Origin of the sequence: Bradyrhizobium sp. BRP19, assembly GCF_020194195.1 — a bacterium.
GTDB classification, from domain to species: domain Bacteria; phylum Pseudomonadota; class Alphaproteobacteria; order Rhizobiales; family Xanthobacteraceae; genus Bradyrhizobium; species Bradyrhizobium yuanmingense.
In genome coordinates this window covers 57,131-112,024 of record NZ_JADYVZ010000011.1, presented here as the reverse complement: position 1 = coordinate 112,024, position 54,894 = coordinate 57,131, and the positions used below count along the sequence as shown (strand labels likewise).

The following is a 54,894-nucleotide window of genomic DNA, read 5'->3' as shown; positions in this document are numbered from 1 at the left end:
CTGCACCTGCATGGCGACAGCGTCGCCATCGACGGCGTCGGCTTCTCATCGATCGGGCGACTGGACCTGCTCAGATTCCTGCAGCAGCGCGCGCTCGATGTCGGCGTGACCCCGCGCTTCGACACGCAGATCCAGGCGATCGACCAGCTCAACGGCCACGATCTGATCGTCGCCGCCGACGGGCTGAACTCGCTGGTGCGCCGCGCCTATGAGGGCGATTTCGGCACCTCGCTGTCCTACTCATCCAACAAGTTCGTCTGGTACGGCACCTCGAAACGCTTCGACACGCTGTCGCAGACTTTCGTGAAGACCGAACGCGGCGCCTTCAACGCCCATCACTACCGCTATTCGCCGACCATGAGCACCTTCCTGGTCGAATGCGATTACGCCACCTGGCAGGCCTATGGGTTCGCCTACAAGGACGTCGAGCAGTCCAAGGGCGTCTGCGAGGAGGTGTTCGCCGACACGCTCGGCGGCCATTGCCTCGTCTCCAACAAATCGGTCTGGCGCAATTTTCCTTGGATCTGGAACGAGCACTGGTCGTTCAAGAACATGGTGCTGCTCGGCGACGCCCTGCATTCGGCGCATTTCTCGATCGGCTCGGGCACACGGCTCGCGATCGAGGACGCCATCGCCCTCGTCAAGGCGCTGGAGTCGGATGCGCATCTTGCGACCGCGCTGCATCGCTATCAGGCCGCGCGCAAGCCCATCGTGCAGAAGCTCGTCAACGCGGCGCGCACGAGTGCGCACTGGTACGAGCACTTTGCCGAGCACATGAAGCTTCCCCTGATGGACTTCGCCTACAGCTACATCACCCGCTCCGGCCGCATCGACGATTCCCGGCTGCGTGCGATGTCGCCGGCCTTCATGGCCCGCTACGAGGCGGCCAGGAACGCCGGAGACGGCGCCGAAGACAAGGGCGGAGATGCGGCATGAGCCATGACATCCGTGACCAGGTGCCAGCGGACAGCGATGGCGCGCGCGAGATCGGCTTTGCCGTTCCCGACATCTACAATGCCGGCCGCGTGCTGTTCGACAATCTCGGCAAGGGCCGCGGCGACAAGCTCGCGCTCCTGGGGCCAGCAGGCACGCGCACTTATGCCGAGCTCTGCGCGGAGGCCTGCCGCTGGGGCAACGGTTTCGCCTCGCTTGGCCTGAAGCGCGGCGATCGCGTGCTGTTGTTTCTCGACGACACGCCGGCCTACCCCGCCGCCTTCTTCGGCGCCGTGCGCGCCGGCTTCGTGCCGCTGCTGATCAATACGTTGACGCCGCCGGACCTCTTGCAATTCTACCTCGCCGATTCCGGCGCGACCGTCGCGGTGGCGGATGCAGAATTCGCGGCGCGCTTCAATGCCGAGGCTTGCAGGGAGACCAAGCTGCATACGCTGATCGTGGCCAACGGCGCGGCCGGCGAGCACGCGGCGCCGCGGGCGCTCGCGGCGGCGAGCTGGCTCGCGCAATTTTCTGCTGAGCTGGCGGAAGCGCCGACGCAGCGCGACGAAATGGCGTTCTGGATGTACTCCTCCGGCTCGACCGGACGACCCAAGGGCATCGTGCACCTGCAGCACGACATGGCCTACAGCGATGCTGCCTTTGCGCGGAACGTGCTGAAGCTGACGCCTGACGACATCTGCTTCTCGGTGCCGAAGATCTTCTTCGCCTATGGCTTCGGCAATTCCGTCACCTTCCCGTTCTCGGCCGGCGCCGCAACATTGCTGCTGCCGGGCCAGCCGAAGCCTACGTCGATCTTCGCGGCGATCGAGCAGTACAAGCCGACGGTGTTCTTCGGCCTGCCGACGCTGTACACCGCGCTGACCAAGGCCGAGGGCGCGGACAAGACGGATTTCTCGTCGCTGCGCATGGCGCTCTCCGCCGCCGAGGTGCTCTCGGCCGAGGTCTTCAACGGCTGGAAGACGCTCACGGGGCTCGAAATCGTCGAAGGCCTCGGCTCGACCGAGGTGCTGCACATCTATCTCTCCAACCGGCCCGAGCAGAAGAAGCTCGGCGCTGCGGGCCTGCGCGTTCCCGGCTACGAGGTCGCGCTGCGCGACAAGGACGGCCGCGACGTCGGCGACAACGAGGAAGGGATTCTGTGGGTCCGCGGTGATTCCAACACGCCGCTGTACTGGAACCGGCCGGACAAATCCGCCGAGACCATCCGCGAGGGCGGCTGGATCTACACCGGTGATCGCTTCGTGCGGGATGCCGACGGTTTCCACTTCTTCCGTGGCCGCGCCGACGATCTCATCAAGATCTCCGGCCAGTGGGTCTACCCGCTCGAGGTCGAGCTGTGCCTCGCCGATCACCCCGACATCCGCGAATGCGCGGTGTTCGCCGCCGAGCTGCCGGACCGTCGCATGACGCTGAAGGCTGTGGTGGTGATGAACAACCGCGCGGTCGACCAGAGCGAGGCGACGCGCAGGCTGCAGGACTATGTCAAAGGCAGGCTGCTGCCCTACAAATATCCGCGCGAGGTGATCTTCATCGACGAGCTGCCGAAGACCGGCACGGGGAAGATCGATCGGCAGGCGTTGCTGCGGATGTGAGGCGTGCTGTCATCGCCCGGCTTGACCGGGCGATCCAGTACTCCGAGACGGTAGCGGTTGAATCGAGACGCCGCGGGGTACTGGATTCCCCGCCTGCGCGGGGAATGACAGTCGAGATTGAGGGCGACAGTGTCGCTCTACAACTGGAGCCCCTCACCCAGCCTTCCCAAGATGCTCCAGCGCGTCCTCCGCGCGCAGCGGCACGCGGGAGGCTTCGTTGTTGAGATCGACCAGCTGCGCCAGCAGGCCCATCAGCGCCTTGCGGTCGGCGGGCTTGAGCGGCTCCAGCATCCGGGCCTGGGCGCGCTCGACGGCGGGGATGATCTCGCGCAGGATCGCGGCGCCGGACTTCGTCAAGTACAGGAGCTTGATCCGCTTGTCTTCCGGCGCCGGCTTGCGCTCGATATAGGCCTTGGCCTGGAGACGTTCGATCACACTGCCGAGCGTCGAGCGGTCGAAGGCGATCACCGCCGACAGCCGCGTCGCGTCGATGCCGGGATGGGTGTGGATTGCGACCAGCGCGGCATATTGCACCGGCGTGAGGTCGAACGCCTTGCACTCCTCCATGAAGATGGAGACCGCGATCTGCTGCATGCGCCGGAACAGATAACCCGGCGCGGCATAGACCGCGTCCATCGTGATCGGAGCAAGCGGCTTACTCGGCATCGGGCTGCTTCTCCGGCGCCGCATCGGCAAACGCCGGCAGCGCCTTGGCGGCGGCCTCGGCCTGGAGCAGGCGCGGATAGGCGGAGACGTCGACGCCGAAGCGACGGGCATTGCCGAGCTGAGGCACGAGGCAGAGATCGGCCAGCGTCGGCGCATCGCCGAAGCAGAATGGGCCCTTCTCGTCCTTGATCAGCGTCTCGCAGGCCGACAGGCCCTCGCGGTTGACCCAGGCGGCCCAATCCTGGACCTTCTCCTCGGGCAGGCCGAGCTCACGCAGCCGCGCCAGCACTTTCAGGTTCTGCACCGGATGGGTGTCGCAGGCGATCGCCAGCGCAAACGCCCGCACCTTGGCGCGGCGCAGCGGATCCTTCGGCAACAGCGGCGGATTGGGATGGGTCTCGTCGAGCCATTCGATGATGGCGACCGATTGCGTCAGCACTCCGCCCGCATCGTCCTCCAGCGCCGGCACCAGGCCCTGCGGGTTGATGGCGAGATAGCTGGGGGCGCATTGCTCGCCCTTCCGCAAATGATGCGGCAGATGCTCGGCGCCGAGCCCCTTGAGGTTCAGCGCGATCCGCACGCGATAGGCGGCGCTGGAGCGGAAATAGCCGTGCAGCTTCATTGAGACCTCCCTGCTTTTGTCATTCCGGGGCGACGCGCCAGCGTCGAGCCCGGAATCCATACTCCCGATCGTGGTTATGGATTCCGGGCTCGCCGGGCCACGCGTTGCGCGGCCCTTCGCCCCGGAATGACAACCTTGTATGTCATCCGTCACGTTGACGCTACCTAGATCCTCAGTATACTGTCAATCAACAAACGATCGGGAGCAGCAACCATGGAAGCCGTGACCAAGACGCCGGAACGCGAGGCGTTCTACCGGAAGATCGACGGCGAGAATCTCACCGCGCTGTGGACGGTGATGAGCGACCTGATCACGCCGGAGCCGAAGAGCGCCTGCCGGCCACACCTCTGGAAGTTCGACGTCATCCGAGACTACATGACGGAGGCCGGCAAGCTGATCACCGCCAAGGAAGCCGAGCGGCGCGTGCTGGTGCTGGAGAACCCGGGGCTGCGCGGGCAATCCAAGATCACGACCTCGCTCTATGCCGGCGTGCAGATGGTGGTGCCCGGCGACGTCGCGCCTGCGCACCGGCATAGCCAGTCGGCGCTGCGCTTCGTGCTCGAAGGCAGGGGCGCCCACACCGCGGTGGACGGCGAGCGCACTGCGATGGAGCCCGGGGACTTCATCATCACGCCGTCGATGACCTGGCACGATCATTCCAACGAGACCGATCAGCCGATGTTCTGGCTCGACGGCCTCGACATTCCACTGGTGCAATTCTTCGACTGCTCCTTTGCCGAAGGCGCGAAGGAAGACCAGCAGAAGATCACCAAGCCCGCGGGCGACAGCTTTGCCCGCTACGGCCACAACCTCTTGCCCGTTGATGTGAAGCGGAGCTCGAAGACTTCGCCGATCTTCAGCTATCCCTATGCCTACACCCGCGAGGCGCTGGAGAAGGCCAGGACGAGCCAGGAATGGGACGCCTGCCACGGCCTCAAGCTGAAGTTCAGCAACCCCGAGACCGGCGATTTCGCGATGCCGACGATTGGCACCTTCATCCAGCTGCTGCCGAAGGGTTTCAACACCGCGCGCTATCGTTCGACCGATGCGACGGTGTTCTGCCCGATCGAGGGTAAGGGTCGGAGCCACGTCGGCGATACAATGTTCGAATGGGGCCCGCGCGACCTGTTCGTGGTGCCGAGCTGGCATTGGGTGACGCACGAGGCGGATGATGACGCCGTGCTGTTCAGCTTCTCGGATCGGCCGGTGCAGCAGAAGCTGGATCTGTTCAGGGAAGACCGCGGGAACGCGTGACGGTCGCCGGTCTCGTAGGGTGGGCAAAGGCGCCCTTGCGCCGTGCCCACGTCTTCGCGACTCATGAAGGAATGGTGGGCACGCTTCGCTTTGCCCACCCTACGGCGCCGGTGATCGTATCTAGCGCCAGTGCAACAGCCGCATCTCCAGCCAGCCGATCACCTTCCCGACCGCCAGCCCAAACACCGACAGGATCACGACGCCCGCGAGCAGCTGATCGGTCTGCATCAGGTTGCCGGCCTGCAGCACGAAGGCGCCGATGCCGTATTGGGCGCCGATCATCTCGGCGCTGACGACCAGCAGCAGCGCGACGGAGGCGGTGATGCGGAAGCCGGCAAGGATCGCCGGCAGCGCGCCCGGCCAGATCACCTTGCGCACGATGGTGGCGAACGGAACGTTGAAGCTCTGCGCCATGCGGATCAGGTTGCGCGGCACGGCATCGACGCCGCTATAGACCGAGATCGCGGTCGAGAAGAATACCCCGAGCGCAATGGTCGCGATCTTCGGCTCTTCGCCGATGCCGAGCCAGAGAATGAGCAGCGGCAGCAGCGCGATCTTCGGAATCGGAAACAGCGCCGAGATGAAGGTGATGCCGACGCTGCGCGCAAGGCGCGACAGGCCGATGGCGAAACCGACGGCGATGCCGGCCGCCGTTCCCAACAGCCAGCCGACGCCGATCCGCAGCAGCGAGGCCGAAACATGCTGCCAGAGTGCGCCGGAGACCGCGAGCTGGTAGATCGCACGGACAATTGCGGAAGGAGTCGGCAGAAACAGCGCGTTGACGAGGCCGACGCTGCCGGCCGCCTGCCAGATCGCGATGAGGAGGCCGAGCGCGATCCAGCCGCCGTACCGGCTCGAGGCAGGCACGAAACCGGCGCCGCGGAAGCGGACGGGCCGCGTCGCTTCGTTCTTGGCCGTGTCCGTTGCCGCGCGGTCAAGCATGCTGGACCTCGCGCTCGGCATCGATCGCCTCGTTGCGGATCAGCGACCAGATCTGATTCTGCAGCACCAGGAGCTTTTCGCGCGCCGCCGCTTCGCCGCGCGTCGCCCGCGCCATCGGCACGGTGACGACCTCGCGGATGCGGCCAGGACGGCGCGACAGCACCACGATGCGGTCGGCGAGCCGCGCGGCCTCTTCGAGATTGTGGGTGACGTAGACCGCGCCCATGCCGCCATCGGCAAGCAGGCGGATGAAATCCTCCAGCAGCAGCTCGCGGGTCTGCGAATCCAGCGCCGAGAGCGGTTCGTCCATCAAGAGGATCGCGGGCCTCACCGCAAGCGCGCGCGAGATGCCGACGCGCTGGCGCATGCCGCCGGAGAGCTGCTTTGGATAGGTTTGGCGAAAATCGGTGAGGCCGGTGCGGCGCAGCGCATCCTCGACCAGCGCGCGGCGCTGCGCGGCCGAGAGCTGGGTGTGCAGCAGCGGGAATTCGACGTTTTCCTCCACCGTCGCCCAGGGCAGCAGCGCAAAGTCCTGGAACACGAAGGTCAGCGGATTGAGACTGTCCGCCGGCGGCGCGCCGCGCAGCTCGGGCGCGCCGGAGGTCGGCTGCAGCAACCCGCCGAGGATCGACAGCAGCGTGCTCTTGCCGCAGCCGGACGGCCCGACGATCGCCACCACCTCGCCGGCACTGACGGTGAAGGAGACGTCGTCGAGCACGGCGAGATCGCCGAAGCGATGGGAGATGTGGCTGGCGATCAGGTCCATGAGGCGCACCGTTTCTGCTCGGACTGGTGTGCGCGCTCTTCACCCTCCCCTGGAGGGGGAGGGCATAGGCCGCCCATGGCGGCCGTCCCTGAGAACGCCGAAGCCAAGCTTCGGCTATGTCGTATTGAACGAAGCGAAATGCGAACCGGGGCGGGGTGACAGTCTATCGGCGCGGATGCTGGCAATTCCTGCCCCCGAAGCTCCCGCGAATGGTCGGAGCAAGCGACAGATAGACCACCGCCGTGGCTCACCCCGCCCCGCTCGCTCCGGACGATGCTGCGCATCGCCGGTGCGATCGACCCTCCCCCTCCAGGGGAGGGTGGCAGATCGCCTGCCGCGGGAGTTTGCACAATCAGCATCAATCCACCTTCACGAATTCCTTCGCGATGATCGCTTCCGCATCAAAGCCCTTGTCGACGAAGCCCTGCTCCTGCAGCCATTTGATCTGGTTGTCGACGTTCTTCACGTCGAGCTTGCCGTCGGGATCGATATAGGCGCAGTTGCCGACCACCTGCTCGACCGGCAGGTTGGTGTACTTTGCGATGATCTCCAGCAGCGGCCTGGTCTTGTCGTTGATCGGGGCGACACCGTCCTTCATCGCGGCAAGGATGACGTCGTGATATTCGCGGTCGGCTTTCGCGAGCACGCCGAGGAATTTCGTCACCAGCGCCTTGTTGGCCAACGTCTTCGGCGCGGCGAATACCGCGCCCAGCTGCCACGGCGTCTCGTCACCAACCCAGCCCAGGAATTTCGCGCCGCCCTCGTCCATCAGCTTTCGCGCAGTCGAGATCGGCAGCAACGCGGCATCGACGGTCTCGCCCTTGAGCGCGGCGGCGGCATTCGACAGCGATTGCAGCGGCACGATCTTTACGTCCGCCAGCTTGAAGCCGTATTTGTCGGCGAGCAGGCCGAGCGAATAATGGAAGCTCGATCCGACCTGCGTCATCGCCACACGCTTGCCGGCGAGGTCCTTCGGCGTCTTCAGGCCGCTCGCATAGGCATTGTTGCTGGCGAAATAGCCGATCAGGGGGTAGCCGGGCTTCTCGCGGCTCATGCCGCCGATCACCTTCAGCGTGCCCTTGCCGCCGAGATTGTAGAGCCCGGCGGTGAAGGCAGTGACGCCGAAATCGACGTCGCCCGAGGTGGTGGCGACCGCAATCGGCTGCGCTGCGTCGAAGAACTTCAGCTCGACCTCCAACCCGGCCTCACGGAAATAGCCCTTGTCCAGCGCGATGAAGACCGGGGCCGACGAAGACAGGCGGAGCACGCCGATCCTGGCTTTCGGCACATCCTCGGCCCGTGCCGTGCCCATAGCCATGATCGCCATCAGGCCCCCTACCGCGAGCCGCGCAATCCCGATCATCCCGTTTCCTCCGCTTTGTCTTGCAGTGCGTTACAGGCCTTCGGGCACCGCCTGATCCCGTCCGATGAAGGCGCCCTGTTGTTTCAACGTTTCCTGCAACTTTTCAATGGGGATTTCGCGTGGAATCCGGTTTCCGGACAGCGCCAGCGCGGCGGCGGAACCGGCGGCTTCACCCATCGCGAAGCAGGCACCGGAGACCCGGGCGGCCGACTGGCCCTCGTGGGTCATCGAGGCGCAGCGGCCGGCGACCAGGAGATTGTCGACGCCCTCAGGGACCAGCATCCGGTAAGGCAGCTCATTATAGCCGCGCGATTCCGGGATCGGCGGGAAGGTGAAGACGACGTCGCCGGGCACATGGGCCTCGATCGGCCAGCCGTTGACGCCGATGGAATCCGCGAACGAGGCGCAGCCGAGCACGTCCTCGCCGCTGAGCTGGTAGCCACCCTTGATGCGGCGGGTCTCGCGGATGCCGAGCTGTGGCGGCAGGTCGACGATGTAGGACTTCTCAAATCCGGGCACCGTGCTGCGCAGGAATTCGTACGCGGCGAGCGCCTGCTTGCGGCCTTCGATCTCGCCGCGGGTGAGATCGTCGGGCTCGATGCCGTTGATGGCATGACCGTCCTCGCGCGCCACCTGCGTAAAGTTCACCCGCCATTCGATGCCGGATTTCTGTGGCCGCACGATCGCGCTTCTGCGCGGAAACCTGTGCGTGCCGGCCGCTACGGCCTTTTCCATCAATTGCGGAATGGTGCGCCAGGCCTCGCCGGCCTTTGCGGGATCGATGCCGTTGAGACGGAGCATCATCGAGGGGTAGAGCGGATGGCCATGCTCGTCGCCGATCTCGAACGGCGCGCCGGCCCACACGGCGAGATCGCCGTCGCCGGAGCAGTCGATGAAGATCTCCGCGCGCACCGCCTGCCGGCCGGCCTTGGTCTCGATCAGCATCGCGTCGATGCGGCGCTCATCGGCCATCACGACGCTGGCGCCGAGGGCGTGGAAGAGCATATTCACCTTATGGCTGGCGAGCAGCTGGTCGGCCGCGATCTTGTAGGCGGCGGTGTCATAGGCCTGGGCAAAAACCTTGCCGAGGATCAGATGCGGCGCGTTGAGGCCGTTCAAGCGATCGATCCGCGCCAGCAGCTCCGAGGCGAGCCCCTGCACCAGCCGCCGGTGCTCGCCATGGACATTGCCGTGCAGGCCGCAGAAATTGGTGACGCCGGCCGCTGTGCCCATGCCGCCGAGAAAGCCGTAACGTTCGATCAGCAGCGTCTTCCGCCCCGCGCGCGCCGCTGCGGCTGCCGCCACGATGCCGGCCGGCCCGCCGCCGAGCACGACGACTTCATATTCGCCATAGAGCGGTACTTTGCGCGCTGGTTCGTCGATCGTCGTGGCCCACATGGCGCGTTCCTTCCCGGAATCTGGTTCGAACTGGATCACGGCTTAGCCGGCGGTCCTCATGCCCGCAAGATCGCGGTTGCTCGCTAACGGTGGACCTGAGACAAGTGCAGGCATGGATTCGATCATCGTCAGATACTGCTTCGCCGCTTCTATCGCCCTCGCGATCTCGGCCGTTCCCGCCTCGGCCGTGGAGCAAAACTGCCGCTTCATCCCCGCCAAGCCCGATCGCGAGGCCTGCTACAAGCGGCAGGAGGAAGACCTGTCGGCTAAGCGCAAGCCGGCCACGCCGGCGGCTGAGAGCACGACGCTCGACACGCTGCGCCAGTTGCGGCAGGACGACGACGCCGTCTACCGCAGCATCAACAACATCTGCCGCGGCTGCTGACGCCTAACCTTTGCCACTGCCCCAATTCGCCGCCCGCTTCTCGGCGAAGGAGGCCAGTCCCTCCGCCGCCTCCGCGCTCTGGCGCTTGAGCGAATGCAGCTCCACGAGCCGCGTGTAGGCAGCATCGTCCACGGCCATGCCGCCGAACGAGCTCTCCAGCGCGAGCCGCTTGGTTTCGGCCATGGCCTCCGGTCCGTTGGCGAGCAGCTGCTCGACGACCTTGGCGCCTGCAGCCTCGAGATCGGCGAGCGGCACCACCTCGTGGACGAGGCCGATGCGGCGGGCGTCTTCGGCGCCGAAGCGCTCGCCGGTCAGCGCGTAACGGCGGACTTGCCGTACACTAATGGCATCGCAGAGCTGCGGGATGATGATCGCCGCGGTCAGGCCCCAGCGCACCTCGGTGATCGAGAACAGGGCGTTGTCCGCTGCAATCACGACATCGCAGGCCGCGATGACGCCGGTGCCGCCCCCGAAGCAGCCGCCCTGCACCAGCGCGACGGTCGGAAGCGGCAAAGTGTTGAGCCGCTGCACGGCCTCGAACGTCGCCCGCGAGGCTGCCTCGTTCGCCTCGCGCGATTGCGGCCGCACGCTGTTGATCCATTTGAGATCGGCGCCGGCCTGGAAGTGCTTGCCGTTGCCCCGGAGCACGACGACGCGCAAATTGGGCTTGCTGCCGAGGTCGTCCATGGCCGCGAGCACGCCTGAGATCAGCGCGCCGTCATAGGCATTGTTGACTTCCGGCCGATTCAACGTGACGGTCGCAACCCCGCGTTCATCGAGGCTCCACAGGACGGGGCTGGCAGTCATCGGCGGTCCTCCGGTTGTTTGCCGCGCACTATGGCCGAGCGCGCGTGCCCTGATCCATATCTTTCCGGCGTAGGGCGGCCGCGTCCATCGCATGGCGGCTTGTGTCATGCTGGCTGCGGGCGACACCACGGGATGGATACGGGATATCAATATGCGCATCTGCATTTTCGGCGCAGGCGCCGTCGGCAGCCACATTGCGGTACGGCTGGCGCGCGCCGGCCATGAGGTCAGCTGCGTGATGCGGGGCGCGCATCTGGAGGCGGCCCGCGCGGGTGGGCTCAAGCTGCGCGTCGGCGATTCCGAGGTCGGCGCCAAGGTGAACGCGTCAGGCGACCCGGCCCAGCTCGGCCCGCAGGACGTCGTGATCTCGACCTTGAAGGCGACGGCGCTTCAGGGACTGGTTTCCAGCATCAAGCCGCTGCTCCAGGACGATACTGCGATCGTGTTCGCCCAAAACGGCATTCCCTGGTGGTACGGCATCGGCCTGCCGCCGCGGCACCCGACGCCGCCGGACATTTCATTCCTCGACCCCGGCGGACGCCTGCGCGCCTGCATCCCGAAGGAGCGGATCGTCGGCGGCGTGATCTTCTCCTCCAACGAGGTGATCGCGCCCGGCGTGGTGCAGAACCTGACGCCGGACCGCAACCGCCTCCTGATCGGCGAATGCGACGACCGCAATTGCGAGCGCATCACCAGGCTGCGCGGCGTCTTCAACGATGCGCGGCTGGAATCGCCGCCGGTCGCCGAGATCCGCGAGGCGATCTGGTCAAAGCTGCTGACCAACATGTCGCTGTCGGTGCTGTGCCTGCTCACCGGCCAGACCGCGCGCGGCGTGCGCGACGACCCCGCCTTCACGGAGGTGATTCCGCGCATGCTGAACGAGGCCAACGAAATCGCCCAATACTTCATTCCCGAGGTCAAGCGTGCCAGCCGCAGCGGCCCCGCCCCCAACCACAAGCCGTCGCTGCTGCAGGATTACGAGCTCGGCCGCGCCATGGAAATCGACGTGCTGGTGAAGGCGCCCCAGGCCTTCGCGCGCACCGCCGGCCTGTCCACGCCGACGCTCGACCTGATCGCCGCGCTCGCGATCCAGAAGGCGCGCGACAAGGGGCTTTATTCCGCGTGAGCCTCAGGCGAGCGCATCGATCCAGGCCGCGAGCGTGTCCAGCACCTCGTTGAGCGCCTCGTCATTGCTACGGCCGGATTTCTTGAGCACCGCAAAGGAATGGTCGCCGCCTGCGACCTCATGCAGCGTCGCCTTACGCCCGAGCCGCTCGATGACCGGCTCGAGATGGGCAAGATCGGCAAGCTCATCGCGTGTGCCTTGCAGGAACAGCATGGGAATCGCGATTGCAGCGAGGTGCTCGGCGCGCTCGCTCGACGGCTTCTTGGCGGCATGGAGGGGAAAGCCGAGGAAGGCCAGCCCTTTGACATCGGGGAGCGGCGACCTCGACTGCGCCTGCGAGGTCATGCGGCCGCCGAATGATTTTCCACCGGCAACGAGCTTCAGCCCGGGGCAGAGCCGCCCCGCCTCCGCGACCGCTGCGCGCACGCTCGCGTGTGCGATTGCGGGCGGGTCAGGACGTCCCTTCTTCGCTTCCATGTAGGGAAAATTGAAGCGGAACGTCGCAATGCCGCGCTCGGCAAGGCCGGCTGCAACATTCTCCATGAAGGAATGCCGCATGTCTGCGCCGGCGCCGTGCGCCAGGACGTAGCAGGCGCGCGCGTGGGTCGGCTGCGTCAGGATCGCCGAGACCGTGCCGATGCGCTCGATGTCGAACTTGAGCTCTGTCGTCTTGCCCGTCATGACCTACGCAAACCTCGATTTGTATCTAAAGCGCGATGAGATCTGGATGAATCGTCATCGCGCTTTGGGTTGTTGTCTGCGCATGATCCTTCCGGAAAACCGCTTCGCACTTTTCCGGATCATGCTCTAGCGGCGCGTGCCGCTCGCGGGCCAGAGATAGTTCAGGACCTGATCGAGCGTCATCATGATCTCGCGGCGTCCGGCCTCATTGTTCACAGAGCCGAATTTCTCCTCGAGCGCAAGCTTGGCAAAGCCGTGAACGGTGGACCAGGCCGCCGCAGCCGCCGTCTTCGCCTCCTTCGCGGTGCCGCCGGTCAGCTCGGCGACGACGACCTCGAACGCATGGCCGGCGGCCCTGCTCGCCTGCTTCAGGCGCGCATCGTCGGCAACCAGCCGCTTGTTGGCAAACATCATCTGGAAACGGCCGGGATGCCTCAACGCATAATCGACATAGGCAAGTCCCTGGGCGTGGAGCTTGTCGCGGACGCCCTGCTTGCCGGAGGCCGCCTCGCGCAAGGCGCCGGCAAGCGCGTCGTAGCCGCGGATCGCCACTTCGGTGAGAAGGCCCTGGGCGTTGCCGAAATGATGCGATGGCGCGGCCGGCGAAACGCCGGCGCGGCGTGCGGCTTCGCGCAGCGTGAAGGCTTCCGCGCCCTGCTCGGCGAGAATGGCTTCGCTCGCGGCGATCAGCGCCTCCTGCAATTCGCCGTGATGGTATCCGACCTCCGGCTTTGCCTGGGTCGGAGCGGTGCTGCGCTTGGCGGCGGGGGGCCGTTTCTTCATGTAACTTGACACTGTTCAGATTGCAGCATATCTATCTTAACACTGTTCAGATTGAGCGGACCGGAGTTCGAAATGACCGAAATGCAGAATATCACCGCGAGCCATCCCGTAAAGCGGCGTCATCTGGTCGGGGGCGCGGCCCTCGGCATGCTCGCAGGTGCCGTCGGCGGCCTCGCCGGCGGCGTGGCGCTCGGCCAGGGCGCGGCGCTGCCGCAGCAAAAGCCGAGCGGCAAGCAAAGGTTCGCGGGCAAGGTCGTCATCGTCACGGGCGGCACCTCCGGAATCGGGCGGGCCGCAACGCTGATGTTCGCCGCCGAGGGCGGCCGCGTCGCCTTTTGCGGGCGCAACACCGACCGTGGCAAGCAGGTGGAGACCGAGGTGCGCGAGTCCGGCGGCGAGGCCGTCTTCGTTCGCGCCGACCTGCGCCACGAATCCGAGGTGAAGGCGCTGGTCGATACGACCATCGCGCGCTACGGGCGGCTCGACGTCGCCTTCAACAATGCCGGCATCTCAATCGAGAAGCCGCTGCATGAATTCAGCGCGGCCGAATTCGACGACGTGATCGGCACGGATCTGCGCGGCGTGTTCCTGTCGATGAAATATCAAATCCCGCACATGCTGGAGAAAGGCGGATCGATCGTCGTCACCTCCTCGTCCAACGCCATTGCGACGTCGGCCAAGCGCTCGGCCTATTCGGCTGCCAAGCGGGGACTGGTCGGCCTGGTGCAGGCCGCGGCACTCGACTACGCAAAGCATGGCATCCGCATCAACACCTTGATCCCCGGCACCACGGACACCCCGATGATCCGCCGGCTCGCCGGCATGGAGGGCCTGCCCGATGCGGCCTGGCATATCGGCATCGCGCAATGGGCCAAATCCAACGTCCCGGGGTTACAGCGCGTGGCAGCGCCTGAGGAGATCGCGGCTTTTGCGCTGGTGCTGGCCTCCGACGATCATCCCTACACGACCGGCGGCCAGTTCGTGATCGACGGCGGCAAGACGGCTCATGGCTAGATCGGACGCAGCCTGAAAACACAGTTCATGGCGATCCCGGTGGGCGTATCCGCGCGACCACGATCTGGAAAACATCAATCTTCGCGCGTCCTCGGCGCGCAGGCCGTAACGCGCGGGAGCCGTCAGCTGACCCGCCGTTCCCGCCCCTCCCAGAACGGCCTGCGCAGCTCGCGCTTCAGCACCTTGCCGGCGCCGGACAGCGGCAACGGCGTCTCGGTGATCTCGATGCTGCGCGGACATTTGTAGCCGGCAATCAACGTCTTCGTGAACTCGATCAGCTCGCCGGTCGAAACCTCTACGCCGCTGCGTTTGACCACGACGGCATGGACCTGCTCTCCCCATTTCTCATTGGGAATTCCGATCACGGCGCATTGCAGCACCGACGGATGCTGGGCCAGCGCGTTCTCGACCTCGACCGAGTACACATTCTCCCCGCCCGAGATGATCATGTCTTTCACCCGGTCGACGACATAGATGAACCCATCTTTGTCCATGCAGCCGCCGTCGCCCGTATGCATCCAGCCGTCGACGACGGCGCGCGCGGTCTCCTCCGGCCGCTCCCAATAGCCCATCATCACGGTGTCGCCGCGCACCACGATCTCACCGACGGCGCCCGCCGGCAGCGGCTGGTCGTTCTCGTCGACGATCCGCACCTCGCAACCGAGGGCGGCACGGCCTGCGCCGCGATGGCGCCCCTTCTTGCGTCCCTCCCCGATGTGCTCGTCGGGATGCAGCAGCGTCGCGATCGGCGACAATTCGGTCATGCCATAGGCCTGCGTGAAACGGACATGCGGCAGTGCGCGCGCGGCACGATCGAGCACCGCCTCGCTGATCGGCGAGGCCCCGTAGATGATGTTCTTCAGGGACGACAGGTCGTATTTGCCGATCGCGGGGTGATCGACGAACATCTGGATCATCGTGGGCACCAGCAGCACGTCTGTGACGCGCTCGTTCTGCATCGCAGCCATCACGCCTTCGGGCGTGAAGCCCTGAACGATCACGTTCGAGCCGCCGGAGAGCAGCAGCGAATACATCGCCGCACCGTTGGCAAGGTGAAACATCGGAGCCGCATGCAGATAGATCGCGCTTGCCGGAAACAGGCCTTCGCCGAGTGCGTTGAGCGCATTGGCCATCAGATTCTGGTGACTGAGCATTACGCCTTTGGAACGGCCGGTGGTGCCGCCGGTGTAAAAGATGCCGGCGAGATCGTCGCTTTTGCGCATGGCATCAGCAACGGGGGCACTTCCCGCGACAAGATTCTCGTAGCTCTCCATCCCCGCCGGCGCCTCGCCATCGTCGGCATAGATCAGCTTCAGCCCCGGAATGGCGCCGGCGAGCTGCGCGCCGACCTGCGCAAAGGCCTTGTCGACCAGCAGAACGGACGCGCGGCAGTCGCGCAGCGCATCCTCGTTTTCCAGCGCGCTCCAGCGGATGTTGAGCGGCACGATCACGCCTCCCGCCCAGCCGGTCGCCAGATAGAGCTCGAGATAGCAGTCCGAGTTGAAGGACAGCACCGCAACACGGTCGCCGTCCCTGACGCCGCGCGTGCGCAGGCCGCCGGCCAGCCTTGTAACGCGCTCGCCGAGCTCGCCCCAGCTGCGCCGCCGCTGGCCATAAACGGTCGCCAGCCCATTCGGATTGATCTGCAGCGCCCTGCGCAGGCCGTGCGTGATGTTCATCCCGTCTCTCCTCCCGTGCGTTTCTTCCCTGTTGCTTTGCGTCCTGAGTTGCGCCCTTGCGGCGCCCTCGGCGTCTTCTTTGTCATTTGCAGCCGAACCTCGGCCGCCAGGCCGTCCGTCAGCCGCACCGTGAACTCGTCGGCGATCGCGGTCGGCGACAGCTTGCCCTCCCGTCGATACCAATGGCCGATCCAATTGAGCGAACCCGCGATCGCGAAGGCTGCAAGCTTGGGATCGCAAGGCCTGATCGAACCGTCAGCAATGCCTGCAGTAATGTATCGCCGGAAGGTGGCGTCGATCCGCCTCTTGGCGGCGCGTGCGACACCGGCGTTCCGCTCGGCCAGATCGCGCAAATCGAAACGCACCAGGCTCGCGCCGAAATCGGTCGCCATCAGTTCGGCATAGGCGTGCACCAGCTTGCGCAGCTTGGCGAGACCCGAACCGCCGCCGGCGTTGATCTCCGTGATCACGCCGTCGACGAGTTCGGCGCCCATCGACCAGCATTCGAACAGGATCTCGTCCTTGCCCCGGAAGTAATTGTACAGCGCGGGCTTGGTGATGTTCAGCCGGTCCGCGACCTCGTTCAGCGTCACGCGATGATAGCCCTGCTCCAGGAACAGCTGCACGGCGGCGCGCAGCACCGCCTCGCGCTTCTCGTCGCGGGCGCGGCGCCGGCTCTCGAACGGCAGCCAGGGCGAAGGCGATGACGGCGGAGCGGGCGGCGCTGAATCCATGGTCGGTCGGTTGACTCTGGTGGAGATCGGACGATATGTTACCCATGGGTAAGAAAAAGTCCAACGGGTAATTTATTGGGAGGAAGCGATGTCTGACGTGGTCGTCGCCGGGGTCGGCATGATTCCGTTTGCCAAGCCGGGCGCCAGCGCCCCCTATCACGAGATGGGAACGGAAGCCGTCAAGCTCGCGCTCGCCGATGCCGGCCTCGGCTACGAGAAGATCGAGCAGGCCTATGTCGGATACGTCTATGGCGATTCCACCTGCGGGCAGCGCGCGCTCTACCCCGTCGGGATGACCGGCATCCCCATCGTCAACGTCAACAACAATTGCTCGACCGGATCGACCGCGCTGTTCATGGCGCGGCAAATGATCGCAAGCGGGGCGCTGGATTGCGTGCTGGCGGTCGGCTTCGAGCAGATGAAGCCCGGCGCGCTCGGCAGCGTCTATGCCGATCGCCCGAGCGCGTTCGAGGAGTTCGACGCGGCTGCGGACCAGCTGATCGACGCCCCCGGCATTCCGCTGGCGTTGCGCTATTTCGGCGGCGCCGGGCTCAGCCACATGAAGAAATACGGCACGCCGCTCGACGCCTTCGCCAAGGTGCGCGCCAAGGCGAGCCGACATGCGAAGAACAATCCGCTCGCGCTTTTCCGCAAGGAAGTCACGGCGGACGACGTGATGAACGACCAGGTGATCTGGCCCGGCGTCATGACGCGCCTGATGGCGTGCCCGCCGACCTGCGGCGGCGCCGCCGCCGTGCTGGTCTCCGAGCGGTTTGCGGACAAGCATGGCATCGGCAAAGAAGTACGCATCGCGGCGCAGGCCATGACCACCGATACGCCCTCGACCTTCAAGGCCGGCGACATGATGCAGCTGGTCGGCTACGACATGGCAAAAGAGGCTGCCAGCCGGGTTTATGAGAGCGCCGGCATCGGCCCCGGCGATCTCGACGTGGTGGAGCTGCACGACTGCTTTGCTCATAACGAGCTCATCACCTACGAGGCGCTCGGCCTCTGCGGCGAGGGTGAAGCCGGCAAGTTCATCAATGACGGCGACAATACCTATGGCGGCCGGATCGTGACCAATCCGTCCGGCGGATTGCTGTCCAAGGGACATCCGCTCGGCGCCACCGGGCTTGCGCAGTGCTACGAGCTGACGCGGCAGCTGCGCGGCACCGCCGGCGCCACGCAGGTCGAGGGTGCCAAGGTCGCACTTCAGCACAATCTTGGCCTCGGCGGCGCCTGCGTCGTCACGCTCTACAAGCGGCACTGATATCGGCCATGGTCGACCAGTCCGCCGTAGGGCGCAGCTTCACGCCGGTCACCGCGCGCGTGGAGCCCGGCCGTCTCCGCTACTTCCTCAACACGCTGGGTGAACAGAATCCGGTCTACCGCAATGCGGATGCTGCCCGGGCGGCCGGGTTCACCGGCATGCCGGTGCCGCCGACCTATCTGTTCTGCCTGGAGATGATGGACATCGACGATCCCTTCGAAATGTTCAGCGCGCTCGGCATCAATCTGTCCCGCGTGCTGCATGGTGAGCAAAGCTTCGCCTATCACGCCCCGGTTCTGGTCGGCGACACCCTGACTTTTCGACCGCTGGTGACCAGCGTAACGGACAAGAAGGGCGGCGCGATGACGCTGATCGGCATCCGATGCGAGGTGACCAATCAGGACGGCGTGCATGTCGCCGATACCGCGCGCACCATCGTCGTGCGCAACGAGGCGGCGTCATGACGGCATCCGGAGACATCAAGGCCGGCGACCGCATCGTCCACAAGGTCTTTCCGCCGATCACCCGCCACACGCTCGCGCTCTATTGCGGCGCATCGGGCGATCATAATCCGATCCACGTCGACATCGACTTCGCCAAGGCCGCCGGATTTCCCGATGTGTTCGCCCACGGCATGCTGGTGATGGCCTGTCTTGGGCAGGCGCTGACGGATGTGGTGCCGCCGTCGAAGCTCCGCAGCTTTGCGACCCGGTTCGTCTCGATCACTCAGCTCGGCGCCAAGCTCACTTGCGAAGGCACCGTGACCGAGCTCTTCGTCAAGGACGGCGAGCGTCGCGCAAGGCTCGCGCTCACCACCAAGGACGATCGCGGCGAGGTCAAGCTCGAAGGCAGCGCCGTCGTCGCGCTGTGACAGCAAGAGGACTCATTCAAATGACAAAACTGCAGGGAAAGGTCGCGCTCGTCACCGGCTCAGGCCGCGGCATCGGGCGCGCGATCGCGCTCAAGCTGGCGCGCGAAGGCGCCAGGGTGGTCGTCAACGACCTCGATGCCGAGCCCGGCAACGCCGTGGTCGCGGAGATCGAGGCACTCGGCGGCAATGCCACTGCCGTGAACGGCAGCGTCGCCGAGGCGGGCTTCGCCGATCGCTTCGTCGGCGCCGCGCTGGACAAGTTCGGCGGGCTCGACATCATCGTCAACAATGCCGGCTATACCTGGGACTCCACCATCCAGAAGATGACCGACGAGCAGTTCCAGGCCATGCTCGACGTCCACCTCGTCGCGCCGTTCCGGATCCTGCGCGCGGCCGCCGAGCCGATCCGCGTCTTCTCCAAGAAGGAGGCCGAAGAGGGACGCGAGGTGTTCCGCAAGGTCGTGAACATCTCCTCCATCGCAGGTCTCTACGGCAATGCCGGGCAGGCCAGCTATTCCTCGGCCAAGGCCTCGCTAATCGGCTTGACCCGAACCATGTGTAAGGAATGGGGCCGCTACAAGGTCAACGTCAATTGCGTCGCCTTCGGCCTCATCAACACCCGCCTGACCCAGCCGATCGAGGCGCAGCAGAAGACCATCGACGTCGCCGGCCGGGACATCAAGGTCGGCGTGCAGCCGCACATGCTGGAAGCCATGTCGCGCATGATCCCGCTCGGCCGCGGCGGTACGCCGGAAGAGGCGGCCGACGCCGTCTATCTGTTCTGCAGTCCGGAATCCAATTATATCAGTGGTCAGGTGGTCGTCGCCGGCGGCGGCCTGATTGTCTGAGAGCGAGGCGCTGATGCATTATCGATCGTCCTGGATGACCGAAGACCTCGACGTCTTCCGCGACCAGTTCCGCAAATATCTCGCCAAGGACCTGGCGCCGCATGCCGAGAAGTGGCGCGAGCAGAAGATGGTCGACCGCTTCGCCTGGCGCGGGCTCGGCGAGATGGGCGCGCTGCTGGCGAGCGTGCCGGAGGAATATGGCGGCCTGGGCGCGACCTTCGCCTATGACGCCGCCGTGCTCGACGATCTCGAAAGCACGGTGCCGGAGCTGACCACCGGCGTCTCCGTGCACAGCGCCATCGTCGCGCATTACATCCTCAATTACGGTTCGGAGGAGCAGAAGAAACGCTGGCTGCCGAAGATGGCGTCCGGCGAGATGGTCGGCGCCATCGCCATGACCGAGCCCGGCACCGGCTCGGACCTGCAAGCTGTCAAGACCACGGCGAAGAAGCAGGGCAATTCCTACGTCATCAACGGCCAGAAGACCTTCATCACCAACGGCCAGGCCGCCGATCTCGTCATCGTGGTCGCGCGCACCGGCGAGCTAGGTGCCAAAGGCATTTCGCTGATCGTGGTCGAGACCGCGGGCGCGGACGGCTACAAGCGCGGGCGCAACCTCGACAAGATCGGCCTGCACGCCTCCGACACCTCGGAGCTGTTTTTCGACAACGTGACCGTGCCGCCGGAAAACCTGCTCGGCAAGGAGGAGGGCCAGGGTTTTGTCCAGTTGATGCAGCAATTGCCGCAGGAACGCCTTGCGCTCGCGGTCGGCGCCGTCGCCTCGATGGAGCGCGCGGTCAAGCTCACCACCGACTACACCAAGGAGCGGAAGGCGTTCGGCAAGCCGCTGATGGATTTCCAAAACACCGCCTTCACGCTGGCCGAGCGCAAGACCGAGGCGATGATCGCACGCGTCTTCGTCGATTGGTGCATCGAGCGCCTGGTCGCCAAGGACCTCGATACCGTGACGGCATCGATGGCGAAATATTGGTGCTCGGAGAAGCAGGTCGAGACCGCCGACGAATGCCTGCAGCTGTTCGGCGGCTACGGCTACATGCAGGAATACCCGATCTCGCGCATCTTCATCGATTCCCGCATCCAGAAGATCTATGGCGGCACCAACGAGATCATGAAGCTCTTGATCGCCAGATCCTTGTAGATCAGGTCGCTGTCGGGGAGAGGCGCGCACCCCTGCACGGCAATCCCAACTCGTCGTCCCGGACAAGCGAAGCGGAGCGGAGCGCCGATCCGGGACGACGAGCGGAGATCGGGGCTACGGCGTTGCCATAAGCGGCCCGCACGCAAACTCCCCTCACCGCGCGCGCCAGTCGCGCGGCCGGCATCCGAAGCGCTGCTTGAAGCGGCGGGTGAAGTGGGAGAGGTCCGAAAAACCCCAATCGAACGCGATGGCGCCGATCGCGTGCTCCGCCATCGTGGGATTCCTGAGGTCCCTGGCCGCGCCGTCGAGACGATGGTCGATGACGTAGTCGGTGAAGCCTGAGCCCGATCGCGCCAGCAGCTTGTGCACGTAGCGCTCGCTGATGCCGACGGCGGCGGCGACGTCTGCGACCGCAAGTCCCGGCTGGCGGAGCCGCCGGTGGATGGCACGTTTCACCGCCAGCGTGGTTGCATCGGCGAGACTCTCGGCTTCAGCTGCGTGCAGGCGGCTGCTTCGCGACAGGCTCACGGCAACCAATTCGATCAGCGCCCGGAACAGCCGCACACCTTCGTCCTCGCTCATCTGCAGCGCGCCCTCGCTGAGCGTGCGCGCGGTCTCGACAATGAGGTGGCCGACGACGGGATCGTCCGAGAGGCGTGCCGCAACGACGTCGAACGAAGCCGGCAGCCGTTCACGCAAGGCTTCTGCCGGCACCCAGAACGAGGCGACGCGCAGCTGCGGACCACGATCGTGCAGGAGCGCGAACTGGCGGTCGCTGTCGAAGATGCCGACCTGTCCGGGCGACAGGCTGATCTCGCGACCGTCCTGCTGGATGCGGCAGCGGCCGGCCAGCTTCAGGTTGAGGTAGAAGCAGCTGCGATCGGACGCCGCGATGTCGGCCGCGGAACGGCGCACCACGTGCTCAGGGAAGCTGACGCGGTTGATCGCGGCATCACCGAGACGGACATGCTCGACGCTGGCGGGAAAGGCGGCGGCGGCCGCCGGCTCCGGCGTCAGATTCATGAAAGCCTGGCAGATTGCCTCGCGATAATAGGCGAATTGCTCGTGAGGCCGTACGCCCACCGTATTCCAGGCCGAGTGGCGTGACGGAACGGGACGCTCGATCTGCTGCATCGGTTCACTCCGAGACCAATACGGTTCACTTCCAGCCAAGCGGCAAATCGGTCGCCGGTCCACACTTGCCGTGCGGCGACGCTGCGCCGATCTAACCACACCCTCGGGAGGAGCCACAATATGTCGACCTACGTTCTCGTCCATGGCGCCTGGCATACAGGCGCCGAGCTCGAGCCGGTCGCCGCGCCGATCCGCGCCGCCGGCCATCAGGTCCATACCCCCACCATCAAGGGCAACCGTCCGGGCGATGCCAAGACGACCGGGTTGAAGGAAGCGATCCAATCGATCGCGGACTACCTGGCCGAGAATAATCTGAAGGACGTCATCCTGCTCGGCCATTCCTATGGCGGCATGGTCATCACTGGCGTTGCCGACCTCGCGCCGGAGCGCATCCGCCGCCTGGTCTACTGGAATGCCTTCGTGCCCAATGACGGCGAATGCCTCAACGACATGGTGCCGCCGCATTATGTCGGACTATTCGACGCCATCGCGGCCGAGCGCGGCGACGGCTCGGTGGTGCTGCCCTTCCCGATCTGGCGCGAGGCCTTCATCAACGATGCCGATCTGGAGACGGCGCAGCGCGCTTATGACGTGCTCAATCCGCATCCGCTGGCGACCTTCAGCGACAAGATCGCGCTCAAGAGCAATCCGGCCGAGATGCCGCTGGCCAAATCCTACATCAACTGCACCGAGGATACCGCGATGCCGCACAGCCATGGCTGGCATCCGCGCCTGTCGGAGAAGCTCGGCCTGTTTCGCCTGGTGCAGGTGCCGGGAAGCCACGAACTGTGCTTCTCGGACCCGGCGCGGCTCGCCAAGGCGATCATGGAGGCGGGACGCGACTGATCAGTGCGTCATGCGAGCACGTGGTCACGATCCGCGCGCGCCGCTCAATTCGGATGCCACCAGCGGCCGCCGATGACGACGCCTTCGGACACGATCTTGCGATCGCCGATCAGGTGCTCGCCGACGACGTCTTCATAGTCGAACTGGCCCTGCCGCACCGAGATCAACGTGGCGTCGCCGACGCTGCCCGGCTTGAGGCTGCCGAGCTCAGGACGCCGCAGCGCCATCGCCGCATTCACCGTCGATGCCGCGATCACATCCGGCAGCTCCATGCCCATGCACAGGAACTTCGACATGGTCGTCACCTGGTCATAGGCCGGTCCGTCGATGCAGAGCTGATGGATGTCCGAGGAAATCGTGTCCGGATGGAAACCATTGGCCAGCATGGCGCGCGCGGTCTTGAACGCGAACGAACCCTTGCCGTGGCCGATATCGAACAGCACGCCGCGCTCGCGCGCTTCCAGCACCGCCTTCTTCACAGTGCCTTGCGCCGTCGCCGGCGTGTTCGGGAAGGGGCGGAACGCGTGGGTCAGCACGTCGCCGGGACGCAGCCGCGCCAACACGTCCTCATAGCTCGGCGGCGGATGGTCGATATGCGCCATCAGCGGCATGCCGACCTCGTTCGCGACCTCGAGCGCGATGTCGAGCGGCACCGCGCCCGACGTGCCCGACGAATGCAGGCCCACGCGCACCTTGATGCCGACGATGAGATCGCGGTTGGCATCGGCCACTTCGGCCGCCTCGATCGGATTCATCAGGCGCAGCTCCTCGCTCTCGCCGACCATAATCCGGTGCGAGAAGCCGAAGATGCCGGCATGCGAGACGTGCAAATAGGCGAGGATGCGGACTTGGCTCGGCTCGATCACATGCTTGCGGAAGCCGGCGAAATTGCCGGGGCCAGCGCTGCCGGTATCCACCGCCGTGGTGACGCCGGAGAGGCGGCAGAACTCCTCGGCATCAATGCCGAGCGAGGTGCCGCCCCAGTAGACATGGGTGTGGAGATCGATGAGTCCCGGCGTCACGATGAACCGGGAGACGTCACGCACCTCCGTGCCCGGATCCGCCTTGAGCCCAGTGCCAACAGCGGCAACCTTGCCGTTCGAAAATGCGACATCCGTCACGGCATCGAGCTTCTGCGAGGGGTCAATGACCCTTCCGCCGCGAAGGATCAAGTCAAAAGGCATCATGGTCTCCGGGTATGGCAACGGACAGGCATGGACCGGGCTGGAAGGTGCCCCTTCCGGCCCGGCCGCTTCTGTTAGCAATTTTTGCACCAGCCGAGCAAATCAGCGGGCATCCTGTCCGCCCGGCTTGCGGGCCGCCAGATGCATGACGGCTTACTCCGTGAACGTATTCGCGACTCTACGGGAGCGAAGGACATAGGTTATCCAAATCGCGGCACTGATCGCACCGACGACCATTCGTGCGACTTGAAGAGGTTCGATAGTGAAAAAATCACCGAACGGACGATTCAAGCCGATGGAAAAGATCGATGCAACCCAAACCAGATCGATCAACGGGATCAGTACCGCACAGATCATCTGCACAATGAAGAACGCTGGAAATCTACGGGAATGCATGAACAGGAGCACCGCCGTCCAGATTGCGAGACCGATCAGCGCGACGTTCATCGCAATCTCGCCCCAAAATACGATTGAGAATTGCACCCAGGTCTCGCTGGAGATCGACTGCACATATTGCGCGGTATTGACGACTAGGCGCACGATGCCGATCATTTGGCCGAACGCCAGAAGCCCGAGCCAGCCGCTGATGCCGGTCATCTCTGGCTGGACGTCCTTGAATGAAGCGCCGTCTTCTGCGGGAGCGGCCGCCTCGCGAATGACCTCAACCGGCGGCGATGCTGGGCTTGGCGGCGGCGATTGAAGGAGCTGCTGCGTGATCTCGTGCACCTCCCCGGCCGGCTTCCAATTCTCGAAGCCGTGCCGCCAGACCAGCACACGCCGAGGATCGGCGATACTAGCGAGGAGCGGAAGGAGTTCAGAAATCGAGAACGGGCCGCGCCGCTGCCCGCCCTCAGCGTAGTACCATGAGTCCGCCATGCAAGGCCCCCTGCACCCGCCGTATTTTAGCCGGCTGTCGGCACACGTCACGATGGAATAACGCTTGGGGGGAATACCGGCGTTGCGTGCCCTTGGCGCGGCGCAAACGCGCGGAAAATGGCGATCCCGGGAAGACTCGAACTTCCGACCTACGGTTTAGGAAACCGCCGCTCTATCCGGCTGAGCTACGGGACCGCGGAACCCGTGGGTGCGGGCTCGGCCCCCTCATAGCAGAGCAAAATGCGGTTCGCCAGCCGTCAAGCGGGCGAGATCTCATCAACCTGAACGGGGCGGCTATACTTCCAGGCCCCTCCCAACGGAGCAGCTCACATGATCGAAAGCATCAGCGCCATCACGCTCGGCACGCATGACATGGGGCGCGCCGTGCACTTCTACCGGTCGCTGGGGTTCGAGCTCTTGTATGGTGGCGAAGCCGCCGCATTCACGAGCTTTCGCGTCGGCCCCGGTTATCTCAACCTGACGGCACAGCCGGACGACAAGCGCTGGTCCTGGTGGGGCCGCGTCATCTTCCATGTCGCCGATGTCGACGCAACCTATGAGCAGGCGCGCGCCGCCGGATGGCAGCCGTCAACCACGCCGCGCGACGCCGAATGGGGCGAGCGCTACTTCCATCTCACCGACCCCGATGGCCATGAGCTCAGTTTCGCACGTCCCCTTCGTCGGGCATGACGGGGCCTCACGCCTTGATATTGTTGTCCTTCACGACCTTGCCCCAGGTGGCGACCTGCTTGTCGAAGAAGGTCTTGAAGGCGGCGCCGTCCTGGAGCAGCAGCGTCATGTGTTGCGTCTCCTTCAGCTGGGCGGCGGTCGCGGGCTCGCTCAGGATCTCCTTGGACGCCGCCGCGAAGGCCGCGACGACGTCCGGCGGCGTGCCCGTGGGCGCGAAGATGCCCCACCAGGCCAGCGTCTCGAAGTCCGGGAAGCCGGCCTCGATCGCGGTCTGAGTATCAGGCAGGGCCGGCAGCCGCTCGCGGCCGAGCTGCAGGATCGGACGCAGCATATTGGTGCCGAGCTGGGCGGCGACCAGCGCCGCCGATCCCGCGATGAGATCGACGTGGCCGCCGAGCACGTCGTTCATGGCCGGCCCGCCGCCGCGATAGGGCACGTGCATGATCTCGACGCCGGCCTTGCTGCCGAGCACGGTCATGGCGAGATGGCCGAGCGTGCCGATGCCGACCGAGGCGTATTTCACCGCGCCGGGGCTTGCCTTGCAGGCGGCGACCACGTCGGCGAAGCTCTTGTAGGGGCGGCCGGCGCCGGCCGCGATCACGTAAGGCGCGGTGCCGATCAGCAGCACCGGCATCAGCTCGCGCTCGACATCGACCGGCGGCTTGTCGAGGATCGACGGGATCACGGCGTGGGAATCGAACGTCACCAGGAAGGTCGAGCCGTCGGCCGGACTCTTGGCGACCTGCGCCGCGCCGAGCGCACCGGCCGCGCCCGATTTGTTCTCGACCACCACGATGCGACCAAGCTTGGTCTGCAGGTTCGTCTGCAGCAGCCGCGCCATGGCGTCGGTCGATCCGCCCGGCGGGAACGGCACCACCAGCGTGATCTTGCCGGCCTGCGCCATCGCCGGCGTCAATGTGAGAATAGCCGGCGCGGCCAGCAGCGCCCGTCGTGTGATCGTCATGGTCCCCTCCCTTTATGTGTAGCGCTTTGCTTTTTTGCTTTTAAGCGCTAGGTCGTGCCGAAGCCTGATCCTGCTTTTCTGTATTCTGGCCGAGGCGGACTGAAGATGTCCAGCACGCGGGCGCCGTCCGGCCCGGCGCGCATGGTGTGCGGCACGTTCCCGGGCGTGCGCCAGAAATCGCCCTTCTTCACCGGGATTTCCTCCTCGCCCTGGACGCGGATGGCGGAGCCGTCGAGCAGCACGCCCCACTGCTCCTCGGGGTGATGATGCAGCGTGCCTTGCGCATGCGGTGCCAGCGTCACCACCGATAGCATCGCCTGCTCGCCGGAGAAGATGCGCGTGGTCACGCCGGCGGCAAGCTCGCGGAAGAGTCCGTCGCTGGCATCATCGAGATTGTGGAATTCGTCCTTCTGGCTCACGCCATCCTCCCTTCACGCTCCTCTGATCAGGACTTGCCGTAGGCGCCCTGGTAACGGCCCTCGCGGATCGCCTTCAGCGTCTCCTCCTCGCGCGCGACCTGGACACGCACCGCGTCCAACAGGGCGGCCGCGCCGGCAGCGGGAAACGACACCACGCCGTCCTCGTCGCCGACGACGATGTCGCCGGGCGCAATCACGCTGCCGCCGATCGTCACCGGCACGTTGATCTCGCCGGGGCCGTTCTTGTAGGGACCGCGATGGATCACTGCGCGGGCGTAGCAGGGGAAGTCGTCGGCCGCGAATGCTGCGACGTCGCGGATCGCGCCGTCGATTACGTAGCCTTCGGCTTTGCGCCATTGCGCGATGTTCTTCATGATCTCGCCGATCAGCGCGCGCGTCTCGTCGCCGCCGCCGTCGACCACGATGACGTCGCCGGGCCCGACCAGATCCAGCGCGCGGTGGATCGCGAGATTGTCGCCGGGACGGGTGCGCACGGTGAAGGCCGTGCCCACCAGCTTGCCGCCGCGGTGATAGGGCCTCAGCCCCACTGCGCCGGGCAGCCGGGCGAGATTGTCCGAGATCACCGAGGTCGGCGCGTCCCTGAAACCTTCGATGATATTTGCCGGCGGCTTCGGCACGCTGCTCGCTACGATGGTGATCGTCATGTCAGTCCTTCCTTGCTTGTCTCATTCGGCATGCGCCCGCGCCTTCGAAGGCAAGATCCGGAACGCGCGCCCCTCCTTCATCCACGTCGCACGCTCATCGCGCAACAGGGTGCGCCGAACTTTTCCGGAATCGTCGCGCGGCGGGGCGCTGACGAATTCGAAGCTTTCGGGATGCTTATAGCGGCTGAGCCGGTCCTTGAGGAAATCCGCCATGCCGTCGGCAATGGCCTGCCCGTCCGCATCGGGCTCCGGCTCGATGATGGCATGCACACGCTGGCCCAATTCCGGATCGGGCAGGCCCACCACGACGCAGGAGCGCACACCGGGAGCCTCGGACACCGCGGCCTCGACCTCGGCCGGATAGATGTTGGCGCCGCCGCGCAGCACCATGTCGGCGAGGCGGTCGCCGAGATAGAGATAGCCTTCGGCGTCCAGCCGGCCGATATCGCCGAGCGATTCCCAGCCGTCGGCGCGGCGCTTCGGCTCGGCGCCGAGATAATGGTAGGTGGCGTCCTTGCCGTCATTGTTGAGGAAATAGATCTCGCCGGTCTCGCCGGGCGCAACGTCCTTGCCGTCTTCGCCGACGATGCGAAGCTTCGCCATGTCGCCGATCTTGCCAACCGAGCCCTTGTGCGTCAGCCATTCAGTGCCGGAGATGATGCAGGCGCCCTGCCGCTCGGTGCCACCATAGAGCTCCCAAATCCGCTCGGGTCCGAGCCAGCCGATCCAGTTCTCCTTTAGCCACGGCGGCATCGGCGCAGCCATGTGGAAGACCGTCTGCAGGCTCGACAGATCGTAAGAGTTGCGCACGCTCGCAGGCAGCGCCCAGATGCGGTGCATCATGGTCGGCACGAAATTGACCCATTGCACGCGCTCGCGTTCGATCTGCCGCAGCGTCTCCTCGGCGTCGAACTTGGTCAGCCCCGTGAGCTTGCCGCCGACGAACAGCGCATAATGCGACACGATGAACGGCGCGTTGTGGTAGAGCGGACCGGGATTGAGCAGCGATACGCCGAATGGAATATTGAGCGGCGGCGCAGCCGCGGTATCGGTCACGGCCGGCTGGTGATCGAGGATCACTTTGGGTCGGCCGGTCGAGCCGCCTGAGGTCATCGCCTTCCAGTATCGCGCCACCGGCGGCGCCAGCGGCCCATCCGAGAATCCTTCCGGCACGAAGTCGGCGGCCAACCGGTTGGGCGCATTCCAGTCGGCCTCGCCGCCGACCACCAGCGCAGGCTTGAGAATGTCGAGCACGGCGGCGGCTTCGCCGCGCGGCAGCCGCCACGACAGCGAGGTCGGCGTCGCGCCGCATTTCCACACCGCAAAGGAGGTCTCGAAGAACGCGTTGCCGTTCGGCAATCCGATCGCGACGAAATCCCCGGGCTTGACGCCCTTGGCCATGAATGCCCGCGCGCGGCGGTTGGCGCCGCGCTCGAGCTCGTCCCAGGTCAGCGTGTCCTGCCCGTGACGGATCGCAATCGTGCCGTGTGGTTTGCGTTCCGCGTACCAGCGCGGCACATCTGAGAGCGGCAGCAACATCAGGCGTTTCCATTTCGTCTTCTTGGCGTCGCCGCAGGAGTGAGGCGCTCGCGGCACGAGTGTACCAGCCTGCGGTCAGGGCGCTGTGACTCTCGCGCCACGTCAAGCACAAAATGTCAGCATCGCAGCCCTGAATTTCCTGGGTTCCATGGGTGACAAGCCGGCAAGAAAGGGGCAAAAATCCGGCTCGACTCAGTTCGGGTTGAGTTGCGCAAGGAATGCTCTCGTAGAATGTCGCCGGTCGTTACATCGCGTCGTGCGGCGCTGCTCGCCGTAGGTACAGCAGGTTTGTTCCTGCTGACGCACGGGCATGCCGAGGCGCAATGGTGGAAGCGCGCTCCGGTTGATTTCGAGGAATGCGCCGACGCCGCCGAGAAGGCCGCAACCAAAGCGGAGAAGACGGCCGCCCTTGCCGATTGCAACGCCAAGTTCGCCGGCCGCCGCAAGCCGGGCGGCGGCTATTCCTATTACGATTTCCTCCAGGATCGCACCTTCGATATCGCCGGTCCCAATCCGACGCCGGAGGAGCAGAAGAAGATCGACGAAGCCTATACGGCCTATCTCGCCAACCAGCGCCGCAGCAACGAAGCGGCCCAGGCTATCGCCCGGCAGCAGCGCGAACAGCAGGAGCAGCAGTTGCAGCAGCTGCAGCAGGTCGCGCTGCGGACCGAAGTCGCGCGCGTGCCGGTGCCGGTCGAGCGGCCGAAGGTGCAGCAAGCCGCGGGCGCGAAGCCGAAGGCTGCACCTTGCGCCAAGGGCTCGTTCTCCTGCGAATGGCCGCGGCTGTCGGAGAGCTTGAACGACCTGAAGAAGCTGTTCAACCCGACCCCGAGCAAGCCCGCGAAGAAGGGGTGAGTTGCATCCATAACCGTCATTGCGAGGAGCCCTTGCGACGAAGCAATCCAGGGTCTTTCCGCGGTGGGATTCTGGATTGCTTCGCGGAGCCTGTCATCGGGCGGCGCTTTGCGCCGACCCGGTGGCTCGCAAGGACGAGTTGGATGGAGATCAGCTCCCACCCTCAGTTCGTGCGCTTCTTCTTGCCCTGCTTCGGTTTCACCAACGGCGCAGTCGCCGGCTCCGTCACCATCGGCGAAGCACCCAACTGCGACCGGCTCTCCTGCAATCGCCTGTCATATCCAGGTGAGTTCATCACCGTCGGCGGCCTCGCATAGGCGAGCGTCGATGTGCCGCAGAAGGCGGTCAGCGCGAGCCCGATCACAAGACCACGTTTCATCGCGCTCCTCCTTTCGGGCGCTACCCCCGAATCTGCTGCGGCGTCATACGGAGCGGACCGTTGCCGGCCGCCTCGGCTTCCTTGATCAGCGCAACAATGCGGCGCATCAGCGGCACGGCGACATGGTTCCGCTCGGCGAGCGCGATCACCGCGCCTTGCAGATAGTCGATCTCGGTCTTGCGGCCCTGCTTCAGATCCTGCCACATCGAGGAGCGCGCCTCGGGATCGATCTTCATGGTCCGGCCCAGGATTGCACCGAAGATCGCATCCGGCAGCCGCAGCAGGGTTGGAGACCAGCTCATCGGGATCGGCGTCGACGACACCGGCACGATGTGGGCGGCCTTCAGCACGGCCAGCCCTTCGGCCATCTGGTCGGCGAACAGCCTGCGCCAGTCGCGGCTGGCCAGTTGCGCGGCAAGCGGCATGTCCGACAGCGCGCTGAGCGCGTTGTTCAGGTTGATGATCAGCTTGCCCCATTGCACGCCCGTGATGTCGCTGCTCGCGCGCATCGTGAGGCCGGCGACCGAGAGCTTCCCGGCCGTGTTCTCCGCATCCTCGCCAACATGAATGTCGCCGGAGGTCGAGCGGTGGAAGCGGCCCTCGCCCATCGCGATCACGTTGAACGGCACCATGCCGGCCAGCACGCGGCGGCCGCCCAGCCGCTCGCGCAGCGCAGCGACATTGCCGACGCCGTTCTGAAGCGAGACGATGACGGCATCCTCAGGCGCATGCTGCGCGATCTGCTCGGCGACAGCAGCGGTATCGGCGCTTTTCACCGTCACCAGCACGATGCCGGCGTTGTGGAAGATCGAGGGATCCTCCGACAGCGCCAGTTGACCCGCGCCGAGCTTGTTCTCGGAGCCGTCGAAATCAGTCAGAAGCAAGCCGAACCGCTCGATCTCGGTCTTTACCCGCGGCCGCACCAGGAGCGCGACGCGGCGGCCGCTGGCGGCCAGCATGCCGCCGACGAAACAGCCGATGGCGCCGGCGCCGGCCACAACGATCGGTCGATCCGCAATCACCGAGCTCACTCCCTGAATGACCGGCCTTCGATAGCAGAGCCGAGCCCGACAACCAATCGCGGCGCATCCGACTTGTAACGGTCATGAGTGCCCCATATCTTCTCGCCCCGGGGGCAGTCAGCGGCGAGCGCTCGCCGAACGAGACGCCAAAGGAGAGCACCATGGGTCTACTCGACGTCCTCAACGGCATGCAGAACGGCCCGCGCGGCCAGAGCACACCGAGCTCCGAGAAATCCTCCGGCGGCATGTCGCCGATGACCATGGCGCTGCTCGGCCTGCTCGCCTGGAAGGCATTCAAGCATTTCACCGGCAACCAGTCCGGCTCAGCGCCCCAACCGTTGCCGACACCCGCGCCTCCGCCGGTGAACGTAGGTCGGGGCGGCGGTCTGAACGACATGCTCAAGGGCGGCCTCGGCGGCCTGCTCGCCGGCGGTGCGGCCGGCAGCATTCTGAGCGGCGGGCTTGGCGATCTCCTCAACCAGCTCCAGCAGAGCGGACACGGTGATGCCGCCAATTCCTGGGTCGGCAAGGGCGAGAACAAGCCAATCGCGCCGGGCGATCTCGCCAGCGCGCTCGGCGCCGACCAGATCGATAGCCTGTCCGCCCAGAGCGGCCTGTCGCGCGAAGAGCTGCTCTCCGGCCTCAGCCAGTATCTGCCGCAGGTGGTCGACCATTTGACGCCGGACGGACGGCTGCCGACCGAGAATGAACTCTCGGATCGGGTCTGATCGGTTCAAAGAGAGGGGAGCACTGTCATGAGCATGGGCGGCCTGTTTTGGATCATCCTGGTCGGCTTCATTGCCGGCCTCATCGCGCGCTGGCTGTCGCCGGGGCCGAACAATCCGAGCGGCTTCATCCTCACCACCATCCTCGGCATTGCCGGCGCGTTTCTGGCCACCTGGATCGGCCAGGCCATCGGCCATTACAGCCCCGACCAGGGCGCCGGCTTCATCACCGCGACCATCGGCGCGGTGGTGGTGCTGTTCATCTGGAATCGGCTGGTAGCGAGCGGCGTGATCAAGGGGTAGCGCTTAGAAGCGGTAACGACGAGAGCACGCCACCTCCTCATCGTCATGCCCGGGCTTGACCCGGGCATCCACGTCCTTCGACCCGAGCGGCCTCACGTGGATGGCCGGGTCAAGCCCGGCCATGACGCGGAGAGGGCGTATCGGGTCTCACGTAATCAAATGCATCCCCGCATCCATGCGCACGACCTCGCCGGTCATGTTGCTGGAGGCCGGCGTCGCCAGGAAGCAGACGAGCTGGGCGATGTCCTCCGCGGATGATGCGACCTTCAGCGGCACTTTCGCCACGACGCTGTCGCGCACCTGCTTGGCCTGCGCCTCGCCGCGGCCCTTGGTGAACCAGGGCGTGTCGATATAGCCAGGGCAGACCGTGTTGACGCGGATCAGCGGCGCCAGCGCGCGCGACAGCGACAGCGTCATGGTGTTGAGCGCACCCTTGCTCGCGGCGTACGCAATCGACGAGCCGACGCCGCTGATGCCGGCAACCGAGGAGACGTTCACGACCGCAGATGGCCGCCCCGAAGCCTTGGCGGCGGCTTCGAGCAGGCTGCGCGCCGCGCGCACCATCTGGAACGGACCGATGGTGTTGACGCCATAGACCCGCTGGAAATCTTCCGCCGACAGACCGTCGAGATCGGCGTGAGCCACATGCTTGGTGGTGCCGGCATTGTTGACGAGGATGTCGAGCCGGCCCCAGCCGCTGGCTGCTGCGACGATCTTGCGACAATCCTCATCCTTGGAGACGTCGCCCTGTGCGACCAAAACCTCCGCGGCGCCGGCCTTGCGGCAGGTCTCGGCCGTCGCCTCGGCTTCCTTCTGGCTCGACGAATAGTTGATGACGAGCCGCGCCCCGCTGCGGGCGAGAATCTCCGCAGTCGCTGCACCCAGCCCGGATGCGGACCCCGTCACGATTGCGCACAAGCCGTCTTTTGCCATCCGGATTTCCTTCCCCTGTCTCTGGTGTGGCGTCCTGTTTAGCGAGTTTGCCGCGCCCTGCAAATCGAGCAAACTCCGCTAAGCGGAATTAGCATTTCCTGAAGCCTGGCCCCATGCCCACGCCGCAGATGGACCTGCGATCAACGCTTGTCAGGGCCATGGCTTTTTCCGATCATCGGGCGCAAGAAGAGACTGCGCACTGGCCGATCAGACCGGACGCGCCAATGGCAAGATACGGGGAACGCTGTGGCGGAGAGTGACAATATCGTCGTCGAGACCGCGGAGAAGATCTTCGCAGATCTCGCCGATCCGCAAACCATCAACAACGACAAGAACAATTCCTGGCAGGCGCCGCTGTGGCAGGCGTCGAGCGAAGCCGGCCTGCCGCTGTCCTGGGTGCCGGATGATCTCGGCGGCTCGGGTGCGAGCCTCGCCGACGGCTTTGCGCTGATGAACGCCGCCGGCCGTTTCGCAGTCGCGGTGCCGCTGGCCGAGACCATGCTGGCGGGATGGCTGCTGGCACAGGCCAGGATCGCTTCCCCCGATGGCGAGATGACGGTCGTGCCGGCGTCCCCGAAGGACCGCATCACCCTCAATGCCGACGGTGCGCTCTCCGGCCGCGCGCGCGGCGTGCCCTTTGCCAAGACGGCGAAGCATTTTGCCGTGCTGGCGCACGGCAAGGATGGTGCTTCCATCGCGCTGATCGACGCGGCCAAGGCGCGGATCGAGGCCGGGCTCAATGTCGGCTACGACCACAGCGATACCGTCACGCTCGACAAGGTCCAGCCAGTCGCCATCAAGCCCGCGCCGAAGGGCTTTGAGCAGACCCATCTGATGCTGATGGGCGGCGTCGCGCGCAGCCTCCAGATCGCCGGCGCGCTGGAATCCATGCTCGACATCTCCGTGCGCTATTCCAACGAGCGTGTCGCCTTCGAGAAGAAGATCTCGAAATTCCAGGCCGTGCAGCACAATCTCGCGCGCCTTGCCGGCGAATCCGCCGCGGCGCTTGCGGCGGCGACGTCCGCCGCCGACGCCATCGCCAATGCAAGATCGTTCAACGACGAGATCTATCTCGAAGCCGCCTCCGCAAAAATCCGCTGCGCGGAAGCAGCCGAGAAAGGCGGCGGCATCGCGCATCAAGTCCATGGCGCGATCGGCTTCACCATGGAGCACATCCTGCACCGCTATTCGCTGCGCGCGCTGGCCTGGCGCGACGATTTCGGCTCGGAAAGCTACTGGGCCGTCGAGCTCGGCAAGCTCGTCGCAAACCGCGGCGCCGACGAATTGTGGCCGCTCGTGGCATCGCGCTGATCCGGGAGAGAGACACAATGACTGCTGCCCTCCGTTTCGATCCGATCCGCCTGCCGGAGAAATGCGAGCAATTGCGCAAGGAAGTGCGCGCCTTCCTCGCCGAGGAAATCGCCGCCGGCACTTTCGATCCGCACAAGCCCAATCGCGAGGACACCGACGCGCCGGAATTTTCCCGCCGGGTCGGCGCCAAGGGCTGGCTCGGCATGACCTGGCCGAAAAAGTATGGCGGCCAGGAACGCTCCTTCCTCGAGCGCTACGTGGTGACCGAGGAGATGCGCGTCGCCAATGCGCCGACGCGGCGCTTCTTCGTCGCCGACCGCCAGAGCGGGCCGGTGCTTTTGAAATACGCGCCCGAGCACATCAAGATGGAGATCCTGCCGAGGATCTGCCGCGGCGAGATCTGCTTTGCCATCGGCATGAGCGAGCCGAACTCGGGCTCCGATTTGTTCGCGGCGAAGACGCGCGCGACCAAGACCGACGGCGGCTATCTCATTAACGGCACCAAGATCTGGACCTCGTCGGCGCATATCGCCGACTACATGATCGCGATCTTCCGGACCTCGCCGCCGACCAAGGAGAACCGCCGCCACGGCCTGACCCAGTTCCTGGTCAAGATGAAGCAGCCGGGCATCAAGGTGAATCCGATCGGCCAGATCACTGGGCAATACGAGTTCAACGAGGTGGTCTTCACCGATCACTTCATTCCCGATGACCATGTGCTCGGCGAGGTCGACGGCGCCTGGAAACAGGCGACGAGCGAGCTCGCCTATGAACGCTCGGGCCCTGAGCGTTTCCTCGAGACGTATTACGTCCTCACCGAGCTGGTCCGCGCTGTCGGTCCCAATCCCGATACGCGCAGCGCCGAGGGCATCGGCCGCCTGGTCGCGCAGCTCCACACCATGCGGCGGATGTCGGTCTCGGTGGCCGGCATGCTCGAAGCCGGCAAGGAGCCGGTGGTCGAAGCGTCCATTGTCAAGGACATCGGCACGGTCTGGGAGCAGCAGCTGCCGCATCGCGTGCGCGATCTCGCCGCCTTCGTCGAGGAGACCGCGAGCAACCGCGAGACCTTGGAGCGGCAGCTCGACTTCGCGATCAAGACCGCGCCGAAACTCACCATCCAGGGCGGCACCACCGAGGTGCTGCGCGGTATCATCGCCCGCGGATTGGGTCTGCGTTAAGTCAATCGAGGATCATCATGAGCACCTATCAAGATATCGGCGTCGAGAAGGTCGGGCATGTCGGCACCATCGAGATTCGCCGTCCGCCGCTCAACTTCTTCGATATCTCGCTGATCAACCAGATCGCGGACGCGCTCGACGAGTTCGACCGCGACATCGAAATCCGTGCCTCCGTGCTCTCCGCGCAGGGCAAGGCGTTCTGCGCCGGCGCCAATTTCGGTGATCCGGCGCGGCAGGCCCAGGAGGCGCGCGAAGCGGAGAAAAAGGGCGATCCGGCCGACAGTCTCGGCCCGATCAACCATCTCTACATCCAGGCCGTGCGTATCTTCCGCGCCAAGAAGCCGATCGTTGCCGCCGTGCAGGGCGCGGCCATCGGCGGCGGTCTCGGGCTTGCAGTGTCGGCCGATTTCCGCGTCACCTGTCCCGAAGCGCGCTTCTCCGCAAACTTCACCAAGCTCGGCTTCCACCCCGGCTTCGGCCTGACCGTGACGCTGCCGGAGCTGATCGGCAAGAACAACGCCGAGCTGATGTTCTATACCAGCCGCCGCGTCACGGGCGAGGAAGCCTACAAATGGGGCCTCGCCAATGAGCTGGTGCCGCAGGACCAGGTCAAGGTGGCCGCGATGAAGCTCGCCGGCGAGATCGCCGAATGCTCCCCGCTCGGCCTGCTCTCCACCCGCGCCACGATGCGCAATGGCCTCGCCGACCGCGTGATGGCCGCGACCAATCACGAACTCGCCGAGCAGACGCGGCTGCGCGCGACGGACGATTTCAAGGAAGGCGTGAAGGCCACGGAAGAGCGGCGGGTGGCGAATTTCAAGGGAAGGTAGTTTATTACAAAGCGATCGCTTCTTTCTTCCTTCTCCCCTTGTGGGAGAAGGTGGCGCGAAGCGCCGGATGAGGGGCTGCTTCAGCGCATTCAAACGCAAGTGATTCGCTCGCGGAGAGAGACCCCTCACCCGTCTCGCCGCTCGCGGCGAGCCACCCTCTCCCACAGGGGGAGAGGGTTTGCCCGCTCAACTCACGCGGAACGTCACTCCGCCCCGCAGAAACTCGTTGCCCTCAACCGCGAGCCCTTTTGCCTTGGCGGTATGCAGCACCTGCGCCACGTCAGTCACCCGAAACTCCAGCGCACTCATGATCTCGCTGGCGCCCTTGACGAAGCGGAAGGTCGCGTTGGGTAGCTTCAGTTCGGCGCCTTCAGGCGCAATTCCGATGATCCTGCCCCAGTGCTCGGCCAGCCCTTGCGGATCCGGGCTCTGCATCTCCACCGCCGTCAGCGCCTCGGTCACATCCTTGCGAATGAATTTCTGCCAGTCCGGTCCCGCCGGAGGATACGGCCCGAGGATGTCGTCGCTGCCTTCGGTGTGATTGAACTCGATGAAGGCGGCGCGGCAGTCGCGGGGGTGGAGCTGGACGCCGTGATACGGCGCGTGGTCGATGACGTTGGCGGTGCGCACGCCGAGCGCATTGGCGTTGCGGCCGCGCTCGTCCGGGTCGTCGCAGCAGAAGATCGCCATGTAGCCGCCACGGCCGCCGGTCTTTTCGATGAAGCGACCGGCCGTGGTGCCGTCCTTGAACGGCGCGACCACCTCCAGCAGGATCGTGTCGACCGGGAGCAGCGCGTTCTCCAGGCCGTATTTGGCGACATTGCCGTCGCGATAGCAGACGGCGAGGCCCATGATCCGACCGATATCCGTGATGACGGGCTCAAGCTGCGGCGCGACCAGGCAGATCTGACGCAGCCGGATATAGGGCGCCATGGTCATGCGCCCCTAAAGGTCGGCTTGCGCTTCTCGACGAAGGCCTTGGCTGCCTCCTTGTGATCCTCGGTGTCGCCGCAACGGGTGTGATGGATCGCCTCGCCGTCGAAGCAATCCTCCAGCGCCAGGTGCTCGGCGTTGTTGATGTTGCGCTTGATGAAGCCGAGCGCGATCGACGGCCCTTGCGCCAGCGACAGCGCGAGCTCATGCGCGGCCGCGTCGATCTCGGCGTCGGGCACGACCTTCGTCACCATGCCGATCGCATGTGCCTCCTTCGCGGTGAGCACCGGCGACATCAGATAGAGCTCGCGCGCCCGCGCACTGCCGAGCAGCTGGGTCAGGAAATAGGTGCCGCCGTAATCACCGGAGAACCCGACCTTGGCGAAGGCGGTGGTGATCTTGCAGGATTCGGAGGCGATGCGCAGGTCGCAGGACAACGCCATGGACAGGCCGGCGCCAGCCGCCGCGCCATCGAGCTGGGCCACCACGGGCTTTGGCATCTGATGCAGGATGCGCGAGACCTCCATGCCGCGGCGCAGATTTGCGAGCTTCTGCTCGAACGGCAGCGGCGCGCGCCCCTGCGCCATCGACTTGACGTCGCCGCCGACGCAGAACGAGCCGCCGGCGCCCTTGAACAGCACCGCCCGCACCTCGGGATCATCAGCCGCGCGCCGCGCCGCCTCGACCAGCCCGGCGACCATCTCGGGATTGAGCGCGTTCTTCCGCTCCGGCCGGTTCATCGTGATGGTGAGCAGCCCGCCTTCGAGCTTTTGCAAGACCATGTCGTTCATGGATGTTGGCCTCATTCTGTGGTGCCACTCTCTCACTTTGTCATTCCGGGGCGCGACGAAGTCGCGAACCCGGAATCCATCTCTCAACCGTCAATGCCGCCCAATGGATCCCGGGCTCTCGCTTTCGCGAGCCCCGGGATGACGACCTATTGTTTGGCGCGCCCCGGAATGACGGCGTGACTTACGTCACACCGTCACTTCTTCACCAGCGGGCAGCGCGACTGCTCCAGCGGCTGGAACGCCTCGTTGCCCGGGACGGTGGCGAGCAGCTTGTAATCGTCCCAGCGGCCCTTGGATTCCGACGGCTTCTTCACCTCGAACAGGTACATGTCGTGGATCATGCGGCCGTCCTCGCGGATCTTGCCATTCTTGGCGAAGAAGTCGTTGATCGGCGTCTCCTTCATCACCTTGATCACCGCCGCGGCGTCGGTCGTGCCGGCGGCCTTCACGGCTTTCAGGTAATGCGTGATGGAGGAATAGACTCCGGCCTGGGCCGAGGTCGGCACCCGCTTGGTGCGCTCCATGAAGCGCTTCGAGAATGCACGCGTGTCGTCGTTGAGATCCCAGTAGAACGCTTCCGCGAGCAGCAGCCCCTGCGCGGTCTCGAGCCCGATCGAGTCGATATCGGTGACGAACGCGAGCAGCGGCGAGACCTTCTGGCCGCCCTTGGTGATGCCGAACTCCGCCGCCTGCTTGATGGCGTTGATGGTGTCGCCGCCGGCATTCGCAAGCCCGATAACCTTGGCCTTGGAAGCCTGGGCCTGGAGCAGGAAGGAGGAGAAATCCGAGGTGTTGAGCGGATGGCGGACGCTGCCGAGCACCTTGCCGCCGGTCTTGGTCACGACGGTGCTGGTGTCCTTTTCCAGATCCTGGCCGAAGGCGTAATCGGCGGTGAGGAAGAACCAGCTGTCGAGGCCCGACTTCACGGTTGCGAGGCCGGTCACGTTGGCCTGACCGTAAGTATCGAACACGTAGTGGATGGTGTAGGGGCCGCAGGCTTCGTTGGAGAGACGGATCGAGCCCGGCCCGTTGAACATGATGATCTTGTTGCGCGCTTTTGCGATCTCGCCGGCGGCGAGTGCGGTCGCGGAGGCCGCGACGTCGTAGATCATCTCGACGCCCTGGTTGTCGAGCATGTCGCGGGCAATATTGGCGGAGAGGTCGGCCTTGTTTTGATGATCGGCTGCCAGCACCTGGATCTTGCGCCCCAGCACCTCGCCGCCGAAATCCTCGACCGCCATCTTCGCCGCAGTCTCGCTGCCGGAGCCGGTGATATCTGCATAAAGGCTCGACATGTCGAGGATGCCGCCGATCTTCAGCGGCGGCTTGTCCTGAGCCTGTGCGGCGCTCGCATTGAGGGCAAACGCGGCGGCAAAAATGCCGGACAAAATAGTCTTCATCGAAAACGACCTCCCTTATCGCGCCGTGCTCTGATGGCGGCTTGGTTATTGCTCTTGGGTTATTGCTCTTGGCTATTCGCTGTTGCCGCAATCATGCCGCATGCGCAAGAGCGCAGCAAGCGCAGGTGCGATGCAGATGAATGATCAATGCGCGCTTTCCGCAAAGCGGAATGCCGCGAGGACGGAAGCTGTCCCCGCATTGTCATTGCGAGCCAACGGGTCCGCGCGAAGCGCGGCCGGATGACAGGCTCCGCGAAGCAATCCAGAAATGCGTCCGCGGAAACAGTCTGGATTGCTTCGTCGCGAAGAGCTCCTCGCAATGAAGGGTGTGAGAAAGCCCCTTCGCGTCTCACCACGCATGAGTTAAAGTCGGGCTGCAATGCAACCTCTCCGGATCACGTGACGCAACGGCTTCGCTTCATCGTCGCATGTCTTCTCGTCGCAAGTAGCTCGGCATTCGCGGGCCCCTGCCAGTTCGAGTCCCAAGGCGAAGGCCGCGTCGCTGCCATCGTCGATGCGCGCAGCGTGCGGCTCGATGACGGGCGCGAGATCCGCCTCAGCGGCATCGCGCCGACCGCGACCACGAAGCAGGCGCTGACCTCGCTGCTCGCCGGCCACGACGTGATGCTGCGGAGCGCTGACGACACGCCTGATCGCTACGGCCGCCAGAGTGCGCTTGTCTTCATCGGCGAAGGCGACATCTCGGTGCAGGCCATGCTGCTCGCTCGGGGCGATGCCATCGCCTCCGCCGAGATCCTGGACAAGGACTGCGCGGCCGCCCTGATGGCGTCCGAAGCTGCGGCGCGGCGCCAAAAAATGGGCAGCTGGGCTGACCCGTCGGCCATAAAAAACGCGGAAAGTCCGGACGATATTTTGGCGGAGATCGGGCGCTTTACGGTGGTCGAAGGCAAAGTCCTGTCGGTCCGGCAAGCTGGGGCAACGACCTACCTCAACTTCGGACGAAACTGGACACGCGGCTTTGCCGTGACTATTTCAAAGCGCACGCTAGCGGCGTTCGAAAGCGCTGGTATGGCCCTTAAGTCCCTGGAGAATCGGCGTATTCGCGTTCGGGGCTGGGTTGAGGGGAATACGGGGCCACGCATCGATGTACGCCTCGTGGGGCAGATCGAGTTGCTGGGCGCAAACGAGCCGACAGGGGTAAGGCCTTAAGACAGGCCGGGCACGGGTTAAACGACGTGAATGGGGTGCTAGAACGGCACGGACTGGGCGATTGCCGCCGCCTGCGGGCTGCGCCGGCCGCGCTTTGCCTTGCGCTGGGCGGACTTCTCGCTGGCTGCGGCGATATGGGCCGGTTCCAGACTGCGGCGACCCCGGCAGCCGTCGCGATGCCGAAGCCGAAGCCCGCCGTCGCCCAAACCCCGGCCACCGAGAAGGAGCACGAGCGCATCCTGGCGAGCTATGGCGGGACCTATGACGATCCCAAGCTCGAGGCGCTCGTCAGCAAGACCGTCGACCGGCTGGTCGCGGCCTCCGAGCGGCCCGACCAGGGCTACAAGGTCACCATCCTCAATTCCGGGGCGGTGAACGCCTTCGCGCTGCCCAACGGCCAGCTCTATGTCACGCGCGGCCTGCTCGCGCTCGCCAGCGACACCTCCGAATTGTCCTCCGTGCTCAGCCACGAGATGGCGCATGTGCTATCCAAGCACGCGGCGATGCGCGAGGACCAGGCCCGCCAGGCCGCGATCGTCACCCGCGTCGTCACCGACATGAGCAACGATCCCGACCTCACCGCGCTGGCGCTGGCCAAGACCAAGCTCACCATGGCGAGCTTCTCGCGCAAGCAGGAGTTCGAGGCCGACGGCATCGGCGTCGGCATCTCCGCCAAGGCGCATTTCGACCCGTACGGCGCGGCGCGCTTCCTGTCCGCGATGGAGCGAAATGCCGAGCTGAAGGCCGGCAAGAGCTCGCTCGATCCGCGCGCGCAGGATTTCACCTCGTCGCATCCGGCAACTCCGGAACGCGTCCAGAACGCGCAGAACATTGCCCGCCAATACACCGCGCCTGAAGGCGCCGAGCGCGATCGCGAAAGCTATCTCGCCGCGATCGACAATCTCGTCTATGGCGAAGACCCGAGCGAAGGTTTTGTCCGCGGCCGGCGCTTCCTGCATCCGAAGCTCGGCTTCACCTTCCAGGCGCCGGACAATTTCACGCTCGACAACACCGCGCAGGCCGTGATCGGCGTCCGCGAGGGCGGCGCGCAGGCGATGCGCTTCGACGTCGTGCGCGTGCCGGCCGAACAGTCGCTCGGCGACTACCTCAATTCCGGCTGGATGGAAGGCGTCGAGAAGGCTTCGACCGAGGATCTCACCGTCAACGGTTTTCCAGCGGCGTCCGCCACCGCCAAGGGCGACCAGTGGCAGTTCAAGGTCTATGCGCTGCGCTTCGGCAGCGACGTCTATCGCTTCATCTTCGCGGCACGGCAGAAATCGACCGAGAGCGAGCGGAATGCGCGCGAGACCGTCAACTCGTTCCGGCGGCTGACGCTGGAGGAAATCCAGGCCGCGCGCCCGCTGCGCATCAAGGTCATCACTGTGCAGCCCGGCGATACCGTGGAGTCGCTCTCCCACCGCATGGCCGGCGTCGACCATCCCGCCGAGCGCTTCCGCGTGCTGAACGGCCTCGATCGCACCGCGCAGGTGAAGGTGCGCGACCGCGTCAAGATCGTCGCGGACTAAAGCGCGACCCGATTGGGATCGTCATCGCGCTTTAGGTTATTCTTTTGAGCATGATCTTTTCGGAAAACCGCTACACACTTTTCCGGATCACGCTCCGACGCCGCGCTAAGCGGATGTCATCTCAGAGAGACGCGGCTTCCCCCGCACCATGATCAGCGCCGCCGCCATCACCTCCAGCGCGATGCAGAGATAGAAGGGCAGCGTATAGCCGCCGGAGAGATCGCGCAGGAAACCGACCGCGCCGGGACCGAACGCGTAGGTCACCTGGTTGATCGCCGTGTTGAGGCTGATCAGCACGCCGAAGGCGGCGGAGTCGAACTCCTGCTGCACGATGAGCGAGGGCAGCGTGATGAGGTTGCCGACCGAAAAGCCGAACACGGCGCAGGCCGCGATCAGCACGTAATCGTTGTGCAGGTTGACGACGACGAGAAGCGCGGCGGCCTGGCTGAGGAACGACAGCGCGGACGCGAGGCGCTGATTGATGCGGTCGATCACCAGCGAGAACAGCACGCGGCCGACCACCGCCATCGCGGTGAGCACCGCGACGGCCACGGCGGCGCGCTCGCGTCCGATCACGGGATCGAGGAACGAGATCAGATGCACGATGAAGCCGACCTGGGCGAACAGCACCAGGGCGAAGGCGATCGTCACCGTGAGGAAGCCGGCGTCCCGCAGCGCCCAGGCGCGGATCTCAGTCGATGATTGCGGCTTCGCCTTCGCCGCCGCCTGCCACCCGTGGCGATCGGGCGGGCGGCCGACGAGAAGGAGGATGACCGGCACGAGCAGGATCAGCATGGCGCCGGCGGCGGCGTACATCGCACCGGCGAAGCCGATATGGCCGATCAATGCTACCAGCAGCGGCACGCCGGCGATGCCGCCGAAGCTGGCGCCGTTGAGCGCGAGACTGATCGCCATGCCGCGCTTCTGGTCGAACCACAGGCTGATCGTGTTGGTGATCATGCCGAGACTGGTGCCGGCCCAGCCGAAGGCGAGCACGGCATTGGCGAGATAGAGCTGCCAGGGCTCGCGCACCGCGCCGATCGCGACCGCGGCGGACGCCATCGCCAGCGTCCCGGCGATCAGGCTGAGCCGTGGACCGTATTTCCGCACGGCCTCGCCGACGAAGACGACCAGCAGCGCGCCGAACAAATAGAAGAACGTGGTGCCGGAGGAGATCAGCGAGGCCGGCCAGCCCCGTGCGCGCTGCAGCTCGGCGACATAGACGCTCTGGCCGTAGAAGCCGAGCCCCCAGCCGAAGGTGGCGAGCAGGAAGCAGACCGCGACGATGCGCCAGCCTTCATAGCGGAGCGAGGATTCGTGGGCCGCTGGGGTCTGAGGATTGTCGAGCATTTCATCTGCCGTTTGTTTTGCTCCGTCATGCCCGGACTTGTTCCGGGCATCCACGTTCTTCTTCCGACCTCGCAAAGACGTGGATGGCCGGGACAAGCCCGGCCATGACGACATCTAAATAACCTTCCTCAGAAAATCACTTCGACCTGGATCGAAGTGTCAACGCTGCTGACAACCTCCCGCCACTCACACGGCGTCGGGGAATTCGCCCATGGCCGCCTCCAGCCGCGCCTTGCGGCGCTTCGCCCAGGAGACTAGCGAGAGCACCGCAAGGCCCAGCACCACCGGCGGGAACACCACGAGGTTCACCGCGGACCAGCCGTAATTGGCGAGCAGCTGGCCCGATGAGAACGAGCCGATCGCCATCATGCCGAACACCAGGAAATCGTTGAAGGCCTGCACCTTGTTGCGCTCCTGCGGGCGATGCGTCTCCAGCACCAGCGCGGAGGCGCCGATGAAGGAGAAATTCCAGCCTACGCCGAGCACGATCAGCGTCGCCCAGAAATGCATCGCCGTAAGGCCGGAGAGACCGATGATGGCGGCGCCCGCTTCCAGCAGCAGGCCGGCGGCGACGATCTTCGGAGCGCCGAAGCGCGCGATCAGCGTGCCCGTGAAGAAGCTCGGCCCGTACATCGCAACGATGTGCCATTGCAGGCCGAAATTGGAATCGGACACGGACAGGCCGCACAGCTTCATCGCAAGCGGCGCCGAGGTCATGACCAGGTTCATCATGGGATAGGAGATGACGCCGCACAGCGCTGCCGCGATGAAGCGCGGCTGGGACACGATCGTGAGCAGCGGCCGGCCGCCGTGCAGATCGGCCGGCGCGGGCTTCGGCATATCGACGCCGGCGACGATGCTCATCGCGATCAGCGCGACGGCGGCCTGCACCAGGAAGCTGAAGGCGAACAGATAAGGCTGCCAGACATCCATGGTCCATTGCACGAGCTGCGGACCGAGCACGCCGGCGAACACGCCGCCCGCCATCACCCAGGACACGGCCTTCGGCCGGTAGGCCGCACTGGCGCCATCCGCGGCGGCGAAGCGATAGGATTGCGCCACCGCGCCGTAGAGACCGCCGAGGAAGGTAGCAAAGCAGAACAGCGCGAACGAGCCGCGCAGAATTGCGAGCGAGCCGAGCAGGCCGGTGAGCGTGCCGAGACCCGTGCCGATGACGAAGGCGGCGCGGCGGCCGAAGCGGCGCGAGATCGCGCCGGTCGGCAGCGTCCCGGCGGCGAGCCCGACCACATACATCGAGATCGGCACGGTCGCGAACGACATGTCGGGCGCGAGCGTGGCGCCGACGATCGCTCCGGTGGCGAAGATCACGGCCGAGTTGGCGCCGGTCAGCGCCTGCGCGGCGGCGAGGCGCACCACGTTGGCGCGCGCGCGGACATCGTCGGCGATCTCATGGGCTGCAGTCACGTCCAGCATCGGCATTTCCGCCCAAAGGGCTCTGTTGATTCGCGGCACTATGGAGGGGTGAGAGAGGGCCGGCAACCGGCGCAAACGGGCGCGGGCCATGCCCCTGACGCAATCGCTGGAATGATAACGCTGCGCACCCTTGACGGCTTGCGCTCGATCAAATCCTATCCGCCGCGATCTTCCGGGAGTTACCTTCATGTCCGTCGACGACAGGCCCACGCTTCAAGCGCCCGACGACGATCCCTGGCTGTGGCTGGAGGAGATCGAGGGCCGGCAGGCGCTCGATTTTGTCGAGCGGCAGAACAGCCTGACGCTCGCCGCGTTCGGCGGCAAGGCCTTCGAGCACGATCGCGACATCCTCGCGGCGATCTATGACCGACCTGACAACATTCCCTATGTCAGCCGGCGCGGCAACGACCTGCACAATCTCTGGAAAGACGCCGCCAACCCGCGCGGCCTGTGGCGGCGGACTTCGCTTGCGGAATTTCGCAAAGCCGATCCGGCATGGGAGACCATGCTGGACATCGACCAGCTCGCGAGAAGCGAAGATGAGGACTGGTTGCTTAGCGGTATCGCCACGATGCCGGGAAGCTCGCGGGCGATCTTGAGCCTGTCGCGCGGCGGCAGCGATGCCGTCACCTTGCGGGAATTCGACCTCGCCACGAAAAGTTTCGTGGCGAACGGCTTTGCGCTGCCGGAAGCGAAAGGCGGCGTCGACTGGCTCGATGCCGACACGCTGCTGCTGTCAAGCGCGCATGGCGAGGACATGGCGACGAGCTCGGGCTATGCGCGCACCGTCCGCCTGTGGCGGCGCGGCCAACCGGTCGATCAGGCACAGATGGTCATCGAGACCACCGCCGATCACATGGTGATCTATGGCATGGCCGACGACACCGCAGCGGCGCCCCGGGTCTGGATCGTCGACCAGATCGACTTCTTCAACCACGCCATCTGGCTGCGCGATGCGGCCGGCACGACGACGAAGCTCGATCTGCCGACCGGGATTTGGATGCAGGCGCATGGCGACTGGTTCGCGATGAAGCTACGCAAGGACTGGCAGGTCGATGGCCGGACCTATGCCACCGACACCGTGCTCGGCATCTTGCTCTCGGCCTTCCTCGCCGGCAGCCGCGATTTTGTCGTCCTGTTCGAGCCCGCACCGCGGCGCGCGCTGCAAGGGTTGTTCTGGGCGGAAGGAAAGCTGGTGATGTCGATTCTCGACGAGCTCAAACCTCGCTTCGAGATCTGCACACCGTCTGCCACTAGCTGGAGCCGCGAGACACTTGGCGGCCTGCCGCAGATCGGCGTCGTCGATGTCTGGCCGCTCGACCGCCATGCATCGGAGAGCAATGGCGATCTGCTCGCCAATGTGCAGGACCCGCTGACGCCGCCGGCGCTGCTGCTGATCGAGCGCGGCGTCGCAAGCCCGATCGTGCTGAAGCAGGCGCCGAAGACGTTCACCGCCGATGGCCTCGTGGTGACGCAGCACGAGGCGATCTCCGTTGACGGCGAGCGTATCCCCTATGTGCAGACGGGCCCTGCCGGCGAGACCGGCGATGCGCCGGTCTATCTGAGCGCCTATGGCGGCTTTGGTCACTCGGTGAAGCCGTACTACAATTCCTCGCTCGGCAAGTTGTGGCTGGAGCGCGGCGGCACGATTGTGCAGGCGAATCTGCGCGGCGGCGGCGAGTTCGGCACGCGCTGGCACGATGCCGGACGGCTTGCCGGCAAGAAGCTTTCACACGACGATTTCGCCGCGGTCGCGGCCGATCTCGTCCGCCGCGGTGTGACGAGCGCAAAACGCATCGCCGCGCAGGGCGGATCGAACGGCGGCATCCTCATCACCAACATGCTGGTGCGCTATCCCGAGCGTTTCGGCGCATTGTTCTGTACCATCCCGCTGATCGACATGCGCCGCTACACCAAGCTGCTCGCCGGCGCGAGCTGGATCGCGGAATATGGCGATCCCGACAAGCCGGAGGAATGGGAATGGCTGCAGACATACTCGGCCTATCACAATGTGAAAGCCGGCCGGTCCTATCCGCCGATCCTGATTGCAACGACGCGGCGCGACGACCGCGTCCATCCCGGCCATGCCCGCAAGATGGCGGCAAAGCTGCAGGCCATGGGCTATGAGGCCTGGTTCTACGAGCCGCCCGCAGGCGGCCACGGCTACGGCAAGGACAACAAGGAGCGCGCCCGTTTCGAGGTGCTGGGCTATCGGTTCTTGAAGGAGAAGATCGGGTGGCGGGATGAAGGCTAGAGTTGGGTGCGCTGACGTCTCCACATCGTCATGGCCGGGCTTGGCCCCGCCATCCACGCCTTGCCTTACCGCCCGAAGAACGTGGATGCCCGGGACAAGCCCGGGCATGACGACCTCCTAGCCTCTTGCAAACACCAGCGTCAGATTGTTCGCGGGCATCTCGATCGTGTCGACGAGGCCGAGGCCTGCCGCCTTCGCCAGCTTCTCGACGTCGACGACGTCGCGCACGCCCCATTCGGGATTGCCCTCGCGCAAGGAGGTGTCGAACACCGCATTGCTGAGCGCGGTATGCTTGCCGTCGCGCTTGAAGGGGCCGTAGAGGAACAGCTTGCCGTCGCGGCGCAGATAACGGCCCGCGCCGGCGAACAGGCCTTCGGCCACGGCCCAGGGCGCGATATGAATGACATTGGCGCAGAACACGGCCGCGAGGCTGGTCGGCCCCTGCCCGCTTTTCATTTCCGGGCACCAGTCGGGATCGGTGAGGTCGATGCGCAGGGGTGAACGGATGTTCGGCAGGCCGGCATGCACGCGCCAGGCTTCGATGCTCTTGAGGTGGCGCTGGTTGAGATCGCTCGGCCACCAGATCAGGCCCGGCGTGTGGCGGGCGAAATGCACCACGTGCTGCCCGGTTCCACTGCCGAGTTCCACGACGTTGCCGGTCGCATCCGCGAGATGCTTTTCCAGCGCTGCCCAGATCGGTTCGTGATTGCGATGGAAGGCAGGCGCATCGAGCCGGCCATCCGGCTCGACCCGTCCGCCATCCCTGCCAAATTCGACCACATATTCAGCCAAGTGACGTCCCCAAAAAATGCGAACCAGAAAAGGCGGCCAAACGTCCGAGAATAATCTACTAGTTCACGCCCATCCGAATGAACGAACTATCTCGTCAGTTGCAATGCGCAGGATATTAACTCCATTTCACCGCGTGCATAGTCTTGATTGTCAGGCGATGGCCTTTGTGCTTTTGAACAATTCCGCAAACGAGATCATCGAGATAACGCCGGGACGATGCCTTGACCGCCTTTCCTCGCAAGCCCGCTCTGCTTGCTGCGCTGGCCCTCCTCGCCGGCGCGGCAATGGCCTCGGCGGGCGCGCAATCCACCGTGACGGAAGGCCAGAAGCTCGCCTTCGACCGCGGCAAGGGCAATTGCCTCACCTGCCACGTCATCAAAGGCGGCGACCTGCCGGGGACGATCGGACCGGAGCTGAAGGACATCAAGGCCAAATACCCCGATCGCAATGAGCTCACCGCGATCATCTTCGACGAGACCAAGCGCAATCCGCAAACCATGATGCCGCCGTTCGGCCGGAACCGGATTTTGACCGAGCAGGAGATCAACGCGATTGTTGATTTCCTGCAGACCCTGTAACCGCCGGCGGCCCCTAGGAGACTTGAGATGACCACGACCCCCAAGCCTCATTGGAGGCCTCATCCGACGCGGCGCCTGATCCTTCAGGGCGCTGCCTCCGTGGCGCTGCTCGGCCTCGGCAATCTGCCGTTCGCGCCCGCGCGCGCCGCGGCGAACGACAAATATCCGGAAGAGGCCTTCAGGCAGAAGAGCGAGGCGGATGCGATCAAGGCGCTCTACGGCAAGGCCGCCGAGCCGTCGGACAAGGTCAAGCTGGATGCGCCGGAGATCGCCGAGAACGGCGGCGTCGTGCCGATCTCGGTGACGACGACGCTGGACAAGGTCACCTCGATCTCGTTCTTCGTGGCGGAGAACCCGAGCGCGCTGGCGGCCAGCTACAGGATTCCCGATGGCACGATCCCTGCCGTCGCCAACCGGCTCAAGATGGCCAGGACCACGAAATTGACCGCGATCGTAGAGGCCGACGGCAAGCTCTACAGCGCGACCAAGGAGGTCAAGGTCACCGTCGGCGGTTGCGGCGGCTAAGCGAGGCAGTTCGACATGGCATCCAGCATTCGCGTGCGCGCAACATCGACCGGCGACATCACCGAGGTGCAGACGCTGATCCAGCACCCCATGGACACCGGCCTCGTCAAGGACTCCAAGGGCGAGTTGATCCCGGCGCATTTCATCCAGCAGCTGAAGTTCGAATGTAACGGCAAGGACGTGTTCGTCGCCGATTGGGGCACAGCGGTCTCCAAGGACCCCTACGTCAAGTTCAGCTTCAAGGGCGCCAAGAAGGGCGACGAGCTCAAGATCTCCTGGACCGACAACAAGGGCGGCTCGGATACGACCACCGCTAAGATCGCGTGATGAAGGCCCGCATCCACCTCCTGCTGGGCTCGCTCAGCGCTGCGCTCGTCGCGTTCGCGCTCGCCGCGCCGCGCGTGATCGCTGCCGACAAGGTCGATCCCGTCGCCGACGCCAAGGCGTTCCAGAACTTCTTCTTCCAGAAATTTCCGAACGTGAAGCACGAGGATTTCGTCAACGGTCCGTATTCCATGAACGAGGACATGAAGCGGCAGTGGCAGGAGAAGGAGGAATTCCCTCCTTACGAGTTCGCGCTCGAGGCCGGCAAGGAGATGTTCTCGACCCCGTTCAAGAACGGCAAGACCTATGCCGACTGCTTTCCGAACGGCGGCATCGGCATCCGCCAGAATTATCCGTACTTCGACAGCGGCGAAGGCAAGGTCATCACGCTGGAGCTCGCGCTCAACCGCTGCCGCGAGGCCAATGGCGAGGCGCCCTATTCCTACATCAAGGACGAGATGGCCTCGCTCACCGCCTACATGGCCTACACCTCGCGCGGCAAGCTGATGGACATCAAGATCCCCGACGATCCCCGCGCGCTGGCGGCGTACGAGAACGGCAAGCGCTATTTCTACACGCGGCGCGGCCAGATGAATTTCTCCTGCGCGAGCTGCCACGTGCAGAGCCCGGGCGAGCGCATCCGCGCCGAGACCCTCGCCCCAGCGCTCGGCATCCTCAACGCGATGCCGATCTACCGCTCCGAATGGAGCGGCATGGGCACGACCAGCCGCCGCTTCATTACCTGCAACAGCCAGACCCGCGCGGTTCCACTGGAGCCGCAGTCGGATGAATATCGCGACGTCGAATATTTCCTGTCCTACGTCGCCAACGGCCTGCCGATCTCGGGACCGGGAGCACGGCCATGAAGCTGTCACTTGGCTTGGCCATGCTGCTCGCCTTGAGCCTTGCGCCATCCGCGCGCGCGGCGAGTGAGGCGGACTACAAGGCGGCCTATGCGGCCGCCGAAGCCGCCTCCAAGGAGGCGGCGGGCATGCGCAACCAGTGGACGGTGACCGTATCTGCGCTGGCTGCCGCGAAAAGGGCTGCCGATGGCGGCGATTTCGGCCGTGCGGTGGCCGCGGCCAGGGAAGCCGAAGCGCTGGCGAGGGCGTCGATCTTCCAGGCTGTTTCCGAAAAAGAAGCCTGGAAGGCGATGGAAATCCGCTAGACTGCCCCGCGGTGAACGCAGTCCCCACGAGAGGCGCGGAGAATTCTTGAATGGCGATCCGCCGCCGCGATTTCCTGAAAGGTGCAGGCCTTGCCGCGGCAACGATTGGCCTGCCGCGGCTCGCCCGCGGCGCTGACGCCGCCAGCATCTACGACCTCGAACGGTTCGGCAATGCGCGCATCCTGCACATCACCGACACGCATGCGCAGCTCAATCCGGTCTATTTCCGCGAGCCCAGCGTCAATATCGGCATCGGCGAGATGGCGGGACGGCCGCCGCATCTGGTCGGCCGGGCCTTTCTCGAGCGCTTCGGCATCCGCTCCGACAGCGCCGATGCCTATGCCTTCACCTGCTTCGAGTTCGAGAAGTCCGCAGGCCGCTTCGGCAAGCTCGGTGGCTTTGCCCATCTGAAGACACTGGTCGATCGCCTGCGCGCCGATGTCGGCGAGCGGCGTTCGCTGCTCGTCGACGGCGGCGATCTCTGGCAGGGCACGGGGCTGGCCAACCTGATGCAGGGCCGCGACATGGTCGAGGTGGCCAATCTGCTCGGCATCGAGGCGATGACGGGCCATTGGGAATTCACCTATGGCGAGCAGACGCTGCGCGACAATCTCGAGCGTTTCAAGGGCGAGTTCCTGGCGCAGAACGTGTTCCTGACCGAAGAGGCCGCGTTCAACGACGCGCCCGCCTTCGACAAGGCCACTGGGCGCGTGTTCAAGCCTTCCGTCATCAAGGAGCTCGGCGGGCATCGCATCGCGATCGTCGGCCAGGCCTTCCCCTACACTCCGATCGCGCATCCCAGGAGGTTCACACCGGACTGGAGCTTCGGCATCCGCGAGGAGGAGTTGCAGAAGCATGTCGATGCCTTGCGCGGCACCGACAAGGTCGACGCCGTCGTGCTGCTGTCGCACAACGGCATGGACGTGGATCTCAAGCTCGCCAGCCGAGTCACCGGCATCGACGTGATTCTCGGCGGCCACTCCCATGATGCCGTGCCGCAGCCCATGCCGGTGAAGAACGCAGGTGGTACGACGCTCGTCACCAATGCCGGCTCCAACGGGAAATTTCTGGGTGTGCTCGATCTCGCGCTCGACAGCGGCAAAGTCAGCGATGCCAGATATCGTCTGCTGCCGGTCTATTCGGAGCTGCTGAAGCCCGATCCGGCGATGGCCGAGCTGATCGGCCGGGTCCGTGCACCGCACGTGGCCGACTGGTCGGAAAAGATCGCGACGCCCGACCGGCTGCTTTATCGCCGCGGCAATTTCTCCGGCCCCATGGACGAGCTGATCTGCACCGCGCTGCGCACCGAGCTCGACGCCGAAATCGCGCTGTCGCCGGGCTTCCGCTGGGGCGTCACCGCGCTGTCCGGCCAGGCCATGACTATGGAGGATCTGCTGGCGGAAACCGCGATCACCTATCCCGAGACCTATGTGCAGGAGATAACGGGGGCCCAGATCAAGGACCTGCTCGAGGACGTCTGCGACAACCTCTTCAACGCCGATCCCTACTACCAGCAGGGCGGCGACATGGTCCGTGCCGGCGGGCTCAGCTACACCTGCACGCCGGACGCTGCGATCGGCAGCCGCATCTCGGAGCTGAAGATCAGTAGCGGCAAGGCGCTCAACGCCAGCCACCGCTACAAGGTCGCGGGCTGGGCCTCAGTCAACGGCCAGCAGGGCGCGCCGGTGTGGGACGTGGTCGGCAAATATCTGCGCTCGGGCCGGATGATGCCCGAACGGCTCGGCTCCGGCGTGACGCTGAAAGGCGTCGAAGGCAATCCAGGCATTGCAGGACTGGGATGATGTGTTTTGTCCGCGATCATGCGACCATAATAATAATCTTCTAAATTTTTCTGCTCATGCAGTGAATTACTTCTCTTTCCGACCCGTATTGTAGTAGAATCTTGGAACTCAGTTCCAAGCCGGGTCCTGCCATGATCTTCCGACAGCTCTTCGACAGCGTTTCGGGCACCTACAGCTACGTCCTCGCCAGCCGCCCCGGCGGCGAGGCGCTGATTCTCGACCCCGTGCTGGAGAAGGTCGACCGCTACTGCCAATTGCTGCGCGAGCTCGACCTCAAGCTGGTCAAGGCGGTGGACACGCATCTGCATGCCGACCACGTCACCGGCCTCGGCGAGCTGCGCGATCGCACCCATTGCATGACCGTGATGGGCGACCAGACCAAGGCCGACGTCGTCGCCATGCGGGTGGCCGACGGCGACAAGGTGACGATCGAGGGCCTGTCGCTCGACGTGATGTACACGCCGGGCCACACCGACGATTCCTATTCTTATTTGATGGGCGACCGCGTCTTCACCGGTGACACGCTGCTGATCCGCGGCACCGGCCGCACCGATTTCCAGAACGGCTCGGCGCGCGCGCAATACGATTCGATCTTCAACCGCCTCTTGAAGCTGCCGGACGAGACGATGGTGTTTCCGGCCCACGACTACAAGGGCGACACCGTCTCCACCATCGGCGAGGAAAGACGCTACAATCCGCGGCTCCAGGTGCGCTCGGTCGACGAATATGTCGAGCTGATGGCCAATCTGAAGCTGCCCAATCCGAAGATGATGGACGTGGCGATCCCCGCCAACATGCATGTCGGCCTGCATCAGGAAGAGCTGGAGAAGGAAGGCCGCGCGCTCAGCGCGATCGAGGCGATCCGCAGCCTCGGCCGGCCCGACATCCTGCTGGTCGACTTGCGCGAGACCAATGAGCGGATGAAGCACGGCATGCTCGAAGGCGCGCTGCACACGCCCTACCCTTCCGTCGAGGAGAGCCTGAAGCCCGGCGGCATGCTGCGCGAGGTCGCGGCCGCTAGCGGCCGCCGCGTGGTGTTCTTCTGCGCTTTCGGCGAACGCTCGGCGATGGCCGTTGCGGCTGCAAAGGAGGCGGGGCTTCTCAACACCGCGCATATCGCCGGCGGCCTCGATGCCTGGAAGAAGGCGGGCGGGCCGGTGGTGCACTGACGGCCTCGTCGCCCCTTGAGATAAATCAGGCGCCGCACATATTTGGCAGGTACATTCGGATGCAGCATCACCATCCGGGACCAGCCATGGCCAAGACCGGCAAGCCGAGCGAGCCGCCCAAGACCACCGAGAACAAGCCCGCGGACAACAAGGCGAAGAGAGCCCCGCGCCGGCCCCAGACCGATGACGACGATTACGAAGACGGCGACATCGCAACGCCGAAGCGCGACCGCTATGGCCCGGACGACGAGCCGTTCTGAGGATGCAGCTCCGCTGTCGTTCCTGCGCTCGCCGGGGACAACGGCGTGAAGCACACCTGACCCGCACGGCCCCGCCCGCACTACCTGCCATGCGCCTGCGTTCATGGACAAATAACCGCCAGCCCCGATAGTTTGCCGGTCCATCGGGAGTGAAACGGAACTGCAATGGTCGACGTTCTCGCCGCACCGCAACAAGGCAAGACGGACAGTGCGCTGCGCACGCTGACGGGGATCTCGATCGCGCATTGGGTCAGCCATTTCCATCTGCTGGTCCTGCCGATGCTGTTTCCGTTCCTGAAGGAGAAGCTCGGCGTCGGCTATGTCGAGCTCGGCTTCGCCCTCACCGTGTTCGCGGTGGTATCGGGGTTAACCCAGGCGCCGACCGGCTACCTCGTCGACCATTTTGGCGCGCGGCGCATTCTCTTGGCCGGGCTCGCGCTCGGCGGCGCCGCGCTGATCCTGCTCGGTCTGCATCTCAGCTACGCCTCGCTGATCGCCTGCGCAGTGCTGCTGGGTCTTGCCAACAGCGTCTATCATCCCGCCGATTACGCGATTCTTGCGGAGCACATGGACGAGGGGCGGATGGGCCGCGCCTTCTCGATCCATACCTTTGCCGGCTTTCTCGGCGGCGCCGTCGCACCGGCGATCGTG

At 65.2% G+C, this 54,894-nt stretch carries 58 protein-coding genes and 1 tRNA gene (2 of these 59 only partly in view); 31 read left to right on the top strand and 28 right to left on the bottom strand.

Annotated features, from left to right (window positions below; genetic code table 11):
- Positions 1-936: the 3' portion of an FAD-dependent monooxygenase gene (locus I6F36_RS27610; protein WP_225157233.1), read on the top strand. 228 nt of this gene lie to the left of the window's left edge; only the last 936 of its 1,164 coding nucleotides appear in the window; its start codon lies beyond the left edge, outside the window; it ends in the stop codon at positions 934-936.
- Positions 933-2,546 carry a benzoate-CoA ligase family protein gene (locus I6F36_RS27605; RefSeq protein WP_225157232.1) on the top strand — a complete coding sequence of 538 codons (1,614 nt, stop codon included), beginning with the start codon at positions 933-935 and terminating at the stop codon, positions 2,544-2,546. Before I6F36_RS27610 ends, I6F36_RS27605 begins: the two co-directional genes overlap by 4 nt.
- Positions 2,547-2,699: 153 nt before the next feature.
- Here the strand turns inward: I6F36_RS27605 and I6F36_RS27600 are convergent, their stop codons facing one another.
- Entirely contained in the window at positions 2,700-3,212 is a 513-nt protein-coding gene (locus I6F36_RS27600) for a MarR family winged helix-turn-helix transcriptional regulator (RefSeq protein ID WP_225141022.1), read from the bottom strand.
- A complete protein-coding gene (gene maiA / locus I6F36_RS27595; protein WP_225141023.1) occupies positions 3,202-3,834 on the bottom strand; it encodes a maleylacetoacetate isomerase in 633 nt (210 codons plus the stop codon). Before maiA ends, I6F36_RS27600 begins: the two co-directional genes overlap by 11 nt.
- A gap of 213 nt (positions 3,835-4,047) precedes the next feature.
- On the opposite strand from maiA, the gene gtdA reads away from it, so the two are divergent.
- Positions 4,048-5,088, top strand: coding sequence for a gentisate 1,2-dioxygenase (gene gtdA, locus I6F36_RS27590; protein WP_225157231.1), 1,041 nt, complete (start codon positions 4,048-4,050; stop codon positions 5,086-5,088).
- Between the two features lie 120 nt (positions 5,089-5,208).
- On the opposite strand, the gene I6F36_RS27585 is transcribed toward gtdA, so the two are convergent.
- From I6F36_RS27585 to I6F36_RS27570, 4 genes are all read right to left on the bottom strand, one after another.
- Positions 5,209-6,030: an ABC transporter permease gene (locus tag I6F36_RS27585; RefSeq protein ID WP_225141025.1), complete on the bottom strand. Its 822-nt coding sequence runs from the start codon at positions 6,028-6,030 to the stop codon at positions 5,209-5,211.
- Positions 6,023-6,796, bottom strand: a complete 774-nt coding sequence (locus tag I6F36_RS27580) for an ABC transporter ATP-binding protein (protein WP_225141027.1) — start codon at positions 6,794-6,796, stop codon at positions 6,023-6,025. Before I6F36_RS27580 ends, I6F36_RS27585 begins: the two co-directional genes overlap by 8 nt.
- A 358-nt stretch (positions 6,797-7,154) precedes the next feature.
- A complete protein-coding gene (locus tag I6F36_RS27575; RefSeq protein WP_225141029.1) occupies positions 7,155-8,159 on the bottom strand; it encodes an ABC transporter substrate-binding protein in 1,005 nt (334 codons plus the stop codon).
- A gap of 30 nt (positions 8,160-8,189) precedes the next feature.
- Entirely contained in the window at positions 8,190-9,557 is a 1,368-nt protein-coding gene (locus I6F36_RS27570; RefSeq protein WP_225141031.1) for an FAD-dependent oxidoreductase, read from the bottom strand.
- Between the two features lie 112 nt (positions 9,558-9,669).
- Between I6F36_RS27570 and I6F36_RS27565 the strand changes: the two genes are divergently transcribed.
- On the top strand, positions 9,670-9,942 hold the full coding sequence (locus tag I6F36_RS27565) for a hypothetical protein (protein WP_225113683.1): 273 nt from the start codon (positions 9,670-9,672) through the stop codon (positions 9,940-9,942).
- A gap of 3 nt (positions 9,943-9,945) precedes the next feature.
- On the opposite strand, the gene I6F36_RS27560 is transcribed toward I6F36_RS27565, so the two are convergent.
- Positions 9,946-10,749 carry an enoyl-CoA hydratase-related protein gene (locus I6F36_RS27560; protein ID WP_225141033.1) on the bottom strand — a complete coding sequence of 268 codons (804 nt, stop codon included), beginning with the start codon at positions 10,747-10,749 and terminating at the stop codon, positions 9,946-9,948.
- 151 nt (positions 10,750-10,900) lie between these two features.
- Between I6F36_RS27560 and I6F36_RS27555 the strand changes: the two genes are divergently transcribed.
- Positions 10,901-11,875: a ketopantoate reductase family protein gene (locus I6F36_RS27555; RefSeq protein ID WP_225172559.1), complete on the top strand. Its 975-nt coding sequence runs from the start codon at positions 10,901-10,903 to the stop codon at positions 11,873-11,875.
- Between the two features lie 3 nt (positions 11,876-11,878).
- Here I6F36_RS27555 and I6F36_RS27550 read toward each other — a convergent pair whose 3' ends face one another.
- Together I6F36_RS27550 and I6F36_RS27545 are read right to left on the bottom strand one after the other, a co-directional pair.
- Positions 11,879-12,556: an alpha/beta family hydrolase gene (locus I6F36_RS27550; RefSeq protein WP_225172558.1), complete on the bottom strand. Its 678-nt coding sequence runs from the start codon at positions 12,554-12,556 to the stop codon at positions 11,879-11,881.
- Positions 12,557-12,682: 126 nt separating this feature from the next.
- Entirely contained in the window at positions 12,683-13,339 is a 657-nt protein-coding gene (locus tag I6F36_RS27545; protein WP_225172557.1) for a TetR/AcrR family transcriptional regulator, read from the bottom strand.
- Positions 13,340-13,411: 72 nt separating this feature from the next.
- Here I6F36_RS27545 and I6F36_RS27540 point away from each other — a divergent pair, with 72 nt between their 5' ends.
- Positions 13,412-14,353 (top strand): SDR family NAD(P)-dependent oxidoreductase, encoded by a 942-nt coding sequence (locus I6F36_RS27540; RefSeq protein ID WP_225141042.1) that lies wholly within the window; start codon positions 13,412-13,414, stop codon positions 14,351-14,353.
- Positions 14,354-14,475: 122 nt separating this feature from the next.
- Here the strand turns inward: I6F36_RS27540 and I6F36_RS27535 are convergent, their stop codons facing one another.
- Together I6F36_RS27535 and I6F36_RS27530 are read right to left on the bottom strand one after the other, a co-directional pair.
- A complete protein-coding gene (locus tag I6F36_RS27535; protein WP_225141044.1) occupies positions 14,476-16,032 on the bottom strand; it encodes a long-chain fatty acid--CoA ligase in 1,557 nt (518 codons plus the stop codon).
- Positions 16,029-16,766, bottom strand: a complete 738-nt coding sequence (locus tag I6F36_RS27530) for a TetR/AcrR family transcriptional regulator (protein ID WP_225141046.1) — start codon at positions 16,764-16,766, stop codon at positions 16,029-16,031. The genes I6F36_RS27535 and I6F36_RS27530 overlap by 4 nt, the downstream gene beginning before the upstream one ends.
- Before the next feature lie 88 nt (positions 16,767-16,854).
- Here I6F36_RS27530 and I6F36_RS27525 point away from each other — a divergent pair, with 88 nt between their 5' ends.
- The 5 genes from I6F36_RS27525 to I6F36_RS27505 are packed head-to-tail and all read left to right on the top strand — an operon-like array spanning position 16,855 to position 20,914.
- Complete coding sequence (locus I6F36_RS27525; RefSeq protein WP_109141708.1) at positions 16,855-18,036, top strand: lipid-transfer protein; 1,182 nt, start codon at positions 16,855-16,857, stop codon at positions 18,034-18,036.
- Between the two features lie 8 nt (positions 18,037-18,044).
- Positions 18,045-18,500 (top strand): MaoC family dehydratase N-terminal domain-containing protein, encoded by a 456-nt coding sequence (locus I6F36_RS27520; protein ID WP_225172556.1) that lies wholly within the window; start codon positions 18,045-18,047, stop codon positions 18,498-18,500.
- Positions 18,497-18,907: a MaoC family dehydratase gene (locus I6F36_RS27515; protein ID WP_225141049.1), complete on the top strand. Its 411-nt coding sequence runs from the start codon at positions 18,497-18,499 to the stop codon at positions 18,905-18,907. Before I6F36_RS27520 ends, I6F36_RS27515 begins: the two co-directional genes overlap by 4 nt.
- Positions 18,908-18,927: 20 nt before the next feature.
- Positions 18,928-19,755 (top strand): SDR family NAD(P)-dependent oxidoreductase, encoded by an 828-nt coding sequence (locus tag I6F36_RS27510; RefSeq protein WP_225137656.1) that lies wholly within the window; start codon positions 18,928-18,930, stop codon positions 19,753-19,755.
- 13 nt (positions 19,756-19,768) lie between these two features.
- Entirely contained in the window at positions 19,769-20,914 is a 1,146-nt protein-coding gene (locus tag I6F36_RS27505) for an acyl-CoA dehydrogenase family protein (RefSeq protein ID WP_109141712.1), read from the top strand.
- 153 nt (positions 20,915-21,067) lie between these two features.
- Here I6F36_RS27505 and I6F36_RS27500 read toward each other — a convergent pair whose 3' ends face one another.
- Positions 21,068-22,048: a helix-turn-helix domain-containing protein gene (locus I6F36_RS27500; RefSeq protein ID WP_225137658.1), complete on the bottom strand. Its 981-nt coding sequence runs from the start codon at positions 22,046-22,048 to the stop codon at positions 21,068-21,070.
- A gap of 120 nt (positions 22,049-22,168) precedes the next feature.
- Between I6F36_RS27500 and I6F36_RS27495 the strand changes: the two genes are divergently transcribed.
- The gene (locus I6F36_RS27495; RefSeq protein WP_109141713.1) at positions 22,169-22,894 is read left to right on the top strand and encodes an alpha/beta fold hydrolase; all 726 of its coding nucleotides are present in this window, start codon (positions 22,169-22,171) and stop codon (positions 22,892-22,894) included.
- A gap of 44 nt (positions 22,895-22,938) precedes the next feature.
- Here the strand turns inward: I6F36_RS27495 and I6F36_RS27490 are convergent, their stop codons facing one another.
- The 3 genes from I6F36_RS27490 to I6F36_RS27480 all read right to left on the bottom strand — a co-directional run bounded on the left by I6F36_RS27490 (position 22,939) and on the right by I6F36_RS27480 (position 25,149).
- A complete protein-coding gene (locus I6F36_RS27490) occupies positions 22,939-24,078 on the bottom strand; it encodes an amidohydrolase/deacetylase family metallohydrolase (RefSeq protein ID WP_225127105.1) in 1,140 nt (379 codons plus the stop codon).
- A gap of 153 nt (positions 24,079-24,231) precedes the next feature.
- Entirely contained in the window at positions 24,232-24,954 is a 723-nt protein-coding gene (locus tag I6F36_RS27485; protein ID WP_225148501.1) for a DUF2569 family protein, read from the bottom strand.
- Positions 24,955-25,072: 118 nt separating this feature from the next.
- Positions 25,073-25,149, bottom strand: a tRNA-Arg gene (locus tag I6F36_RS27480).
- A gap of 135 nt (positions 25,150-25,284) precedes the next feature.
- Between I6F36_RS27480 and I6F36_RS27475 the strand changes: the two genes are divergently transcribed.
- Positions 25,285-25,644, top strand: a complete 360-nt coding sequence (locus I6F36_RS27475) for a VOC family protein (RefSeq protein ID WP_036014526.1) — start codon at positions 25,285-25,287, stop codon at positions 25,642-25,644.
- Positions 25,645-25,651: 7 nt separating this feature from the next.
- Here the strand turns inward: I6F36_RS27475 and I6F36_RS27470 are convergent, their stop codons facing one another.
- From I6F36_RS27470 to I6F36_RS27455, 4 genes are read right to left on the bottom strand one after another with little or no spacing between them, the layout of a single operon-like run.
- Entirely contained in the window at positions 25,652-26,608 is a 957-nt protein-coding gene (locus I6F36_RS27470; RefSeq protein WP_225148500.1) for a tripartite tricarboxylate transporter substrate-binding protein, read from the bottom strand.
- Positions 26,609-26,655: 47 nt separating this feature from the next.
- Positions 26,656-27,027: a dimethylsulfonioproprionate lyase family protein gene (locus I6F36_RS27465; protein WP_225145217.1), complete on the bottom strand. Its 372-nt coding sequence runs from the start codon at positions 27,025-27,027 to the stop codon at positions 26,656-26,658.
- A 26-nt stretch (positions 27,028-27,053) separates the two neighbouring features.
- Complete coding sequence (locus I6F36_RS27460; protein WP_225131014.1) at positions 27,054-27,692, bottom strand: RraA family protein; 639 nt, start codon at positions 27,690-27,692, stop codon at positions 27,054-27,056.
- Between the two features lie 21 nt (positions 27,693-27,713).
- Positions 27,714-29,231, bottom strand: a complete 1,518-nt coding sequence (locus tag I6F36_RS27455; RefSeq protein ID WP_109141715.1) for an AMP-binding protein — start codon at positions 29,229-29,231, stop codon at positions 27,714-27,716.
- 231 nt (positions 29,232-29,462) lie between these two features.
- On the opposite strand from I6F36_RS27455, the gene I6F36_RS27450 reads away from it, so the two are divergent.
- Positions 29,463-30,086 (top strand): hypothetical protein, encoded by a 624-nt coding sequence (locus tag I6F36_RS27450; protein WP_225172555.1) that lies wholly within the window; start codon positions 29,463-29,465, stop codon positions 30,084-30,086.
- Positions 30,087-30,249: 163 nt separating this feature from the next.
- Here the strand turns inward: I6F36_RS27450 and I6F36_RS27445 are convergent, their stop codons facing one another.
- Together I6F36_RS27445 and I6F36_RS27440 are read right to left on the bottom strand one after the other, a co-directional pair.
- Entirely contained in the window at positions 30,250-30,465 is a 216-nt protein-coding gene (locus I6F36_RS27445) for a hypothetical protein (protein ID WP_225113663.1), read from the bottom strand.
- Positions 30,466-30,485: 20 nt separating this feature from the next.
- Complete coding sequence (locus I6F36_RS27440) at positions 30,486-31,487, bottom strand: 2-dehydropantoate 2-reductase (RefSeq protein ID WP_225172554.1); 1,002 nt, start codon at positions 31,485-31,487, stop codon at positions 30,486-30,488.
- Positions 31,488-31,648: 161 nt separating this feature from the next.
- Between I6F36_RS27440 and I6F36_RS27435 the strand changes: the two genes are divergently transcribed.
- Both I6F36_RS27435 and I6F36_RS27430 read left to right on the top strand, forming a co-directional pair.
- Entirely contained in the window at positions 31,649-32,215 is a 567-nt protein-coding gene (locus I6F36_RS27435; RefSeq protein ID WP_036026322.1) for a YidB family protein, read from the top strand.
- Positions 32,216-32,248: 33 nt separating this feature from the next.
- Positions 32,249-32,515 carry a GlsB/YeaQ/YmgE family stress response membrane protein gene (locus I6F36_RS27430; protein WP_036014563.1) on the top strand — a complete coding sequence of 89 codons (267 nt, stop codon included), beginning with the start codon at positions 32,249-32,251 and terminating at the stop codon, positions 32,513-32,515.
- Between the two features lie 147 nt (positions 32,516-32,662).
- Here I6F36_RS27430 and I6F36_RS27425 read toward each other — a convergent pair whose 3' ends face one another.
- Complete coding sequence (locus I6F36_RS27425) at positions 32,663-33,448, bottom strand: SDR family NAD(P)-dependent oxidoreductase (RefSeq protein WP_109141716.1); 786 nt, start codon at positions 33,446-33,448, stop codon at positions 32,663-32,665.
- Positions 33,449-33,694: 246 nt separating this feature from the next.
- Here I6F36_RS27425 and I6F36_RS27420 point away from each other — a divergent pair, with 246 nt between their 5' ends.
- The 3 genes from I6F36_RS27420 to I6F36_RS27410 are packed head-to-tail and all read left to right on the top strand — an operon-like array spanning position 33,695 to position 36,767.
- Positions 33,695-34,759, top strand: coding sequence for an acyl-CoA dehydrogenase family protein (locus I6F36_RS27420; protein ID WP_225172553.1), 1,065 nt, complete (start codon positions 33,695-33,697; stop codon positions 34,757-34,759).
- 17 nt (positions 34,760-34,776) lie between these two features.
- Entirely contained in the window at positions 34,777-35,937 is a 1,161-nt protein-coding gene (locus tag I6F36_RS27415) for an acyl-CoA dehydrogenase family protein (RefSeq protein WP_057027444.1), read from the top strand.
- A gap of 17 nt (positions 35,938-35,954) precedes the next feature.
- The gene (locus I6F36_RS27410; protein WP_109141718.1) at positions 35,955-36,767 is read left to right on the top strand and encodes an enoyl-CoA hydratase/isomerase family protein; all 813 of its coding nucleotides are present in this window, start codon (positions 35,955-35,957) and stop codon (positions 36,765-36,767) included.
- 186 nt (positions 36,768-36,953) lie between these two features.
- Here the strand turns inward: I6F36_RS27410 and I6F36_RS27405 are convergent, their stop codons facing one another.
- From I6F36_RS27405 to I6F36_RS27395, 3 genes are all read right to left on the bottom strand, one after another.
- On the bottom strand, positions 36,954-37,700 hold the full coding sequence (locus I6F36_RS27405) for a hypothetical protein (RefSeq protein WP_225172552.1): 747 nt from the start codon (positions 37,698-37,700) through the stop codon (positions 36,954-36,956).
- A 2-nt stretch (positions 37,701-37,702) separates the two neighbouring features.
- Entirely contained in the window at positions 37,703-38,491 is a 789-nt protein-coding gene (locus tag I6F36_RS27400; RefSeq protein ID WP_109141720.1) for an enoyl-CoA hydratase, read from the bottom strand.
- A gap of 194 nt (positions 38,492-38,685) precedes the next feature.
- Positions 38,686-39,891: an ABC transporter substrate-binding protein gene (locus I6F36_RS27395; RefSeq protein ID WP_225172551.1), complete on the bottom strand. Its 1,206-nt coding sequence runs from the start codon at positions 39,889-39,891 to the stop codon at positions 38,686-38,688.
- Positions 39,892-40,290: 399 nt separating this feature from the next.
- Between I6F36_RS27395 and I6F36_RS27390 the strand changes: the two genes are divergently transcribed.
- Positions 40,291-41,061 carry a thermonuclease family protein gene (locus tag I6F36_RS27390; protein ID WP_225113658.1) on the top strand — a complete coding sequence of 257 codons (771 nt, stop codon included), beginning with the start codon at positions 40,291-40,293 and terminating at the stop codon, positions 41,059-41,061.
- 134 nt (positions 41,062-41,195) lie between these two features.
- Entirely contained in the window at positions 41,196-42,587 is a 1,392-nt protein-coding gene (locus I6F36_RS27385) for a M48 family metalloprotease (RefSeq protein WP_074448070.1), read from the top strand.
- Positions 42,588-42,692: 105 nt separating this feature from the next.
- On the opposite strand, the gene I6F36_RS27380 is transcribed toward I6F36_RS27385, so the two are convergent.
- Both I6F36_RS27380 and I6F36_RS27375 read right to left on the bottom strand, forming a co-directional pair.
- On the bottom strand, positions 42,693-43,937 hold the full coding sequence (locus I6F36_RS27380) for an MFS transporter (RefSeq protein WP_225172550.1): 1,245 nt from the start codon (positions 43,935-43,937) through the stop codon (positions 42,693-42,695).
- Positions 43,938-44,123: 186 nt separating this feature from the next.
- Positions 44,124-45,371 carry an MFS transporter gene (locus tag I6F36_RS27375; protein ID WP_225172549.1) on the bottom strand — a complete coding sequence of 416 codons (1,248 nt, stop codon included), beginning with the start codon at positions 45,369-45,371 and terminating at the stop codon, positions 44,124-44,126.
- 187 nt (positions 45,372-45,558) lie between these two features.
- Here I6F36_RS27375 and I6F36_RS27370 point away from each other — a divergent pair, with 187 nt between their 5' ends.
- Positions 45,559-47,625 (top strand): prolyl oligopeptidase family protein, encoded by a 2,067-nt coding sequence (locus I6F36_RS27370; RefSeq protein ID WP_225172548.1) that lies wholly within the window; start codon positions 45,559-45,561, stop codon positions 47,623-47,625.
- A 117-nt stretch (positions 47,626-47,742) separates the two neighbouring features.
- On the opposite strand, the gene I6F36_RS27365 is transcribed toward I6F36_RS27370, so the two are convergent.
- Entirely contained in the window at positions 47,743-48,417 is a 675-nt protein-coding gene (locus tag I6F36_RS27365; protein WP_036014591.1) for a DUF938 domain-containing protein, read from the bottom strand.
- Positions 48,418-48,638: 221 nt separating this feature from the next.
- On the opposite strand from I6F36_RS27365, the gene soxX reads away from it, so the two are divergent.
- From soxX to I6F36_RS27320, 9 genes are all read left to right on the top strand, one after another.
- Entirely contained in the window at positions 48,639-48,995 is a 357-nt protein-coding gene (gene soxX, locus I6F36_RS27360) for a sulfur oxidation c-type cytochrome SoxX (RefSeq protein WP_225172547.1), read from the top strand.
- Positions 48,996-49,022: 27 nt separating this feature from the next.
- Positions 49,023-49,520: a thiosulfate oxidation carrier protein SoxY gene (gene soxY / locus I6F36_RS27355; RefSeq protein WP_036014597.1), complete on the top strand. Its 498-nt coding sequence runs from the start codon at positions 49,023-49,025 to the stop codon at positions 49,518-49,520.
- Positions 49,521-49,535: 15 nt separating this feature from the next.
- On the top strand, positions 49,536-49,847 hold the full coding sequence (soxZ, locus tag I6F36_RS27350; protein WP_036014600.1) for a thiosulfate oxidation carrier complex protein SoxZ: 312 nt from the start codon (positions 49,536-49,538) through the stop codon (positions 49,845-49,847).
- Complete coding sequence (gene soxA, locus I6F36_RS27345; protein ID WP_225172546.1) at positions 49,847-50,710, top strand: sulfur oxidation c-type cytochrome SoxA; 864 nt, start codon at positions 49,847-49,849, stop codon at positions 50,708-50,710. The genes soxZ and soxA overlap by 1 nt, the downstream gene beginning before the upstream one ends.
- On the top strand, positions 50,707-51,012 hold the full coding sequence (locus I6F36_RS27340; protein ID WP_036014604.1) for a hypothetical protein: 306 nt from the start codon (positions 50,707-50,709) through the stop codon (positions 51,010-51,012). The genes soxA and I6F36_RS27340 overlap by 4 nt, the downstream gene beginning before the upstream one ends.
- Before the next feature lie 50 nt (positions 51,013-51,062).
- Positions 51,063-52,814, top strand: coding sequence for a thiosulfohydrolase SoxB (soxB, locus tag I6F36_RS27335; protein ID WP_225172545.1), 1,752 nt, complete (start codon positions 51,063-51,065; stop codon positions 52,812-52,814).
- A gap of 131 nt (positions 52,815-52,945) precedes the next feature.
- On the top strand, positions 52,946-53,983 hold the full coding sequence (locus I6F36_RS27330) for an MBL fold metallo-hydrolase (RefSeq protein WP_225127113.1): 1,038 nt from the start codon (positions 52,946-52,948) through the stop codon (positions 53,981-53,983).
- Between the two features lie 86 nt (positions 53,984-54,069).
- Complete coding sequence (locus I6F36_RS27325; RefSeq protein ID WP_036026278.1) at positions 54,070-54,243, top strand: hypothetical protein; 174 nt, start codon at positions 54,070-54,072, stop codon at positions 54,241-54,243.
- A gap of 165 nt (positions 54,244-54,408) precedes the next feature.
- Positions 54,409-54,894 carry the 5' end (the start) of an MFS transporter gene (locus I6F36_RS27320; protein WP_225145204.1) on the top strand. It continues 723 nt past the right edge of the window, so only the first 486 of its 1,209 coding nucleotides appear in the window; its start codon is at positions 54,409-54,411; the stop codon falls past the right edge of the window.

Bases quoted from the DNA above. Each gene is read 5' to 3' on its own strand.
- I6F36_RS27605 (WP_225157232.1), top strand. From the start codon at position 933: ATGAGCCATGACATCCGTGACCAGGTGCCAGCGGACAGCGATGGCGCG.
- I6F36_RS27375 (WP_225172549.1), bottom strand. From the start codon at position 45,371: ATGCTGGACGTGACTGCAGCCCATGAGATCGCCGACGATGTCCGCGCG.
- I6F36_RS27415 (WP_057027444.1), top strand. From the start codon at position 34,777: ATGACTGCTGCCCTCCGTTTCGATCCGATCCGCCTGCCGGAGAAATGC.
- I6F36_RS27490 (WP_225127105.1), bottom strand. From the start codon at position 24,078: ATGCCTTTTGACTTGATCCTTCGCGGCGGAAGGGTCATTGACCCCTCG.
- I6F36_RS27600 (WP_225141022.1), bottom strand. From the start codon at position 3,212: ATGCCGAGTAAGCCGCTTGCTCCGATCACGATGGACGCGGTCTATGCC.
- I6F36_RS27385 (WP_074448070.1), top strand. From the start codon at position 41,196: ATGGGCCGGTTCCAGACTGCGGCGACCCCGGCAGCCGTCGCGATGCCG.
- I6F36_RS27575 (WP_225141029.1), bottom strand. From the start codon at position 8,159: ATGATCGGGATTGCGCGGCTCGCGGTAGGGGGCCTGATGGCGATCATG.
- soxZ (WP_036014600.1), top strand. From the start codon at position 49,536: ATGGCATCCAGCATTCGCGTGCGCGCAACATCGACCGGCGACATCACC.
- maiA (WP_225141023.1), bottom strand. From the start codon at position 3,834: ATGAAGCTGCACGGCTATTTCCGCTCCAGCGCCGCCTATCGCGTGCGG.
- I6F36_RS27585 (WP_225141025.1), bottom strand. From the start codon at position 6,030: ATGCTTGACCGCGCGGCAACGGACACGGCCAAGAACGAAGCGACGCGG.
- I6F36_RS27410 (WP_109141718.1), top strand. From the start codon at position 35,955: ATGAGCACCTATCAAGATATCGGCGTCGAGAAGGTCGGGCATGTCGGC.
- I6F36_RS27470 (WP_225148500.1), bottom strand. From the start codon at position 26,608: ATGACGATCACACGACGGGCGCTGCTGGCCGCGCCGGCTATTCTCACA.
- I6F36_RS27400 (WP_109141720.1), bottom strand. From the start codon at position 38,491: ATGAACGACATGGTCTTGCAAAAGCTCGAAGGCGGGCTGCTCACCATC.
- I6F36_RS27545 (WP_225172557.1), bottom strand. From the start codon at position 13,339: ATGAAGAAACGGCCCCCCGCCGCCAAGCGCAGCACCGCTCCGACCCAG.
- I6F36_RS27515 (WP_225141049.1), top strand. From the start codon at position 18,497: ATGACGGCATCCGGAGACATCAAGGCCGGCGACCGCATCGTCCACAAG.
- I6F36_RS27405 (WP_225172552.1), bottom strand. From the start codon at position 37,700: ATGGCGCCCTATATCCGGCTGCGTCAGATCTGCCTGGTCGCGCCGCAG.
- I6F36_RS27555 (WP_225172559.1), top strand. From the start codon at position 10,901: ATGCGCATCTGCATTTTCGGCGCAGGCGCCGTCGGCAGCCACATTGCG.
- I6F36_RS27560 (WP_225141033.1), bottom strand. From the start codon at position 10,749: ATGACTGCCAGCCCCGTCCTGTGGAGCCTCGATGAACGCGGGGTTGCG.
- I6F36_RS27395 (WP_225172551.1), bottom strand. From the start codon at position 39,891: ATGAAGACTATTTTGTCCGGCATTTTTGCCGCCGCGTTTGCCCTCAAT.
- I6F36_RS27475 (WP_036014526.1), top strand. From the start codon at position 25,285: ATGATCGAAAGCATCAGCGCCATCACGCTCGGCACGCATGACATGGGG.
- I6F36_RS27330 (WP_225127113.1), top strand. From the start codon at position 52,946: ATGATCTTCCGACAGCTCTTCGACAGCGTTTCGGGCACCTACAGCTAC.
- I6F36_RS27430 (WP_036014563.1), top strand. From the start codon at position 32,249: ATGGGCGGCCTGTTTTGGATCATCCTGGTCGGCTTCATTGCCGGCCTC.
- I6F36_RS27505 (WP_109141712.1), top strand. From the start codon at position 19,769: ATGCATTATCGATCGTCCTGGATGACCGAAGACCTCGACGTCTTCCGC.
- soxB (WP_225172545.1), top strand. From the start codon at position 51,063: ATGGCGATCCGCCGCCGCGATTTCCTGAAAGGTGCAGGCCTTGCCGCG.
- I6F36_RS27520 (WP_225172556.1), top strand. From the start codon at position 18,045: ATGGTCGACCAGTCCGCCGTAGGGCGCAGCTTCACGCCGGTCACCGCG.
- I6F36_RS27485 (WP_225148501.1), bottom strand. From the start codon at position 24,954: ATGGCGGACTCATGGTACTACGCTGAGGGCGGGCAGCGGCGCGGCCCG.
- I6F36_RS27380 (WP_225172550.1), bottom strand. From the start codon at position 43,937: ATGCTCGACAATCCTCAGACCCCAGCGGCCCACGAATCCTCGCTCCGC.
- I6F36_RS27510 (WP_225137656.1), top strand. From the start codon at position 18,928: ATGACAAAACTGCAGGGAAAGGTCGCGCTCGTCACCGGCTCAGGCCGC.
- I6F36_RS27370 (WP_225172548.1), top strand. From the start codon at position 45,559: ATGTCCGTCGACGACAGGCCCACGCTTCAAGCGCCCGACGACGATCCC.
- soxA (WP_225172546.1), top strand. From the start codon at position 49,847: ATGAAGGCCCGCATCCACCTCCTGCTGGGCTCGCTCAGCGCTGCGCTC.
- soxY (WP_036014597.1), top strand. From the start codon at position 49,023: ATGACCACGACCCCCAAGCCTCATTGGAGGCCTCATCCGACGCGGCGC.
- I6F36_RS27500 (WP_225137658.1), bottom strand. From the start codon at position 22,048: ATGCAGCAGATCGAGCGTCCCGTTCCGTCACGCCACTCGGCCTGGAAT.
- I6F36_RS27550 (WP_225172558.1), bottom strand. From the start codon at position 12,556: ATGACGGGCAAGACGACAGAGCTCAAGTTCGACATCGAGCGCATCGGC.
- I6F36_RS27460 (WP_225131014.1), bottom strand. From the start codon at position 27,692: ATGACGATCACCATCGTAGCGAGCAGCGTGCCGAAGCCGCCGGCAAAT.
- I6F36_RS27425 (WP_109141716.1), bottom strand. From the start codon at position 33,448: ATGGCAAAAGACGGCTTGTGCGCAATCGTGACGGGGTCCGCATCCGGG.
- I6F36_RS27445 (WP_225113663.1), bottom strand. From the start codon at position 30,465: ATGAAACGTGGTCTTGTGATCGGGCTCGCGCTGACCGCCTTCTGCGGC.
- I6F36_RS27580 (WP_225141027.1), bottom strand. From the start codon at position 6,796: ATGGACCTGATCGCCAGCCACATCTCCCATCGCTTCGGCGATCTCGCC.
- I6F36_RS27540 (WP_225141042.1), top strand. From the start codon at position 13,412: ATGACCGAAATGCAGAATATCACCGCGAGCCATCCCGTAAAGCGGCGT.
- I6F36_RS27495 (WP_109141713.1), top strand. From the start codon at position 22,169: ATGTCGACCTACGTTCTCGTCCATGGCGCCTGGCATACAGGCGCCGAG.
- I6F36_RS27530 (WP_225141046.1), bottom strand. From the start codon at position 16,766: ATGGATTCAGCGCCGCCCGCTCCGCCGTCATCGCCTTCGCCCTGGCTG.
- I6F36_RS27340 (WP_036014604.1), top strand. From the start codon at position 50,707: ATGAAGCTGTCACTTGGCTTGGCCATGCTGCTCGCCTTGAGCCTTGCG.
- I6F36_RS27565 (WP_225113683.1), top strand. From the start codon at position 9,670: ATGGATTCGATCATCGTCAGATACTGCTTCGCCGCTTCTATCGCCCTC.
- I6F36_RS27325 (WP_036026278.1), top strand. From the start codon at position 54,070: ATGGCCAAGACCGGCAAGCCGAGCGAGCCGCCCAAGACCACCGAGAAC.
- I6F36_RS27535 (WP_225141044.1), bottom strand. From the start codon at position 16,032: ATGAACATCACGCACGGCCTGCGCAGGGCGCTGCAGATCAATCCGAAT.
- I6F36_RS27455 (WP_109141715.1), bottom strand. From the start codon at position 29,231: ATGTTGCTGCCGCTCTCAGATGTGCCGCGCTGGTACGCGGAACGCAAA.
- I6F36_RS27525 (WP_109141708.1), top strand. From the start codon at position 16,855: ATGTCTGACGTGGTCGTCGCCGGGGTCGGCATGATTCCGTTTGCCAAG.
- I6F36_RS27435 (WP_036026322.1), top strand. From the start codon at position 31,649: ATGGGTCTACTCGACGTCCTCAACGGCATGCAGAACGGCCCGCGCGGC.
- I6F36_RS27450 (WP_225172555.1), top strand. From the start codon at position 29,463: ATGTCGCCGGTCGTTACATCGCGTCGTGCGGCGCTGCTCGCCGTAGGT.
- I6F36_RS27570 (WP_225141031.1), bottom strand. From the start codon at position 9,557: ATGTGGGCCACGACGATCGACGAACCAGCGCGCAAAGTACCGCTCTAT.
- gtdA (WP_225157231.1), top strand. From the start codon at position 4,048: ATGGAAGCCGTGACCAAGACGCCGGAACGCGAGGCGTTCTACCGGAAG.